The 57,671-nt window shown below is 48.9% G+C and carries 47 protein-coding genes and 1 pseudogene (2 of these 48 cut by a window edge); 20 read left to right on the forward strand and 28 right to left on the reverse strand.

Annotated elements, in window-relative coordinates:
• The 14 genes and pseudogenes from rffG to galU form a co-directional block, all read right to left on the reverse strand.
• Positions 1–611 carry the 5' portion of a dTDP-glucose 4,6-dehydratase gene (rffG, locus tag ACKWMY_RS08640; protein WP_409486176.1) on the reverse strand. 454 nt of this gene lie to the left of the window's left edge, so only the first 611 of its 1,065 coding nucleotides appear in the window; its start codon is at positions 609–611; the stop codon falls past the left edge of the window.
• A 545-nt stretch (positions 612–1,156) separates the two neighbouring features.
• Positions 1,157–3,142, reverse strand: coding sequence for a phage tailspike protein (locus ACKWMY_RS08645; RefSeq protein ID WP_409486177.1), 1,986 nt, complete (start codon positions 3,140–3,142; stop codon positions 1,157–1,159).
• A gap of 111 nt (positions 3,143–3,253) precedes the next feature.
• Positions 3,254–4,686 (reverse strand): annotated as a pseudogene (gene wbaP / locus ACKWMY_RS08650) (undecaprenyl-phosphate galactose phosphotransferase WbaP).
• 35 nt (positions 4,687–4,721) lie between these two features.
• A complete protein-coding gene (locus ACKWMY_RS08655; protein WP_409486178.1) occupies positions 4,722–5,645 on the reverse strand; it encodes a glycosyltransferase family 2 protein in 924 nt (307 codons plus the stop codon).
• Positions 5,646–5,653: 8 nt separating this feature from the next.
• On the reverse strand, positions 5,654–6,781 hold the full coding sequence (locus ACKWMY_RS08660) for a glycoside hydrolase family 99-like domain-containing protein (RefSeq protein WP_409486179.1): 1,128 nt from the start codon (positions 6,779–6,781) through the stop codon (positions 5,654–5,656).
• Positions 6,782–7,690, reverse strand: coding sequence for a glycosyltransferase (locus ACKWMY_RS08665; RefSeq protein WP_409486180.1), 909 nt, complete (start codon positions 7,688–7,690; stop codon positions 6,782–6,784).
• Between the two features lie 10 nt (positions 7,691–7,700).
• On the reverse strand, positions 7,701–8,381 hold the full coding sequence (locus ACKWMY_RS08670) for a hypothetical protein (RefSeq protein WP_409486181.1): 681 nt from the start codon (positions 8,379–8,381) through the stop codon (positions 7,701–7,703).
• Between the two features lie 514 nt (positions 8,382–8,895).
• A complete protein-coding gene (locus ACKWMY_RS08675; RefSeq protein ID WP_409486182.1) occupies positions 8,896–10,035 on the reverse strand; it encodes a polysaccharide pyruvyl transferase family protein in 1,140 nt (379 codons plus the stop codon).
• Positions 10,001–11,302 (reverse strand): lipopolysaccharide biosynthesis protein, encoded by a 1,302-nt coding sequence (locus tag ACKWMY_RS08680; protein ID WP_409486183.1) that lies wholly within the window; start codon positions 11,300–11,302, stop codon positions 10,001–10,003. Before ACKWMY_RS08680 ends, ACKWMY_RS08675 begins: the two co-directional genes overlap by 35 nt.
• Before the next feature lie 19 nt (positions 11,303–11,321).
• Complete coding sequence (wzc, locus tag ACKWMY_RS08685) at positions 11,322–13,502, reverse strand: tyrosine-protein kinase Wzc (RefSeq protein ID WP_409486184.1); 2,181 nt, start codon at positions 13,500–13,502, stop codon at positions 11,322–11,324.
• A gap of 10 nt (positions 13,503–13,512) precedes the next feature.
• Complete coding sequence (locus tag ACKWMY_RS08690) at positions 13,513–13,953, reverse strand: protein tyrosine phosphatase (RefSeq protein ID WP_409486185.1); 441 nt, start codon at positions 13,951–13,953, stop codon at positions 13,513–13,515.
• A gap of 3 nt (positions 13,954–13,956) precedes the next feature.
• Entirely contained in the window at positions 13,957–15,093 is a 1,137-nt protein-coding gene (locus ACKWMY_RS08695; protein WP_409486186.1) for a polysaccharide export protein, read from the reverse strand.
• Between the two features lie 314 nt (positions 15,094–15,407).
• Positions 15,408–16,304 (reverse strand): sugar phosphate nucleotidyltransferase, encoded by an 897-nt coding sequence (locus ACKWMY_RS08700; RefSeq protein ID WP_308871519.1) that lies wholly within the window; start codon positions 16,302–16,304, stop codon positions 15,408–15,410.
• 45 nt (positions 16,305–16,349) lie between these two features.
• A complete protein-coding gene (galU, locus tag ACKWMY_RS08705) occupies positions 16,350–17,249 on the reverse strand; it encodes a UTP--glucose-1-phosphate uridylyltransferase GalU (protein WP_021180603.1) in 900 nt (299 codons plus the stop codon).
• A gap of 666 nt (positions 17,250–17,915) precedes the next feature.
• On the opposite strand from galU, the gene ACKWMY_RS08710 reads away from it, so the two are divergent.
• Positions 17,916–19,502, forward strand: coding sequence for a TerC family protein (locus ACKWMY_RS08710; RefSeq protein ID WP_121606396.1), 1,587 nt, complete (start codon positions 17,916–17,918; stop codon positions 19,500–19,502).
• A 79-nt stretch (positions 19,503–19,581) separates the two neighbouring features.
• Here the strand turns inward: ACKWMY_RS08710 and dcuC are convergent, their stop codons facing one another.
• Positions 19,582–20,937: an anaerobic C4-dicarboxylate transporter DcuC gene (gene dcuC / locus ACKWMY_RS08715; protein ID WP_024528573.1), complete on the reverse strand. Its 1,356-nt coding sequence runs from the start codon at positions 20,935–20,937 to the stop codon at positions 19,582–19,584.
• 570 nt (positions 20,938–21,507) lie between these two features.
• On the opposite strand from dcuC, the gene ACKWMY_RS08720 reads away from it, so the two are divergent.
• From ACKWMY_RS08720 to araD, 7 genes are all read left to right on the forward strand, one after another.
• Positions 21,508–22,575, forward strand: coding sequence for a zinc-binding dehydrogenase (locus ACKWMY_RS08720; protein WP_024528572.1), 1,068 nt, complete (start codon positions 21,508–21,510; stop codon positions 22,573–22,575).
• Positions 22,576–22,708: 133 nt separating this feature from the next.
• Positions 22,709–23,626 (forward strand): substrate-binding domain-containing protein, encoded by a 918-nt coding sequence (locus tag ACKWMY_RS08725; protein ID WP_024528571.1) that lies wholly within the window; start codon positions 22,709–22,711, stop codon positions 23,624–23,626.
• Positions 23,627–23,821: 195 nt separating this feature from the next.
• Positions 23,822–25,312: a sugar ABC transporter ATP-binding protein gene (locus ACKWMY_RS08730; protein ID WP_308871513.1), complete on the forward strand. Its 1,491-nt coding sequence runs from the start codon at positions 23,822–23,824 to the stop codon at positions 25,310–25,312.
• Positions 25,309–26,298, forward strand: coding sequence for an ABC transporter permease (locus ACKWMY_RS08735; protein WP_261161389.1), 990 nt, complete (start codon positions 25,309–25,311; stop codon positions 26,296–26,298). Before ACKWMY_RS08730 ends, ACKWMY_RS08735 begins: the two co-directional genes overlap by 4 nt.
• 16 nt (positions 26,299–26,314) lie before the next feature.
• Complete coding sequence (locus ACKWMY_RS08740; protein ID WP_409486187.1) at positions 26,315–27,805, forward strand: FGGY-family carbohydrate kinase; 1,491 nt, start codon at positions 26,315–26,317, stop codon at positions 27,803–27,805.
• Complete coding sequence (locus tag ACKWMY_RS08745; RefSeq protein ID WP_409486188.1) at positions 27,792–28,661, forward strand: L-ribulose-5-phosphate 3-epimerase; 870 nt, start codon at positions 27,792–27,794, stop codon at positions 28,659–28,661. The genes ACKWMY_RS08740 and ACKWMY_RS08745 overlap by 14 nt, the downstream gene beginning before the upstream one ends.
• A complete protein-coding gene (gene araD / locus ACKWMY_RS08750) occupies positions 28,655–29,347 on the forward strand; it encodes an L-ribulose-5-phosphate 4-epimerase (RefSeq protein ID WP_409486189.1) in 693 nt (230 codons plus the stop codon). The genes ACKWMY_RS08745 and araD overlap by 7 nt, the downstream gene beginning before the upstream one ends.
• A 355-nt stretch (positions 29,348–29,702) precedes the next feature.
• Here the strand turns inward: araD and ACKWMY_RS08755 are convergent, their stop codons facing one another.
• The 4 genes from ACKWMY_RS08755 to udk form a co-directional block, all read right to left on the reverse strand.
• Positions 29,703–30,707, reverse strand: coding sequence for a LacI family DNA-binding transcriptional regulator (locus ACKWMY_RS08755; RefSeq protein ID WP_024528565.1), 1,005 nt, complete (start codon positions 30,705–30,707; stop codon positions 29,703–29,705).
• Between the two features lie 156 nt (positions 30,708–30,863).
• Positions 30,864–32,705 (reverse strand): outer membrane assembly protein AsmA, encoded by a 1,842-nt coding sequence (gene asmA, locus ACKWMY_RS08760; protein ID WP_409486190.1) that lies wholly within the window; start codon positions 32,703–32,705, stop codon positions 30,864–30,866.
• A gap of 34 nt (positions 32,706–32,739) precedes the next feature.
• Entirely contained in the window at positions 32,740–33,321 is a 582-nt protein-coding gene (dcd, locus tag ACKWMY_RS08765) for a dCTP deaminase (protein ID WP_024484888.1), read from the reverse strand.
• 126 nt (positions 33,322–33,447) lie between these two features.
• Positions 33,448–34,089, reverse strand: a complete 642-nt coding sequence (gene udk / locus ACKWMY_RS08770) for a uridine kinase (RefSeq protein WP_021180590.1) — start codon at positions 34,087–34,089, stop codon at positions 33,448–33,450.
• A gap of 243 nt (positions 34,090–34,332) precedes the next feature.
• Between udk and ACKWMY_RS08775 the strand changes: the two genes are divergently transcribed.
• Positions 34,333–34,974, forward strand: a complete 642-nt coding sequence (locus ACKWMY_RS08775; RefSeq protein ID WP_211135879.1) for a phosphatase PAP2 family protein — start codon at positions 34,333–34,335, stop codon at positions 34,972–34,974.
• Between the two features lie 193 nt (positions 34,975–35,167).
• Here ACKWMY_RS08775 and apbC read toward each other — a convergent pair whose 3' ends face one another.
• Positions 35,168–36,280 (reverse strand): iron-sulfur cluster carrier protein ApbC, encoded by a 1,113-nt coding sequence (apbC, locus tag ACKWMY_RS08780; RefSeq protein WP_021805051.1) that lies wholly within the window; start codon positions 36,278–36,280, stop codon positions 35,168–35,170.
• Positions 36,281–36,441: 161 nt separating this feature from the next.
• On the opposite strand from apbC, the gene metG reads away from it, so the two are divergent.
• On the forward strand, positions 36,442–38,472 hold the full coding sequence (metG, locus tag ACKWMY_RS08785; RefSeq protein WP_024528561.1) for a methionine--tRNA ligase: 2,031 nt from the start codon (positions 36,442–36,444) through the stop codon (positions 38,470–38,472).
• A 248-nt stretch (positions 38,473–38,720) separates the two neighbouring features.
• On the opposite strand, the gene ACKWMY_RS08790 is transcribed toward metG, so the two are convergent.
• Complete coding sequence (locus ACKWMY_RS08790) at positions 38,721–39,086, reverse strand: endonuclease domain-containing protein (RefSeq protein ID WP_409486191.1); 366 nt, start codon at positions 39,084–39,086, stop codon at positions 38,721–38,723.
• Positions 39,087–39,324: 238 nt separating this feature from the next.
• Between ACKWMY_RS08790 and ACKWMY_RS08795 the strand changes: the two genes are divergently transcribed.
• The 8 genes from ACKWMY_RS08795 to ACKWMY_RS08830 all read left to right on the forward strand — a co-directional run bounded on the left by ACKWMY_RS08795 (position 39,325) and on the right by ACKWMY_RS08830 (position 47,330).
• A complete protein-coding gene (locus ACKWMY_RS08795; RefSeq protein WP_024528559.1) occupies positions 39,325–40,398 on the forward strand; it encodes a sugar ABC transporter substrate-binding protein in 1,074 nt (357 codons plus the stop codon).
• Positions 40,399–40,533: 135 nt separating this feature from the next.
• Complete coding sequence (locus ACKWMY_RS08800) at positions 40,534–41,757, forward strand: MFS transporter (protein WP_024528558.1); 1,224 nt, start codon at positions 40,534–40,536, stop codon at positions 41,755–41,757.
• 139 nt (positions 41,758–41,896) lie between these two features.
• A complete protein-coding gene (locus ACKWMY_RS08805) occupies positions 41,897–42,304 on the forward strand; it encodes a CidA/LrgA family protein (RefSeq protein ID WP_409486192.1) in 408 nt (135 codons plus the stop codon).
• Entirely contained in the window at positions 42,301–42,996 is a 696-nt protein-coding gene (locus ACKWMY_RS08810) for a CidB/LrgB family autolysis modulator (RefSeq protein WP_021180583.1), read from the forward strand. Before ACKWMY_RS08805 ends, ACKWMY_RS08810 begins: the two co-directional genes overlap by 4 nt.
• Positions 42,997–43,132: 136 nt before the next feature.
• Positions 43,133–44,017: a cytidine deaminase gene (cdd, locus tag ACKWMY_RS08815; RefSeq protein ID WP_024528556.1), complete on the forward strand. Its 885-nt coding sequence runs from the start codon at positions 43,133–43,135 to the stop codon at positions 44,015–44,017.
• 155 nt (positions 44,018–44,172) lie between these two features.
• Positions 44,173–45,870: an NAD-dependent malic enzyme gene (locus ACKWMY_RS08820; protein ID WP_409486193.1), complete on the forward strand. Its 1,698-nt coding sequence runs from the start codon at positions 44,173–44,175 to the stop codon at positions 45,868–45,870.
• A 165-nt stretch (positions 45,871–46,035) separates the two neighbouring features.
• The gene (gene sanA, locus ACKWMY_RS08825; protein ID WP_409486194.1) at positions 46,036–46,791 is read left to right on the forward strand and encodes an outer membrane permeability protein SanA; all 756 of its coding nucleotides are present in this window, start codon (positions 46,036–46,038) and stop codon (positions 46,789–46,791) included.
• A gap of 107 nt (positions 46,792–46,898) precedes the next feature.
• A complete protein-coding gene (locus ACKWMY_RS08830; protein WP_284120978.1) occupies positions 46,899–47,330 on the forward strand; it encodes a GNAT family N-acetyltransferase in 432 nt (143 codons plus the stop codon).
• A 133-nt stretch (positions 47,331–47,463) separates the two neighbouring features.
• Here the strand turns inward: ACKWMY_RS08830 and mglC are convergent, their stop codons facing one another.
• From mglC to ACKWMY_RS08865, 7 genes are all read right to left on the reverse strand, one after another.
• The gene (gene mglC / locus ACKWMY_RS08835; protein WP_021805061.1) at positions 47,464–48,474 is read right to left on the reverse strand and encodes a galactose/methyl galactoside ABC transporter permease MglC; all 1,011 of its coding nucleotides are present in this window, start codon (positions 48,472–48,474) and stop codon (positions 47,464–47,466) included.
• Between the two features lie 11 nt (positions 48,475–48,485).
• Positions 48,486–49,994: a galactose/methyl galactoside ABC transporter ATP-binding protein MglA gene (gene mglA, locus ACKWMY_RS08840; protein WP_409486195.1), complete on the reverse strand. Its 1,509-nt coding sequence runs from the start codon at positions 49,992–49,994 to the stop codon at positions 48,486–48,488.
• Between the two features lie 127 nt (positions 49,995–50,121).
• A complete protein-coding gene (gene mglB / locus ACKWMY_RS08845) occupies positions 50,122–51,114 on the reverse strand; it encodes a galactose/glucose ABC transporter substrate-binding protein MglB (protein WP_021180577.1) in 993 nt (330 codons plus the stop codon).
• Between the two features lie 257 nt (positions 51,115–51,371).
• Positions 51,372–52,409 carry an HTH-type transcriptional regulator GalS gene (galS, locus tag ACKWMY_RS08850; RefSeq protein ID WP_024528553.1) on the reverse strand — a complete coding sequence of 346 codons (1,038 nt, stop codon included), beginning with the start codon at positions 52,407–52,409 and terminating at the stop codon, positions 51,372–51,374.
• A gap of 129 nt (positions 52,410–52,538) precedes the next feature.
• Positions 52,539–53,720 carry a DUF418 domain-containing protein YeiB gene (gene yeiB, locus ACKWMY_RS08855; RefSeq protein ID WP_024528552.1) on the reverse strand — a complete coding sequence of 394 codons (1,182 nt, stop codon included), beginning with the start codon at positions 53,718–53,720 and terminating at the stop codon, positions 52,539–52,541.
• Positions 53,721–53,990: 270 nt separating this feature from the next.
• Positions 53,991–54,656 carry a GTP cyclohydrolase I FolE gene (gene folE, locus ACKWMY_RS08860; protein WP_021180574.1) on the reverse strand — a complete coding sequence of 222 codons (666 nt, stop codon included), beginning with the start codon at positions 54,654–54,656 and terminating at the stop codon, positions 53,991–53,993.
• A gap of 273 nt (positions 54,657–54,929) precedes the next feature.
• Positions 54,930–56,087: a YbfB/YjiJ family MFS transporter gene (locus ACKWMY_RS08865; RefSeq protein WP_074028792.1), complete on the reverse strand. Its 1,158-nt coding sequence runs from the start codon at positions 56,085–56,087 to the stop codon at positions 54,930–54,932.
• Between the two features lie 105 nt (positions 56,088–56,192).
• Here ACKWMY_RS08865 and ptrR point away from each other — a divergent pair, with 105 nt between their 5' ends.
• Positions 56,193–57,095: a putrescine utilization regulator PtrR gene (gene ptrR / locus ACKWMY_RS08870; protein ID WP_024529303.1), complete on the forward strand. Its 903-nt coding sequence runs from the start codon at positions 56,193–56,195 to the stop codon at positions 57,093–57,095.
• Positions 57,096–57,134: 39 nt separating this feature from the next.
• Positions 57,135–57,671, forward strand: partial view of an S-(hydroxymethyl)glutathione dehydrogenase/class III alcohol dehydrogenase gene (locus ACKWMY_RS08875; protein WP_024485753.1) — the beginning only. It continues 588 nt past the right edge of the window; only the first 537 of its 1,125 coding nucleotides appear in the window; its start codon is at positions 57,135–57,137; its stop codon lies beyond the right edge, outside the window.

Raw genomic sequence — 57,671 nt, forward strand, 5'->3', positions numbered from 1 at the left:
ATCGTCAACGGTATCAACTTTTCGGGGAAATGATAAGGGCCATAATTGTTTGAACAGTTGGTCACAATAGTCGGTAAACCATAGGTACGCAGCCAAGCTCTGACAAGATGATCGCTTGAGGCTTTCGAGGCTGAGTAAGGACTACTTGGCGCATAAGGCGTGGTTTCCGTAAACAGGTCTTCCGTCCCGTGCAAATCGCCATAAACCTCATCGGTCGAGATATGATGGAAACGGAAAGCTTTCTTAGCCGCGTCATCCAAAGTTAGCCAATACTGACGCGCAGCTTCTAGAAGAGTATAGGTGCCCACGATATTGGTTTCGATAAATGCAGCAGGCCCATCAATGGAACGATCAACATGGCTCTCGGCGGCCAGGTGCATAACCACATCAGGCTGGAACTCGGTAAATACACGGTCCAATCCCTGACGATTACAAATATCTACATGTTCAAATTTGTAGCGATCGCTACTAGTGATTGTGTCTAGTGATTCCAGATTCCCGGCATATGTCAGGCTATCTAAAACCAATATTTCATCCTGGGTATTATTAATAATATGACGTGCGACGGCTGAACCAATAAATCCGGCACCGCCAGTAACTATAACTCTCATGCTAGCCCTCTATAAATAATATGATGCAACCAGTCGTCGCCCTAACTTAAACTTGACATTTAAGTCTTAGTGACCTTTATTTAAATCTAGCCAATAAAACGAATATCTCAATAAGTTTTACACAAAGAGATATGCGCTTATTAAATCAAAAATGACAGTAACAATTAAATATACAAATAGAACACGCAACACATACATTATAATACATTAATTATAAAAAAATCACACCTATTGGCTTACACCACGAGATGGTTCATAAACTTATGGCAAAAAATTAAATAGTATATTTCCACCTTTCAAAAGAGAGATATAAAATAAAACACACCTTTGAAAGGTCCGAGCCACTTTATATTATTAATTTTCTGACCCAGTCAAATTTTAAATAAAAGGGATCACAGCACTTTCAATAACATCATGGCAAGAAAATATTATAAGAATAGAGATTAGCCTTATAAAAGACAATATCTACTTATATTCCACAAATAACACTAATTATATAGACACCTCACCCGAAATGCCTACCATTGATAATATAAAGTAGGCATCTATTTCTTGCTTTTCCACTCCCCCCATATTCCATTATTACGTTCACGTATAGCACTCGCACAGTCCAATATGCTTCTTAACACTTGAATTGTATGCTCTTCTTTAACAAAGATCACATCCAATAAATATGGAGGGGCAATATTTTGAATGTTATTTTCGATGCTTAAATTATTAGTAACAATATATTTAGCAGATGTAATTAAAGAATTCACGTCAATTTCCTCACTTAATTCTATACCATCATTTGTTAAGTCAGTAAAATGAACTCCGTTGCTAAACTTAGCCCTTCCGGTAGCGTTAATGATTTTTCCAGAGTATGGTGCAGGATGAGGGTCTTCATTATAGATAATGTCTGTTCTGGCGCTACCTCCAAGACCTTCAAAACAGTCGGTGTTAATAAGCGCCCCTGAAAGATAAGAGTCCGAGAAACTTACCTGCCCTCCTACGCTAGATATTGGAAATCCCTTTCGCCCCCTGAGATCATAAGGTGGAGAAAGATTAACACGAGTGAGATTCTTTTTATTACTCTTCGGAGAGTTTGAGCGAAAATGTCTATTATAAACGTATGAGGAATATATATCTGATATTACTATATCACTTTCCCCGGAATCGTCAGAATCACAATCCCTAAAATTAGACGTAATAGTTGAAGAGTATAACTTATCGAGTTTCACTCCTCCTTTGTTTAAATGCCAAAAATCGCAACCAATAATCTCTGCACTGATCAATCCTATATTATCTGCAGATAAAATCCCCCAGCCGGTAAATAAATTCTTATCTGATGAACCATCAAAATATACACCAATTATTTTCAAGGTATCTATATCATATTTAGAGTCATTAAATAAATATATACCAGAATTTGACCCAGGAACTATTTGTGTTCCACCACAGATAGTTCCTCCACCGCCAAGTTCTACCGCATTCTCTCTATTATTACCCCACAATTCAGAACCTGATATATAATAATCTGTCGTATTCATCACTAAGGTTGCACTAGATAACCTCGAGTCTTTAACATGAGCCACAAAGGATTTAATGTTTTTATTGTTACTGCCCTTAGAACTACCTAGTATTACACCATATTTATCACTAGGGGAATCGCCACTTCTTGCATCCAACCAACAACGCTCAAGTCCACAACTGTTCCCATTAGTAATATCTATAGAATAAAAAAAATTTCTTTTTAATGCATTATCCATAATTCTCAGGTCGACTAGACGAACATTGGATATTCCATTAGCATTAGGATCTTTGAAATTAGGACGTGCTATAATAGGGTAGTCTCCGCCTATCCAGATAATAGATGCAACTGAACGACCAGCTCCAGATATCGTCACACTATCCTGAGGATAAACTGTGGAATTTACGTATCTACTAATATCATCAAGCTCAACTGACTTATTTCCACTAGATAGCATCATGTTAATTGCAGAAACATTGCTATTAGCAGCATCAGGATCACTTGCATTATCAATTGGTGCATTCCAGCGTGGATTCCTAATGTTAGTACGCCCTGTAATTAAAAATGGGTTATTTATAACACTAGCATATTGACTATCATTATAAGAACTACTGACCGAACGCAACGAATCTTTTATCTTAAACTCAGAAACATTAACATGCAAGTTTTTATAATTTAACTTCCCGTTTAAGTCATAAATAGCCACGGAAAAATCATGGTCTAATACTAAGAATTCTTTATCAGTTATCCCAATTAATTTCCCACTATTGTCAGTAGTTAAAGGTTGTACTACACTTATTTTATTCCCAGTAGAGTCAATTTTGAAAAGTTCTATTTGATCTGTCGCGAGAGAAGGTTCCTTACCAATCTCACCAATGAATATTTTTGCATTTTGCAAGTATTTTCCATAAACATCAGTCTGTTGAAAATTTTGAGTGCCCGCTATTTCTTTAGCATAAGTAAAACCACTGCCAGCAATCGTAGCGATTAATGAAGACTTAATAAAACCACGTCTATTCATGATACAACCTCAAAAAATCAATTTAGATATCTTTTACATTTTAATGATGACATTCAAAGAGTAAATAATAGCAGAGGGAATTACATGTATTTTTCAGTTTAAATTACAGTTTTAATATGCGCCGTCCCTTTTTAAAACTACATTTATAGTTTTAAAAAGAATCGCTATATCATTCCAAAGAGACCAGTTTTTCACATACCATGCGTCAAAGTAAACTCTGGTATCATAATCAACATCGTTTCTACCACTGACCTGCCACAAGCCAGTCATTCCAGGCTTAGCCATCAAATAATAGTCCACGTCACCTGCATAACGTTCTAACTCCGGCTCTATTACCGGTCTAGGACCAACTAAGCTCATTTCTCCTTTTAGGACATTAAAAAGTTGCGGCAATTCATCAAGGCTAGTTTTACGTATAAATTTTCCAACTCGTGTAATTCGTGGGTCATTCTTTAGTTTAAAATCACGATCCCATTCAGCCTTCGATGCTGCATCAGTTTCTAGTAGTTGATTTAACACTTCATGTGAGTTAACCACCATAGAACGGAACTTTAAGCATTTAAACCTTTTCCCACCGAGGCCAACCCTTTCATGTCCATAAATGGCATTTCCACCATCTTTAGATACTAAATATGCAAGTACAATTAATACTGGCGAGAGTAATAAGATCATACTTGCCGAGCCGATTAAATCAAAAGATCTTTTAACTAATCGAGATGTTCGCTTTGCAAGGTTGTTACTCACTCTCAATATCATTACTTCATGGCTAAAAATAAACGACATATCAGTACCATATAAAGGTACTCCTCGTAAAGTCGGAATAACAGAGATGGAACGGCAGTTATGTTTTGCAAGTTTTTTTAACCATTCATCTCGTATGGCGTTTTCTTCAAATTCCAATGCAACTACGAATTGAGTAGTTTCTGGATCACATCTATCCCATAGTTCTAGTTCATCGCAAAAAATAGGGATACCAAACAACTCTTTCTCATCTGTTTTCTTTGTAGAAAAAAACCCACAGACGGCAAAGCCCAAATCTTTTTCACTTTTTAATGCTGAATATGAGTCACATGCATTCTTATTAGCACCAATAATTATTGTATGCTTATCCCACATATTTAATTTATTAAGAATCCGTTTCATAATAGTCCTACCCAAAGGAACTAAAAAAAACGTTAGGGACCAAGTCAGCACCCATATGTAGCGAGAAAAATGCCATTTAGAAAACGCTACTAGAGCTAAATCCAACATCGCAAAAATAAGAAGCGTTCTCATTATTTCTTTCAATTCGAACCAAAATGGTTTCCTATAACTATAATGTCTTAGTCTAACCCAAAACCATGCAACTGACATTAAGGCTAGCACGACGTGTGAAATAAGTCTTGCAGGCATCTCTGTTTCGGGAATGAGATCATTTATATTAAAATTAAAAAACTTAAATATTTCGATTGCAAAAAACAAAGAAAATGCAAAAAGGTGAAATCAGAAAGAGCTAAGAATAATTTAATTAAATTAGTTCTTTTTGAGTAACTTAACGCACTCATGGTTTTTCCTTTATTCAGACCATATAAATAGCCACTCATCTTTCGGAGCCATTCCAATAATTCTTATGCATGCTGAATTTCTTTCTTAACGACATGGGTAATATAGAATAATGGCCTCCGAGTTTATATCCTAGAAACTTCATGAAATTATTTGCAAGTGCAATAGGAATGAACGAAGGGCTCTCTTTTAAGAGATAATTTAGCTCGGAAATTATATATTTACTGCCCTCACCAGAAGCGCCTCCAAATGCATTTTTAATCCATGGCTCATCCCTATGAAAAACGCCAATATCAAAATACCTTCTAAACTCTTCGAGTGATGAGTAATTGTGCGAGTGATAAACTTCAGCATCCGAAACATACGCAATTTTGTATCCTTTCAAGATGGATTTTGCTGCAAAGTACATATCCTCACACAAAATTGTATTCTCAGGAAAACCACCCAATTCATTAAATAATGACATACGATAAGCAGAAAATGAATTAGATATAAAAACAGTTTTTATGCCCATTGAATCCTTACTTGCCATCGAGCTAACATATGATTTATCGGAATAATTAAACGTACGAGCATGTTTAGCAATTGGACTAGCATTTTCATGTGGCAATTGTCTTCCAAATGCAGCTGCTATTTGTGTATCTTGAAAACAATTGACAATGTTACGTAACGAGTAAGGAGAGGCTAGTACAGCATCTTGAGTTAAAAATATGACAATATCCGTATTTTCATCGATATTTCTGCAACCTAAATTCCTTGTCCCCCCATGATTAAACTCATGCTCGTGGATACGAATAATATTACCTGTAACCTTATTTGCATCTTTAAGAGTTCTATCAGATGAATTACTATCAATTATAATTATATTGTCGTTATATCCATCTTGTATACTTATACTACTTACCGTTCTTGACCATAAATTACCACCATTTCTAGTCGGAATGATAATTGCCACTTTCATAATAGTACCTACCTATATTTTTTTATAGCAGCCTTCGTTGCTTCCAAAAATTCATATCCCATTTGTTGATCTGGCTCTAAATGGCATCCTTCGGCCCACTCATTCCAAGCATTTATAAAAATTATTCTCTCACCATTATTGTAATTTTTAACTGCATCAAGAGAGTATTCAAGCCATTTTTGATATTCTTCAGGTTTATCATTTTGTATTATTGTAGGCGTTTTTCTTCTGGGTGAATTATCCCAATTGGGAAAAACGCTTGGATAAACTGTGATATCACTATGCCAGGCCCTTGAGGTAATATTTTCAACAATGCCACTATAACTTATGCGATTAACTGCAGAACCGTTAACCTTAAGCCATTGATATACAGAATCAGGCAAAAGTTTTCTCGCTAAAGAGACAATATTCTGTTTGCCATTATTTCCCACAGGGAAATCTTTTCTGTTAGGTTGAAAATCGATCACGGCATCAAAGCCAAGATTAATTATCTCTTTTTCAGAAGCATCGATAAATCCATTTTTAACTGCACATAAATATAACCCATCAAAGCCATGTGTTTTAGCTAGGTTTCTCCATTTTTCAAAGTATACTTTCACATCTGGAATGTGATCATATCGATAAATTAGAAACAATGGCTTCCCATTAACTTTAATATAACGACTATCATTAAAGAATTTAACCAAATGAGAAAAATGATCTTCAGAATCGTTTTCAGTATAATCTTGTTTGATTAACACTTGCCGATCCTGCCCATCCCATGCTCTAGTCCAATTTTCATTTGCCCAGCACATACAAAATGGAAAATCTGGTTCCCCCAATTGCACGACCTCATCTAGTGGTCTCTCTAATAATCTATGGCCATTAAACCAATAATGGTAATAACAAAAACCTGTAATTCCATTTTGTTTTGCTAATTCTGCTTGTGCAAGCCTAGTTTCAGCTAACCTTAAATCATAAAAACCTAAATCACTCGGTAGATGGGGCTGTCGGTGACCAATAAATCGCTTATTACTTCTAGTAACATTTGTCCACTCAGTAAACCCATTTCCCCACCATTCGTTATTTTCTTTGATAGGGTGATATTGAGGGAGATAAAAAGCAAGGATATGATCAATTTTATTCAGAGACTTCATTTAAATTTTACCCGATATAATAGAATATATTAATGACAAATTTTCAGATGTTGTTTGACGAAATATTTTCTTGCTTAGAATCATTTTAACAACATTATATTTATTTCTTTCCACAATTGATGATATTAGCTCATTCAAAATAATGATATCTTTAGAAGACAGCATTTCTCCATACAACCTTTTAAACTCAATGAGCTGTTCAATCAAAGGGGTGTATTTGCTTCTTTCAGGACGACCAATGAATTTTTTAATTATTTTAAAAATTCCATTTGACATGCCCTCAACATTTTCCCCATGCTGCCTATACTTAATATAAGAAGTCTCATCAAAAATCACTTGACCAGTCGCTGAGATGGTTAAATAAACCCACCAGTCATGCATTACCACTTTATCTGGTCTTGGCATATGACTTATTATAATATCCATTCCGTGTTTATTAACAACCAAAGTGCATCCAGTTGCAACGTTTTCGACCAGAGCATTTGCTAGCGTTAAACCTCTTTTAGGTATGTTTGAATAAAATAAATGTTTTAAATGCTCATCCACAACATTTAGCCTTGAACAATACAGTGCGCTGCCATTTATTTTCTCTAGTTTATTTATTGCTTTTAAAATCTTCTCTTTTTCCCAAAAATCGTCTTGATCACAAAATGCGTAATAATCATATTTTTTTTCAACCAGCTTTATTAAGTTCAAAAACCCACCAACAACGCCAACGTTATCTCCGTAAACTATCTTTATATTATTATTATTTCGCTGATATTCAATTAGAATATCCCTAGTTCCATCTGTAGAACCATCGTCTCTTATGAAAATATCTGGGGAGGTGTCTAATGAAAGAAGACTATTTAATTGTTGCTGTAAGTATCGTACGCCATTGTAGGTTGACATTAAAACAACAGAACTCATTTTAACCTCATTACACTCTATATTTTCTAAAAACAAGAGGATAGAATAACTGAAGGGACAATGTCGAATAAACCAACATGTTTGAAAATGTACAAAGAACAAGTATTATTGTACATATTGATAGTTGGACGTAATACATCTTATTTTTAGGGCAAATTGATAAAAATACGATAGGTGTTAACAAAAGTAATAATGAAAGTATAAGAGGACCATACCAACCAATAAATATAAATGAATCAGCAAAAATAGTCCCAACTGTCAGAAAATCTACGACTCTTGATAATGGGGAATACTCTTCATCATAGCCTCCCAAAGTGGCTATCCTTTTCCCTGCTATATCTGGCAGTATTTCATAAACAATGAATTTTAGAGAACCATCAATTTCAGAATGAGTATAATTTAAGTCTACTGTATTTTGAAAATTGGCAACAGGGGAGCTTAAATATAAATATGCCCAATACAGTGGAGATAAATATGTATTATTCTGAAATTCAAGGGATGCCTGAGTAGAGTTCATAATATTCGATATACTAAAATCATTGTCACCTGTTTGAGCTTTGCTTCTTAAATCTCCTGCAACTCCGAATAAGTACAATAAACCAATAACAAATAATAATACTTTGATAATACGTTTAAGATTTATTTTACAATATAATGCATATAATAAGAAGTAGTTCAAAACACAAAACATAATATTACTTCTATACATCATTGCAGAAAATATAACAAGACAAGTAAGTGATGCGACTAGTGAACTTTTATCCTTAAAAGCCAGAAAGTCAAAAAATGATTTAATACAATAAAATGTTGTTAATGAAGTGAAGAATACATGAACCCCAGGAAATGTAAAGTCACGGTAGTCATATACCCTACCTTGTAACATTTCTAGAATTGGTAACTTCCTATTGTAGAGTATTTCAACCACAAAAAATATAAGAATAAAAAAAATGGGCCAATACTTATATTTAAATGTATCTTGATCGTCTTGAATAGCAATCTTGGCACGATTGAGCCAATTCTTTAGTTGGTGATCAAAAATAAACCCTAATATGAAAATTGAAAATATAAATAATATAAAAAAATCACTACAGAAGGGCTTGCATATGGATATATACCAGAGAGATGTAGTGCAAATGAAAAGAAGGCAAGTAAAAAAAACAAGCCTATAGTATAGTATATGTTACTTACTATTTTCATGGCGTTTTTTACCTATTATATAGCTCAATATGATTTAAAACTACTGAAGACATCTTCTCAAGGAATTCCCGTGTACCATATATATTATTGTTTATTTTAATTGTGTTATTCAGTAAAGTATCCAATTCGCCACTTTCAAAGTTTAATAAATCGATATTTTGCGATAATATTCCAGAGTATCGACAACATTCTTTCATTTTATTTTCATAAGCTAAGCTAATGACAGGGATTTCATTTTTGACAGATAGCACTACACCATGATACCTCATGCTAACTACTAAGTTAGAATCAGCAATACTTTGATCATACTTAAAGAAGCTATCAACAGAGTTATCTATAGTAATATCAATGCTACTGTTGCACTCTGTTAATGACCGTCTAATTTTCTCTAAAAAATCATGTTCAGACTCTGAAGAATACAAGTGGGGGAGAATCTTTATTCTGAATCCATTTTCCGCAGCAAAACGAGCTAGCGCAGGAATTATTCCATTTTTTAGGATATCGCCATCGTTTACATTCTTGAAATCCACATGCCAATTGCTCAATTCTGTCGGCACAAAGGTCAAAACCTTACCATTTACATCCGCACTTCTCACGTTTTTTTTCAGAAGAAATGCAGAGTCTACGCCAAGGGTAGAATGTATTCCCATACTTCGTAATAATTCGAATGATGCCTTTTCCCTTACAAATAGTATGCACTTAGCTAATACATATTTGGCTAGAACATTAAATATTTTGCTATTGCTTTTACTGATGGTATTTAGATGAAATATTAGATTTTTATTTTTCTTTCTTGCAAATATAACATTTACTAAATACGCCCAATCTTTGTAGATCCCTATATTTGCACCGCCGGGCGATACTAAGACAACATCAGACTTCTCTGCAAGTTCAGTGATTTTTTTAAAATACCCTTCTTTGCCTGTGTAGTAGTTAGCGATTTCTCTTAATAAATTTTTTCGCGATAAATTATAAGATTCATGATGTGTAATCAGCTCACTTTCGATGGGGATCTTTGTTCCATTTTCATTCCAAATATATGTTACATCTACATCATACCCTTTCTCAATTAAACTTGAAGTAAGGGCATAGCCTGCAGCATCATCTCCATAGTTATTTGTGTGTTGGTTTATTATTAATACCTTCATAACTTCCTCTTAATTTGATACTTTTATAATTTAAAAATACAGTATATATGTAAATTACCGGTATCCTTGTAAACCAGACTGATATTGCTAATTTGACATTACCGGACTTAGCCAATACATATGATATTAAAATAAAAATCGGCAATAATATAAATTGTGAATAAAATATCTTCTTGTGGTTATTTAAAGCCTGAGCAATTGTCATCGCAAGCATATTAAAGCAATTCAGTACAGTGAAAAATACCATAACAGAAAATAATAGCTCTAAATCTTTATTAAGACTATGCTTAAATACATAAGAAAAAACCCAACTCTTTATAGAGATGAAAAAAACAACACTAAATACAGCAAAAAGAAAGCTGCAAGCTAATAAAAATTTTGGTATTAAAATTAATAATACTTTCTTGTCAAAATCAAATTTCGCACTGACAAATTGAAAAATAACACCTGATAATATTCCTGGAATTGCATAAAGTTTTATTAGCATTTCAGAAAATGCAACATAACTTACAACATCACTGTGGGTGAGTGATGTCAATATTAATGACCGGTCCCAATAAAGAAATATCACTCCCATGAAACTTACGATACCGACTGAAGTACAGAATGAAAAAAAGAAGTTGATATTATAACTTTGATTTTCGTTCCCTTTAGTACTATTATTCAGCTTAGTTGCATTTGCGCTCAATGCTCTATATATTAATAAGCAGATAGAGATAAAAATAATTAGTCGTGACAGAATTACAGAAAAAGTCAATGTGATATATATATCTACTTTATAGATCGCGAAAATTATTGGAATACAATATGCTATTATATTTCCTATATTTTTTATTATCACGATATCTCTAAACTTACCAAGCCCCTCAACCACACCAGACAGTGGGAAAGTTAAAAAACTTATAATAAACAAAGCAATGCTTATTATTTTTACTACTTGGGGTAATTCATTCCAGAATTCAATATTAATAATAAACCCAAGGATAAATAACACTCCTCCCAAAACACTCGATACTATAAGCGCATATATATAACCATATAATAGTACCTTCGTTATGCTTATTCCTGAAGAAACGAATTTGCTTACCCCTCTACTCAGACCAAAGTCAGCTAGATTCATAACTCCTAGAAGAGTCCATAACCACAGAAAATAAGTTACTTCGCTAGGAACATAGCCACTTATTATCGCTGGTACAGAGAGTATTGATACTACAATACTTATCCCTGTACCAGCCCCTACCCATGAAACGCTCCTCAAGAAACTCATTATTTATGCAATCCAGCACTTATTTCTTAATTTCGGACTCATAACTATAATCATAATTATAATAACCATAGTTATAGTATGATGATGCTTTCTTAATTACCGCATTTAATATTACGCCTCTTACATCAACCCCGTTTTGTTCAAATCGCCTAATGCTAACCTCAACCTCTTTAACCGTGTTAACTTCAAACCTAGCAACTAACAAAACCGTTCCTGCTTGACGTCCAATGATGGCGCTGTCGGTGACTGCAAGAATAGGAGGGGTATCAATTAGAACGAGATCATAATTCTTGCTTGCCCATTCAACTAAATTCGCAAACCTTGTTGTCATTAACAGTTCTGCTGGATTCGGTGGGATAGTGCCACGAGCAATGAAATTCAGGTTTTCAACTTCGGTCTTTTCTAAAACATCTTCGACACCAAGACGACCCGATAAAACGTCTGAGAGGCCCATTTTTGAAGTCACCCCCATTAGCTCATGTGCATATCCTTTACGCATATCTCCATCAATAAGTAAAACTTTTAGGCCGGCCTGAGCCGTCACCGCTGCTAAGTTGGCACTTACAAAAGTTTTGCCAATCGATGGACTCGCACCTGAAATCATCAGGACATTATTTTTTGATTCCATCATTGCAAAATGCAAACTAGTCCTTAGACTACGAATGGCTTCAATCGCCAGATCTGTAGGATTCCTAGTAGCCAAAAGATCACACGACCGTGTATTTATTTTTTTATTATTACGTCGTGATATTAACTCCATATCTTTTTTCTTTTGCCACTCAGAAAGTGGTATTCCTGCATACACATTAATACCCAATTCTTCTAATTGCTCTGGACTTTCAACTCCACGATACAGTAATGTTTTTAGGACAATAAAGAAAACCGATAGAATCCCACCACCCAGTACACTTAAAATGACAATTAATAACTTCTTAGGAGAAACCGGTTTTAACTGCGTAATAGCTTGGTCAACAATTCTAACATTACCTACAGTACTAGCTTTATTTATACTCAACTCCTGTTGTTTATTTAGAAGTTGCATATAAACCTCTTGACCTGATTGAACATCTCTAGTCAGCCTCAATATATTTTGCTGAGTCTGTGGCATTCCACCGATTCTTTTATTGAGTTTTTCTTTTTCTTCAACTAGTGTGCTACGTTTTTCTAACAAGGCCTTATATGAAGGATGCTCTTTTGTATATAGTTTAGATATCTCAGCCTCTTTGAATGTTAGTTCATTCAGTTGAGTATCTACAGACACCATGGAGTCCAAAACTGATTTTGCTTCCAGGGATAGGTCTACAGAATCATTTTTTCTTCTGTATTCATTTAATTTACTTTCTGCATTATCTAAATCGGACCTTACCAAGGGCAACTGCTCTTTTAAAAACTCCAAACTTTTGGCCGCTTCCGCTGACTTTCTTTCCACATTTTGCTGAAGATAGTTATTAGCAATTTTTTCAAGAGTCTTTTGTATTTTATCTGGATCATTTCCCAGTAAAGATAAATTTAGCACTCCAGTATCTTTACCGCTGTCTACAACGCTAAAATTCTCCCTGAGCTCTTCTAAAACAGTGAGAATAGATCTTTTCTCAACATTAAATGCCGTTCCTTTATTCCCCTGAACGTCACTAACAAGAATTGTTACTCCTTGTGATTTTTCTAGTTGACCAACTTGACCTGTAAGTACCTTCTCACCATCAAAGCTAAGTTCATATGTTTTTGGTGATGTCAACTCCAACAACATACGCTTGTCTAACTTTTCGGATTGCACAATCAATCTTGGAATAAGGATTTCTTTTTCTTTATTATCTAACACCCTAGCAATTCCCTTGCCAATAACTGGGAAATATTTCTGTTCAGCAAAAGTATCTAAATTTAGATCCTGAATCGTTTTAACTAAAACCATTCTTGATTTTATGAGCTCAATTTCTGGTGCCGAAACAGATTGATTGTTTGGTAATATCTGCGATAAATCATTTAATAATGAACTGCCAACATTCTGTTCAACTTGCACCAGTGCATCCGCTTTGTAGATAGGTGTAGCTAACAACGAATACATGATAGCGGATGTTGCGAAGAAAGTTGTTATTGCAATGATCAACCACTTATGATCAATAATCGCTCCCAAGAAGCGCCTCAGATCAAGTTCACTATCTTCTTTTGCCATTGAGGCTGAAACTTTGTTTTTATCTGACATACATTACCTATTATTTACCGGAACTTAACACAGGGATCCACTTGTCAACTGATTTGTTAAGAGAGTCGAAAACATATTCAAAAGCCTCATAACTCTTTTTATATGGATCCGGAATTTCTTTTTGTTCCAGCCAATGAGCAAATAACAAAGTTTTTCCTCTAACCTCAGGTGCCAAACGGCAAACGCCTTCAAGATGTTTTCTTTCCATAACTAATATTAAATCATAATCACGACACATTTGAGCCGTTAATTGTTTTGCTTGATGACCCTCTAATGAAATGTTATGAACCTTCGATACTGATATAGAATTAGGATCAGCTGCATGACCAACTAATGCTCCAAGTCCTGCGGATGAAATTTTTTTGTTTGGAAATGCTTTTTTCAATAGTCGCTCACCTATCGGCGAACGACAAATATTTCCTATGCAAACCACTAAAATAGAATCAAACATGAATTAGTTCCACTGATTGATGAAACGCACAGTTTCTGTCATATCGTGTACACCGGTAATAGTTGGCACCAACTGGTTAATGACGCGGTTCCAACGCACTATAGGTGCAGTAGTGACATAAACAATGTCATAAGGTTGAAGTTGGAACTCAGTCCCCATAACCAATGCGGAAGCATCTGCTGCATTCAACTGGAAAATATTAGCAATCTTATTCCCTTCAGCCCCACGTAATGGACGAATAACAAACACCCCAGTTGCATCAGACATCGCCTGATCCATCCCCTCCGCATTACCCAGAGCTTCGGTTAATGTCATACCGCTTCGATCCATCCGCAGAGTTGACTGTTTTTTCACTTCTCCCATTACGAATACTTTTAAGTCATCGTTACGAGGGATGTAGAGAATATCGCCAGGATAGAGCAAGTGATTTTGAGTGAGGTCGCCTTTTTGCATTAGCGCTTGAAGAGAAATGCGTCGTTCCTTCCCATCATGAGTGAGTACAACATTTCTCCAATCAGCATTTTCTGCAAGACCACCAGCGTTGTTGATGGCATCCATGATTGTCAACGGCACATTCGTAATTGGTTGCTGGCCAGATTTTACAACCTCACCCGTTACGTAAGCTTTTTGTGAACGGAAGGCCGCAATACTTACATCCACCTGTGGGCTTTCAATATATTGCGCCAAACGACTGGCAATATCGTTACGAACCTGACTAGCCGTTTTCCCAACAACTTTCACCTTACCAATGTAAGGATAGAAGATGGTACCGTCAGCATTCACCCAGTTGCCTGTATCACTAGCACTACGGTATTGGCCTGCTGGGGTTGTCAACTCTGGGTGATCCCAAACGGTGACCATAAGCACATCGCCCACACCGATACGGTATTCATAACTCTGCAGTGCAAGCTCCAACGATGGGTTGGTTTGCGCGATGACCGGTTTTGGTCGCATTTTCTCAACTAGACTCGGCGTCATCGGGTAGATATTGACCAGCTTATTCAGGTTGAAATCGCTGTCTTCCTGCTTAACAACGTTTTTCCCGCTGGTAGAGAGGTGGGTGCCAGGGACCACGGTACAACCGCTGATCACACTGATCGATACCAGGAGCGGTATCAGCTTCCATTGTTTCTTTGCCATCGAATTTTCATCACTTTCAAAGTAAGTAAACTTGCAACGCTAAACACCTGGCCAACCGTGGCCACCTGGGGTGGTGCTTAGCAAAATTTTTTGTTTGCGCTATGTACAGCAGTCCTGCGATACACGCATGAAAGCACTCATTGAGCAAACGTTGAGTCTGGGTTTGCTAAGATATCTCTCAGGCTCATAATGTGTGGCGCATGCACCAGGAGTGTTTTCATGTGCGAACGATCTCGGATAAGTCAAAAGGCCCGCCGAGATTTCCGCAGGCCCATAACTATAAAGATTTTTTTGCTCTTTTTCAGTACAAATTACTACAATTTTAGCTGCTCGGCCCATTCACGGAAGGCTTTGCCCTGCGTCGGGTGGCGTAGCCCATAGGTCACAAAGGCCTGAAGATAGCCTAGTTTTTCACCGCAGTTGAACGATTCTCCCACCAGTTCCATCGCTTCTACCGTCTGTTGTTTCATCAGGTCAGCAATCGCATCGGTCAGTTGAATTCGGCCCCAAGCGCCTGGCTGAGTTTTTTCCAAAATCGGCCAGATGTCTGCAGAGAGCACATAACGGCCTACAGCGGAATAGTTGGACTTCAATTTCACTTCACGGCTTGGCTTCTCAATGATCGACGTCATACGCGAGCTTTCCCCTGGTTGCAGGGTAGTGGTCTCACATTCCGCCACCGAGTAGTCATACAGGACATTTTCATCCGCAGGTTGCACCAGTACTTGGCTGAGCCCGTTATCTTCGAAACGGGCAATCATATGCGCCAGGTTGTCTTTGTGTAAATCGGCCTTGGCGTCATCCAGCAGCACGTCCGGCAGCACTACCACGAAGGGTGAATCACCTACTAGTGGTTTGGCACAAAGTACTGCATGCCCCAATCCTTTCGGTTGCCCCTGGCGGATGTGCATCAAGGTTACGCCCTTCGGCGTGATGGATTTGACTTCATCCAGCAGTTGACGCTTCACGCGCGCTTCAAGCATCGCCTCAAGCTCATAAGACGTGTCGAAATGGTTTTCGATCGCGTTCTTTGAGGAGTGGGTAACCAGGATGATTTCCTTGATCCCGGCGGCCACGCATTCGTTGACGATATATTGAATCAACGGCTTATCAACGATCGGTAGCATCTCTTTGGGAATCGCCTTGGTCGCTGGCAACATGCGCATACCCAGACCAGCAACAGGAATGACGGCTTTCAACTTATTCGACATGGTGTTCCTCTTAAATATTGTGGTCGTCCTAACCGGCTAGGGCAATTACTTGCTGTTCAGGGTCTGTTTCATCCACTGGGTGAAGTTTTCACCTTCGGAAGGGTGGCGCAGGGCATACTGTACAAACGCCTTCATATAGCCCAGTTTGTCACCACAGTCATGGGATTTGCCGCTCATATGGAAGGCTTCAACCGTTTCCTGCTCCATCAGCATGGCAATGGCGTCGGTCAGTTGGATTTCATCACCAGCTCCCGGAGGAGTTTTCTCTAACAACGGCCAGATATCGGCAGAGAGGACATATCGCCCAACCACGGCCAAGTTAGAAGGTGCATCTTCCCGCGCAGGTTTCTCTACCACCGCGGTCATTGGCGTACTTGCACCAGCGGCTAACGCCACACCGCCGCAATCGACCACACCGTATTTGGAAACGTCCTCTTCTGGCACTGGCTCAACCATAATCTGGCTAAAGCCGGTTTGCTCGAAGCGCTGGATCATTTTGGCCAGGTTTTCTTTCTGCAGATCGGCGGTAGAGTCATCCAATAACACGTCCGGCAACAGCACCACAAATGGGTTATCCCCAATCATCGGTTGAGCGCATAACACCGCGTGGCCCAGCCCTTTGGCTTGCCCTTGGCGCACTTGCATCACCGTTACATCTGGCGGGCAGATACTTTGAACTTCGGCAAGCAATTGGCGTTTTACCCGAGCTTCCAACGTCGCTTCCAGCTCAAAGGAAGTATCAAAGTGGTTTTCGATCGCGTTTTTCGATGAGTGCGTAACCAGTACGATATCCTTGATGCCAGCCGCAACGCATTCGCTCACGATATACTGAATCAATGGCTTATCGACCACCGGCAGCATTTCTTTAGGGATCGCCTTGGTTGCGGGCAGCATACGGGTGCCCAAACCTGCTACTGGGATCACGGCCTTCAATCTTTTTTGCATAAATTTTTTCCACCGACAAATAACAAGTAAGTGTAACAGAGCCAGGAAAAGTGGTTGAGCCTAACGTCTCAATGAATTTTTAACTTTAAAAATCAATTAATTAAAATCACAAAATAACGTTTTAGCCACGCTACCGCCCTTGGCTTGCAGCTACCAATGCACTGTAGACAATGTTTGAACTGACAAGCGTGCAATCGACTCCACGCTTGTAGATGAACCTTGGTTTGCTCAGAATTTAATGAGAGGCAAGTCGCAAAGTAGGGAAAAGGCTGTGCCTTCCTGGCCAAGTGGTCAGTCTTGCTATCATTTATAGGATGCTAAGATTCTTATACTATTGACCCGGTGAAACAAGTCTTAGTGGCTTCATTAAGACCTTTTCAGAATAAGACTACTAAGGATACTCGGTTTTTAAGATTTTACTTGTTTAACTACTCCATAACAAATTGATTATAATCATAATTATCTAAGTGCAGGATTTATAAGCAGCTATTTGTTCTCTGTTTTCTGGTGTTAGCCTCCTAATGACAAGATCCTGGCACAGTTTAAATATTCTACTAACATGGATTACCCGCACTCAGTGCGGATTTAGTGTTGAAATCCCCTCCTTCAGCGTCCATCATTCTCAATGCGGCATAAGCCGTCGAACTAAAAGGTGAAATTAGGCGTATGGAATGGATCGCAGATCCAACAATTTGGGCCGGCTTGGCCACCCTGGTTGTACTGGAAATCGTACTGGGCATTGACAACCTGATCTTTATCGCCATTTTGGCGGAGAAATTACCTAAGAAACAACGTGATAAAGCCCGCATTGTCGGTCTTTTACTGGCGCTGGTGATGCGCCTGGCGCTGCTTGCCTCAATATCCTGGCTAGCCACCCTGACCAAACCGCTGTTTGTTGCCATGGGGCACGCTTTCAGTGGCCGCGACCTGATAATGTTGGTCGGTGGTATCTTCCTGCTGTTTAAAGCCACCATGGAGCTGAACGAGCGGCTGGAGGGTAAAGACGAAGAACACCATGGGTCACGCAAAGGAGCGCGTTTCTGGCCGGTGGTCGCGCAAATTGTAGTGCTGGATGCCGTCTTCTCGCTGGATTCGGTGATCACCGCAGTCGGGATGGTCGATCATCTGGCCGTGATGATGATCGCGGTGTGTATCGCCATTGGTTTGATGTTACTGGCCAGCAAACCGCTCACGCGCTTTGTGAATGCCCATCCTACCATTGTTATTCTGTGCCTCAGCTTCTTGCTGATGATTGGTTTCAGCCTCGTGGCCGAGGGCTTTGGCTATGCCATTCCGAAGGGCTATCTCTACGCGGCGATCGGTTTCTCGGTGATGATCGAAGCCTTGAACCAGTTTGCCCAGTTTAACCGCCGCCGTTTCCTTTCCAAGGTGCGGCCTTTACGTGAGCGTACCGCAGAAGCCGTATTGCGCATGTTGAGCGGCAAGCACGAAGAGGCCGAGATTGACAGCCATTCGGCACACTTGCTGGCAGACAGCTATAACGAAAACGGTGAAATCTTCAACCAGCAGGAACGCCATATGATCGAGCGGGTGCTGGGCATGGCACAGCGCACCGTCAGCAGTATCATGACTTCGCGTCACGATGTGGAATACCTTGGGCTTAACGGCCCGCTGGATAAGTTGACGCAGCTGTTGGAGAAAAACCAGCATACGCGCATCGTGGTAACAGAAAATAGCGCCAGCGATGAGCCATTAGGGGTGATCCACACTATCGACGTGCTGAAACAGCAGTTGCAGCAATCACCGCTGGATTTGCGAGCCTTGGTGCGCCAGCCGCTGATCTTCCCGGAGCAGTTAACGTTGCTGTCTGCGCTGGAGCAGTTCCGCCAGGCCAAAACCCACTTTGCGTTTGTGGTGGATGAGTTTGGTTCGGTCGAAGGTGTGGTGACGTTAACCGACGTGATGGAAACCATCGCCGGTAATCTGCCAGAGGCCGATGAAGAGGTTGATGCACGCCATGATATCCAGCAAACCAGCGAAGGCTACTGGATTGCCAATGGCCATATGCCGCTGGAAGATCTGGTGCTGTATGTGCCACTGCCGATAGAAGAAAAGCGGGAATATCATACCTTGGCAGGGTTGCTGATGGAGCATTGCCAACGCATTCCACGCGAAGGGGAACAGCTGAAGATTGGCGACTATCTGTTTGAACCGTTGGAAATCAGTAGCCACCGCATCGTGAAGGTGAAGATCACGCCGTTAGTGACGCCTAACGAAGAGGACGAAGAGTAAATCTTTGCTGGGCACCCGCTTGAGGTGCCCAGCATTGATGTCAAACGGGCACAGCATGCTGCGCCCCCACCTGCATAGCTTAAAGGTGCACAGGCACCAGCAACTCCGTAGCCACAATCACCACCACCAGCCCGACAATCACCGGTACCGAGGTGCGTTTCACCACTTCGAACGGTGAGATTTTTGCCATGCCGGAAACCGCAACGACCACGCCAGAAACCGGCGAGAGCGTACGGCCCAGGTTGGAAGCTTGCAGCATCGGGATCACCAGGTAAGCCGGGTTAACCCCCATCTGTGCCGCCAGTTTCGGGATCAGCTCCACAAACGCATAGAACGGCGCATTACCAGAGCCGGTCGTCATCGCTGCCAGCATGGTGATCACCACCAGCACCAACATCATGATGATGCCGCCGGTGCCAAACGACTGTGCCAGGCTGATCAAGCCGCTGATAAAGCCAACGGTGCTCAAGCCTTGGGCAAATACCCCAGCCGCGACCAACAGCATCACCACGCTGGCAAACGCATCGGCCATGCCACGGTAAGCCACTTCTAAACCGGCAAACACCGTTTTGGCATTGAAGCTGCGGATGAACTCGATCACCGCGGCCATGAACATACAAATCACCAACACGGTAATGATGTGCAGCTCCGGCCCCCATTTACCATCAAAGACCAACACCCCCAGGATCGGGGTAAACGGCAAGATGGCGTAAAAGCCAGGGGCGTTGGTGGTGATTTCACTCACGTCCATGATGTGGTGCTGTTCGTTGGCTTTACGGTCGAGATAGCGCTGCCAGAAGAAGTGGGCAATCGCCATACAGATAATGGCGGCGATGGAGATCGGCAGCGTGGTTTTGAAGGCGAAATCCACCAGCGGCATTTCGGCCGCCTTGGCTGCCAGCACTACATCACCTGAAGTGGGCGAAAGGATAATAGCTGCTGGAGAAGCACAGATAGCCGCAGCCGCGCCACGGCTGATCCCGACGTTAACCATCAGCGGGAACAGCGTCGCCATCAGTAGCACGCCCAGCCCTGTCGCCGAAGAGACGGCCAGTGACATCAGGCAGGCAACAAAGTAGGCCGCAATCATCAGCAAATACGGGGAGTTGATCATCTGCAATGGGCGGGAGGCCAGCTTGACCACCACGTCATTGGCACCAATGTGTGTCATATAGGCGGCGAAGCCACACAGCATCATGATCATCATGCCGAGATCGCCACCGCGGCTCATCAGCAGGATTTTGACATATTCGAAAATATCGGTGGCGCGCCACCCGGTCGAAGTCGCACTGGCGGGCAGCAGATTTTTGCCCATAAATGCACTCACCGCCAGCAGCACCAGGCCGCCAACCATTAATACCCCAGTGGCAGAATAGCCCTTGATGATGTAACGGCCAACGAACACCGCTACCAAGGCTCCAATCAGAAGTTCCATTGTTATTCCTCGATTTAATTATTTTACTTCAGCTCATCGCCCGATAGCAGCCGAATAACGCCACACTCTGCCGAAAAGCACTACAAGATATTATGACATTCATCAATGTTACGGGGGGAAACTATCAACAAATCGTGAAATTCCAAGCCAGCTCGCTTTGGCGATCCCCTTCCTCCTGGCCAGTAGATACCGCAAGCCGCAGCCAGACAGTCCAGATCTGGCAAACATGCCATCAAGACGGACAATAATTGATTTAATTTCAATAAATTAAATGACTCACCTCGCCCACAATTTTACATACAACCGACATAACATTGTGATCATGATCTGAATTTGTAGAATCTTTACGCCAGATGTTAACGATGTGTGAGTTTGATCAAACAAATGTTTTCTCTAGTTTGGTTATATGATCGCGAATGTTCACGTTGTCATTTTTAACCAAAAGTTAAAATAAATTCATAAGATCATGAATAATATAACTTAAATAAAAATACACCTTTTTATTTTATCAAAAATGACAACGTCAACATTTGTTTCGTATCGCTATCTAGCCTGATAATGGAGAGGAAAATGAGTCAGTTACCCGAAAAGATGAGCGCGGTAGTTTGCCATGGCCCGCAGGATTACCGGTTTGAACAAGTCCCTACCCCACTACCTAAAGCCAAGGAGTTGGTGATCAAGGTCGAAGGCTGCGGGATCTGTGCCGGCGATTGTAAATGTAAAAACGGTGCCCAGATGTTTTGGGGGGAAAACCCTTGGGTAAAACCGCCGGTCGTGCCCGGCCACGAGTTTTATGGCCGCATTGTTGCCATGGGGGAAGGCACAGAGCAGAAGTACAAGATTGGCGAACGCGTCATTGCCGAGCAGATCGTGCCCTGCTGGGAGTGCCGTTACTGTAAGTCCGGTAGCTATTGGATGTGCGAAACGCACAATATCTACGGCTTCCAAAAGGACGTTGCCGAGGGGGGAATGTCGGAATACATGCGTTTTTCCGCCAATGCCATCGTGCACAAAATCCCGGAAAGCCTCAGCCATGAAGATGCCGTGCTGATCGAGCCGATGGCCTGTGCCATTCACACCGTTGCCCGTGGGGATATCCAGCTAGACGACGTTGTGGTACTGGCCGGTGCTGGGCCGTTGGGTCTGTGTATGGTACAAGTTGCCAAGTTGAAGACGCCGAAAAAGCTGATCGTGATCGACGCCATCGACGAACGTTTGGAACTGGCAAAAGCGTTCGGTGCCGACGTGGTCATCAACCCGCTCAAGGAAGATGCCGATAAAATCGTCAAGGCGTTAACCGACGGCTACGGTTGTGATGTTTACATCGAAGCGACCGGCGCACCGATCGGCGTGACCCAAGGATTGCAGATGATCCGTAAGCTCGGCCGCTTTGTCGAGTTCAGCGTATTTGGCAAAGAAACCACCGTAGACTGGTCAATCATCGGCGATCGCAAAGAGTTGGATATTCGCGGTGCGCACCTGGCACCTTACAGCTATGAAATTGCCATCGACCTTTTTGAACGCGGTCTGGTGACCTCCAAAGGTGTAGTAACCCACAGTTATTCATTAAACGAATGGGATCAGGCATTCGCCCTGGCTGATTCAACGGATTCCATCAAGGTTATTTTGGTTCCTTAATATTGAGTGATTAGTTTTAAGCAAATAATGATAACGCGCTTTTATAGCGAGGCCGACTTCTGGCCGATAACCACCTAATTATTATAAATAACACTGAAAGAAAGACATCGCCCCTACAACAGGAGAATAAACTATGTTTTCATTATTCAAGAAAACCTTACCCGTAATGCTCGCCGGTGGCATGCTGCTGGCCAGCCAATCGGCATTAGCCAAACAGATCACCATTGGCGTTTCATTCCAGGAAATGAATAACGACTATTTTGTCTCCATGAAACAGGCATTAGAACAGGCCGCCGGTGATATTGGCGCCAAGCTGTATATTGCGGATGCCCATCATGACGTCTCAAAGCAGATTAATGATGTGGAGGATATGCTGCAAAAGAAAGTCGATATTTTACTGATTAACCCGACAGATTCGGTTGGCGTGCAGTCGGCGGTGATCTCGGCCCACAAGGCCGGGGCGGTGGTCGTGGCAATCGATGCCCAGGCCGAAGGCCCGTTGGATTCCTTTGTCGGTTCGGAAAACTATGATGCCGGTTTCCAGGCGGGGGAATACCTGGCCAAATCCCTGGGCAACAAGGGCAAAGTGGCGATCCTGGACGGTATCCCGGTGGTGCCGATCCTGGAACGCGTACGTGGTTTTGAGGATGCCATTAAAAAGCACCCAGAAATGCAGATTGTCACTAAGCAGAACGGCAAGCAAGAGCGTGATACCGCACTGACAGTAACCGAAAACATGCTGCAATCCACTCCCGATCTGGCCGGTATCTTCAGCGTCAACGACGTAGGTGCCCTGGGTGCATTGGCAGCCATTGAAAGTAACGGTGCCAAGGTCAAGTTGGTCAGCGTCGATGGCCAGCCTGAAGCGATTAAGGAGATCCTGAAACCTGGCTCACCGTTTATCGCCACCTCAGCACAGTTCCCTCGCGACCAGGCACGTATTGCCTTGGGGATTGCCCTGGCCCGCCATTGGGGTGCCAACGTACCGAGCACCATTCCGGTGAAAGTGAAACTGATCGACAGCAGCAACGCCAAAGGTTTCAGCTGGTAAACGCCCGGCCTCGAGTTTGATGACCACGCGGCAATGCTGCTGAATGTGTAGGGGCGAATATATGTTTGCCCCAAACCAACGCATTGATTATCAAAGCGGGCGCAGAATACGGCGCCCCTATAACACAACGAGCCGGTTGAGGTTTGTACCCGACCCATTTTGCAACGGTGGGTATAAAACCCGAAGGAGTTAACCGTGACGGCGTTATTAGAATTAAAACAGATCAAGAAGTCCTTTCCGGGCGTGAAGGCGTTGGACGGTATTGACCTCACCATTCAACACGGCCAAATACACGCCTTGCTAGGGGAAAACGGAGCCGGTAAATCGACGTTGGTGAAAATCCTGTGTGGTATTCACCAACCGGACTCTGGCGAAATAATCATGGAGGGTACCAGCCGCCAGTTTGATAATTATCGGCAGGCCATTAACGCCGGAGTGGGGATCATATTTCAGGAATTCTCGCTTATTCCTTATATGAACGCCCTGGACAATATTTTCCTCAACCGGGAAATCAGGAACCGCTGGGGATTATTGGATCGTAAAGCCATGCGCAAAAAAGCCGAGGCTATTTTCAAACGGCTGACGGTGAATATCGATCTGGATTGCCCGGTGGCGCAGTTGAGCGTGGCGCAGCAACAGTTTGTCGAGATTGCCAAGGCGCTGTCACTGGACGCCCGCGTGCTGGTGCTGGATGAGCCTACCGCCACCCTGACGCCGGGTGAAGCCGATCACCTATTCAGCGTCATGAACGATCTTAAACTGCTGGGCGTCGGCATGATTTTCATCTCGCACCACCTGGATGAAATCTTCACCATCTGCGATCAGATCACCGTCTTGCGCGACGGTACCTATGTGCAAACGCTGCCCACGGCCGATACCAACGTGGATGAACTCGTGAAGCTGATGGTCGGACGCAAAATCGAAAATGCCTTCCCGGTGAAGTCGCACCCTGTCGATACTTCAGTTCGCCTGCTGGAAGCCAGCATTCAGCGCACCAAGCATCAGCAGGAAGATCGCTTCCACCTGTTCAAAGGCGAGATCCTGGGATTTGCCGGATTAGTGGGCTCGGGCCGTACCGAGACGGTCTCCGCGCTGATCGGTGCCAGCGCCTGCTATCGCAAGCAGGTCAGCCTTAGTGGGCAACCAACCACGCTGCGTAACCCGGCTTTGGCATTGAAGCAAGGCATTGGCCTGCTGCCGGAAAGCCGTAAAACCGAGGGGCTGGTGCTGCCCTTTTCCGTGGCGCAGAACATCACTCTCAACCGCCATGAGCGGTTCGGCAAGATATTCGTTAACGCCCGCAAGGACGACGATATCGTTCAGCGGCTGATCCGTGCGGTAGGCGTGAAAACCCCGGATGCGGATACCGCCGTCAGCACCCTGAGCGGCGGCAACCAGCAAAAAGTGGTCATTGCCCGCTGGCTGAACAATGACTGCAACATCCTTATTTTTGATGAGCCTACCCGTGGCATTGACGTCGGCGCCAAATCCGAAATCTATCAACTGATGCAACAGCTCACGCAGAAAGGCATTTCTATCATCATGATTTCATCCGAATTACCGGAAATTATCGGCGTCTGCGATCGCGTGCTGGTGTTCCGTGGCGGCCACATTGTTGCCGAATTGGCAGGGGATGAAATCGAATCTCATAACATCATGCTTCATGCAACCGGGAGTGCATTATGATCGGAATTGAACAATCCCCACCTACCCACGCGTCCCAGAAGCAGAGCCTCGGCAAGCGCTGGGAGAAGTTGCTGCACCACCCCGCGATGCTGCCTTTTATCGGCTTCGCCATTCTGTTCCTGCTGATGAGCGGGCTTAATGACAGCTTCCTGACGGTCAACAACCTGACCAACGTGGCACGCCAGGTGTCGATCAACGCCATTATTGCCGTGGGCATGACTTGCGCAATCCTGACCGGGGGCATCGATCTCTCGGTCGGGCCAGTGATGGCACTGTCTGGCTCAATTGCCGCTGGCTTAATGTTGGGAGGGATCCCTATTCCTCTGGCAATGGTTGCCGCGTTGGTGATTGGCGCCCTGTTTGGTCTGGCCAACGGTGCCTGCATTGCCTATCTGCGCATGCCACCGATTATCGTCACCCTCGCCTCAATGGGTATCGCCCGTGGTTTGGCGTTGCTGTACACCGGCGGCTATCCGATTTCTGGCTTACCAGACATGTTCTCCTTCTTCGGCCGCGGTTCCGTATTGGGTATTCAAGTACCGGTGCTGATCATGGTCGGCGTTTATATTCTGGCCTACCTGATGCTTAACCACCTGCCGTTTGGCCGCTATGTCTACGCCATTGGCGGCAACGAAGAGGCCGCGCGCCTGAGCGGTATTCGCGTACCTCGCTACAAAGTCCTGGTGTATGTGGTGAGCGGAACAACCGCCGCACTCGCTGGCTTGGTACTCACTTCACGCCTGATGAGCGGGCAGCCCAACGCCGGTGAAGGTTTTGAACTGGATGCCATCGCCGCCGTAGTGCTTGGTGGGGCCGCCATCTCCGGTGGCAGAGGCGCCATTATCGGCACGCTGGTAGGCGCCATGATGCTTGGCGTATTGAATAACGGCCTCAACCTGATGAGCGTATCGCCTTACATCCAGAACGTGGTCAAGGGTGGCATTATCCTCGCCGCTATCTACCTCAGTTCCAGCCGCCGTAAATAAACTAGGGAGAACCGATATGGGATATTTTCTGGGCATTGATATTGGCGGCACGCTAATCAAGGCGGGGCTATACCGGGCTAACGGTGAGGAAATTGCCGTAGCGGAATGTGATGGGGAAACCGTATCCCCACAGCCTGGCTTCTCTGAACGCGAGATGGAGCCCTTGTGGCGTGACCTTTGCCAGACCATTCGCCAGGTACTCAGCTTCGCGGAGATAACCGGCGATCGGGTGCGTGGTGTAAGCTTCTCATCACACGGCAAAGGGTTATATGCCATTGATAAAAAGGGCCAGCCGGTCCGCAACGGCATCGTTTCTTCAGATACTCGTGCCGGGGCGATGGTGGTTGAGTTACAGCAGCAAGGTATCGAAGCCGTCACCTACCCGCGTAGCCTGCAACCCATCTGGAACAGCCATCCGGCAGTGCTGTTACGTTGGTTGAAACAGCATGAGCCCGCGCAATATGAGGCGATTGATCGGGTGTTGATGGCTCATGACTACCTGCGTTTCCGCCTGACGGGCGAAGCGACGGCGGAGATCACCAACATCTCCGGCTGCAACCTGTTCAACCAGCAAACGGCCGACTACGACCCAGTATTGATGGCGGCATTCGGTATTGAGGAAGTGGCCGATAAAACCGCGCCGCTGCTAGGTTCCGCCGAGCTTGCCGGGCAAGTGACCGCCACTGCCGCTGCCCAATGCGGATTACCGGCAGGAACGGCGGTGTATGGCGGCCTGTTCGATGTGGTTGGTGCGGCCTTGTGCTCGGGAGTGGTCGACGATCGCACCCTGAGCGCAGTGGCGGGTACCTGGTCGATCGCTACCTGCGTAACGGAGAACCTAATCCCCTCCTCCCATCCTTTTGCCTGGGGGCGTTATTGCATGGAGGGCCGCTACTTTGTTCACGAAGGCAGCCCAACCTCAGCGAGCAATCTGGCCTGGTTCTTACGGCAGTTTTGCGACAACGATCATCAGCGCTATGCACAGTTCAATCGTTGGGTACAAGAACGCAGCAAGCAGCCGAGCGACATCACATTCCTGCCCTACCTGTTCGGCTCCAACCTCGGTAGCAACCTGCCAGGCGGGCTGATTGGCCTGAGCGGGCACCATGACATGGCCGATATCGTCCATGCGATCTATCAGGGCATCGTGTTCTCTCATCTGGTTCATCAGGATCGCCTGGTGGCGCTGAATCCACGCGTAGAACGTATTCGCATGACCGGCGGCCCCACGCAGTCCGACGTTTGGATGCAGATGTTTGCCAACGCCGGTAATTTGCCGCTGGAAGTGGTGAATATCCAGCAAAGTGGCTGCCGTGCCGCAGCGATCTGTGCCGCCGTGGGTGCCGGGGAGTACAGCAGCTTTACCGAGGCCGTCCAGGTTATTCAGCCTGAAGTACATACCTATTATCCCGACGCGGCAACTAACCGACGCTTACGCGATCGCTTTGAAGGCTACCTGAATATCGCCCAAGCATTAAATGAGGCCAACCAGCATGCAAACCACTAATAATGTCTCACTTGGGCTGTATGAAAAAGCCTTGCCGGCAGATCTTGATTGGGCACAACGCCTGGGTATCGCCAGCGAGCTGGGTTTCCAGTTTATGGAGATCTCGATTGATGAGCAGCCGGAACGCCAGCTGCGCCTGGACTGGGATCGTCAGCAACGGCTGGCGCTGATCAACGCCCGTTTTGACAGCGGTATCACGGTGCCCAGCATGTGCTTATCCGCCCACCGCCGTTATCCGTTTGGCAGCCATGATGCCGCCATCCGCCAACAGGCTCGCACGTTGATGGAAAAGGCGTTGGATTTCGCCGTCGACGTCGGGATCAGGAATATCCAGCTAGCGGGGTATGACGTCTATTACGAAACTGCCGATCGCCATACACGCCAGCGTTTTATCGAAGGTATGCAGTGGGCGGTAGAGCTGGCGGCCAAGGCTCAGGTGATGCTGTCCGTGGAGATCATGGATACCACCTTTATCAACAGCATCAGCAAATGGCGTGAGTTTGCCAGGCAGATTGAAAGCCCGTGGTTTACCGTCTATCCCGATATCGGCAACCTCAGCGCCTGGGGCAATGACGTCGATTTTGAGCTGGAGCAAGGCATCGACAAGATCACCGCCATCCATTTAAAAGATACCCTGCCGGTGCTGCCGGGCACTACAGGGCAATTCCGCGATGTGCCTTTCGGCAGCGGCTGCGTCGACTTTCCCCATACGTTTGCCGTGTTAAACCGGCTCAACTATCGCGGCCCATTCCTGCTGGAAATGTGGACGCGCAACGATGGCCAGGATATCCAGCATATCACCCAAGCCAAAAGCTGGATCGAGCAGCAGATGAAACAGGGAGGCATCACATGTTAAGCGAGTTGAAGCAGCAGGTGTTGGCGGCCAATCTCAGCCTGCCGGGTTATGGTTTGGTGACCTTTACCTGGGGTAACGTGTCGGCGATCGATCGCCAGCAGGGGCTGGTGGTGATCAAACCTTCGGGGATCGCCTATGAGGTAATGACGGTGGATGACCTGGTGGTGGTGGATTTGGACGGTGTGATCCAAGAAGGGCAGCGTAAACCGTCCTCGGATACCGATACCCATTTGGCTCTGTATCGTGCATTTCCTGCTATCGGCGGCATCGTCCATACCCATAGCCGTAATGCCACCATCTGGGCACAGGCTGGCCAGCCGATCCCGGCTCTGGGCACCACCCATGCCGACTATTTTTATGGTGACATTCCCTGCACCCGCCCCATGCGTGAGGACGAGATTGCTGGCGACTATGAGCGGGAAACCGGCCAGGTGATTATCGAGACGTTCCAACAGGCGAAGCGCGATCCACAACAGGTGCCGGGGGTGTTGGTCTATTCTCACGGGCCTTTCGCCTGGGGAAAAACGGCGGCGGATGCGGTGCATAATGCGGTGGTGATGGAGGAAGTGGCGGCCATGGCGATGGCCACGCGGCAATTGACTCCGACGATCCCGCCAATGCAACCCGCGCTGCTGGATAAACACTTTTTACGCAAGCACGGTAAAAATGCTTACTACGGACAGTAATTGGGTGGGATTAGCCTGATATTTCAACCAATTGCCCCTCACCCTAACCCTCTCCCACAGGGAGAGGGGACCGAACGTGCCACAGATTAATCCAGGATGCCTACTTTGGCTAGGTCAGAACATAGTCCCTATGCCTGACCACCGCTTGGCACCAATTTAGTGCCACAAATTAATCCAGGGTGTCTACTCTGGCTAGACCAGAACATAGCCCTAGCTCGGCACCAATTAGGCCGTAGACAGCCCCTGAGCCTGACTGGCTACCCTTTTTTGGGGTCACAGATTAGCTTCCGTACCCAATAACATCACCGGAGCAACTCCCTCTCCCTGTGGGAGAGGGTTGGGGTGAGGGGCCACATCACTCGACAAGCAACATCCCGGTAAAGAATTCACGCCTTAACGGCTGATCGCTGTGATTATTTTTAATCGCATTAAATAATAACTCCGCCGCGATTTCCCCTAACACCTGCGTATCGTGATAAACCCCGGCAATATGTTGCCCATAATCCCGCGCCTTGGGCGGTTCATCGATCGAGAAGAATTTCACCCGATGGTAAATATCCAACTGATGGCATAAAGAAATAGCACCCAACGTGATAATACCGTTGAGGCCCACGATATAATCCGGTTGGTGCTGTTCATCGGCAAGATATTCTCTCACCCGTGCCGCCTGTGAAATAAAATCATAGTCACCATTGATAATGGTGACTTTACTCCCCTTCTCCTCCAGAGCATCAATAATCCCCTGGGTTCGCGCCAAGGTAATCTCCGAGTCTGCCGGGCCACCCAGGATCAGGATATTACTTTCCGGTTGCTCGGCCAAATATTTCCCGGCCAGTTTGCCAATCTCTTGGTTGTTGAGAAATACGCCGCTAAGCTGTTGATTATAAATATCTCTGTCGATCAGGATCAGCGGTGTGTGGTAGCGTTCGGCCTGATCAAGGTAGGCGGGTTGATAATGCCGATCGTCACGTACCGCAGAGAGCAAGATGCCCCGCGCCTTATAACCGAACAGCGCCTGCACCGCCTGCATTTCAGCCTCTTCGCTACCGTCGGTATCAAACAGCATAATCTGATAGCCCTGCATTCGGGCAATGCGCGAGACGGTTTGGATCAGGTTAGAGTAAAAGGGGTTATACATGCTGCTGGTAACAATGCCGATAATTTGGCTGCTGCTTTTCTTTAATCCCTGAGCGAAAGCATTGGGAACATAATTAAGCTCTTTGGCAATAGCATGAATTTTCTCGAGGGTTTCAGACTTTACCAGTTCGGGTTTATTAAAAGCACGGGAGACAGTGATATTGGTCACGTTGGCTCGGCGGGCAATATCCACAATGGTGGCATTAGAATTCGCTTTTGACACCGTCAATCCTTGCTTTATTCATTAACAGATCCCTTATTGTAGGGAAGCCATCAGCAGTATGCCAGATGAATATCAAAGGTATTGATTTTGTTGTTCGAGGGGGCAAACCCGCGCTCACCATAACCTAAAGAGAGCGCGGGCAGTGTTTGATAAGGTTTACAACTTATCGAGCAGCTTTTTCAGATCCTGGCCATCCTGGGAGCCTTTATTCTTCTCGGCCCACTTGTTCAAGGCGTCTTTGGCACGATCCTGCAGCTTTTTACGCAAGAGTTGATCGACCTGCAGTTGATAATTGAGCTGCTCCCAAGGGCCATAGACGCGCAGTGGGATCGGCGTTTCGCGCAGCTGTGCGATCAGCGCATTGTTGCCCTGCCAACCTCCCGTGACCAGTACGTTCATGGTTAAATCGCACTGTTTGCCAGGCATATTGACCGTACCGCTCCCGGTCAGGCTCATCACCGGAGACTCTGCCTGTAGCTCGCTGAGCGTGATCTGCCCCTTGCTCAAACTGGCCTTGGCGCTCATTTGTTGCACCGTGGTGTAGCGCTGGTTGTTATCCTCACCGCGCACGCTACTGTCATTACGCGCCACGGCTTGCTGGATAAGCTGTTGAATATTCAAACCATGAAGCTGCGCATTCTGCATGGACAGTTCCGCCGTCCCTTGCCAGCGACGCTCAAACGCCGTGGCGTTGAGGCGATCGCCACTCAAGTCGCCCTGCATGTTGAACGTGCCGGTCAGAGCCAATGGCATGTCGAAGGCCTTGAGTACCTCACCCAGCTCTATGTGCCGTAACTGCGGCTGCAGATTGATCAGCGGTTTATCAGCCCGCACATCCATCGAGCCAGGCAGGGAGAAATCACCGCCAGCCAACTTGCCAGACAGCGTAGTCACCGTCATTAATCCCTGTTGGTTGGTTGCCTGCACCGCCAACTGATTAATCGACATCCCACGATAAATGACCTGATCCGCCTTCAGCTTGAGCTGCGCATTAAAGTCACGTAACACCTGTAAATTCTGTTGCGGATCGTCCGCCTGATTGGCGATCACTGGGGATGCGGTCACCGGCTGCGGCAGCTTCTCCTCATCAGGGTTTTTTGTCTGCCAGCCGGAGAGTGTATCCAGATTGAGCTGTGTGGCACCGAGATCCAGGATATAGGCAGGCACTGGCCCCAACTGCGCGCTGACACTCCCCGTCAACTGGCTATCATTGGCACTGAGCATCAGTTGGCTCAAGGCAATCTGCTGCGAAGCCTGCTGATAAACCGCCTGTACGCTCCCTTCCCCCTTGATGGCACCGGCAAGAATATCTGCCCCCTCAAGCTGGTAGCTAAACTGCGTGACCTGCGCGCCTATCTGGCGGGGAAACTGTTGCAGATCGAGATTGGCCGCCAGGTTGAAGCTCAGATCGCGTTGGTCGCGATTCACCCGGCTGGAAAGCTCTATTTGCGCCTGATGCTTTTCATTCTGCTGCAAAGTTAAATTGATATCGCGAACGTTAATCTGCTCGTTGTTGGCCCGTTGCCAGATAAGCAGGCTATCCACCACCCGCAGGTTGTCGATATCAAATTTCCACAAGGATCCCGAGCTATCATCCGCCTGGTTACCACCGGGGGCGATAGGGGCATCGGGTTGGCTTTGCTCTGCGCTATCGGGGGTCAGACGGATGACGGCATTTTTCAGCATCACCTGCTTGACGTAAAGCTGGTGGGAAAGGAGCGGCAGCAGTTTGACATCCAGACGCATATTATCTGCGCTAACCGCAGGAGCCGCTGCCCCAGGCGCCGTCAGCGTCATTCGCCCGGCAAGAATGCTCAATTGCGGCCAGACATGCCAACGAAGGTCGCCTTCCAGCGTCAGATGATAGCCACTGCTCTGCTCAACCTTCTTGATCATATAGCTGCGGAAATCATTCGGATTAACCAACAGCACCAAGGCAGACATTCCCGCCACCAGCACCACCAGCAAAATCACCAAAGTCGTCAGTAGTCTTCTCATGCCATCCTCGTGTCAGCGTAATACCGGTTCGCTGTTAATCCTTGTCAATACGACTGGCCACGGCCCCTTGCTGATCCCTGTATTTCGCGTCCTGGCGGCTATTGTATGGCCGTGCAGCAGGCCCGGAAAGCGGTTCGAAACTCAGCGCACCGATCAACATGCCAGGGCGTAATGCCAACGGCAGCTTACCTGAATTATAGAACTCCAGCACAATACAGCCTTGCCAACCGGGATCGATACGGTGTGCGGTAACGTGCACCATCAATCCCAGGCGGGCTAACGAAGAGCGGCCATCGAGCCAGCCAACCAGATCGTTAGGGATGGTGACCGACTCCAGCGTCACCGCCAGCGCCAGTTCCCCCGGATGGAGGAAGAAGGCTTCGCCTTCCGGCAGCACGATTTCATCGCTCATTACGCGGTCGAGGGCAGCACTCACTTCATCCTTTGGGCCACTGAGATCGATAAAGGCAGCGGTATGGCCACGGAACACGCGGAACTGATTGCCCAGACGGACATCCACTGTGGCCCCGTTAATACGCTCAATGGGAGGACGCGGTGAAATCACCAGTTTTCCGTTATCCAGCCAGGCTTCGATATCGCGGTCGCACAGTCTCATTATTTTCTCCATTCCATCAAGGCGCATAAACTTATACGAAAATTGCCACACAACGGGCTCAAGGTCTATGTCGGGGCTCAAATAGTTCGTTAAAGGCCAGCAAAAACAGGCTGGCCTGTTAATGACTTATTCAAAGAATTGGCTGATTTTTGCCTTCAGGATATCTATCGCGATACGGTTTTTACCTCCGCGCGGTACGATAATATCGGCGTATTGCTTTGAAGGCTCAATAAACTGCAGGAACATTGGGCGGACGGTTTTCTGATACTGCGCCATCACGGAATCCATGGAGCGGCCACGTTCATTCACGTCGCGCTTCATACGACGCATCAGGCAAATATCCAGCGGGGTATCGACAAAGATCGAGAAGTTCATTTCCTGGCGCAGGCGGATATCCGTCAATAACAGGATCCCTTCCAGGATGATGACTTTCTTGGGTTCGAGATGGATCGTCTCTTTCTTACGCGTATGTTCGGTGTAGCTATACAGCGGCAGCTCAATCGCCTGGCCGGATTTCAGCATTTGCAGATGCTGGAACAGCAGATTGTGATCCATGGCGCTGGGGTGGTCATAGTTGGTTTTGACCCGCTCTTCCATGGTCAGGTGCGTCTGGTCTTTGTAGTAACTGTCTTCCGGGATCACACCGATATGTTGATCGCCAACCTGATCGCGGAGTTCGCGGTATAACGTACTGGCAATAAGGCTTTTTCCGGAGGCTGATGCGCCAGCTATACCAATAATGACGCACTGATGCGACTTGTCAGTCATAAAATTAAAGACCTGATTTCAATGTGGGGAAAGGGGTGTAAAACACGCCAATTATAGGGAGTTAGCGCCTCAGGCGCCAGCGTTTAGACGGTAAGACGGGAGATAATCCCCAGATTAACGCTCAGATTTTCTTTGGCCGGGGGATTTAAGATTTTTTACGCTACTGCAAATCGGCGACTCAGGGTACAATTCACGCCATCATCAAGACCGTCTTCGATCCTATTTCTTAGAGTACAACCGCACATGAACTGGCATTTTCTGACTTTTTTTGGTGACAGCATGCTGCTGCTGCCCTGCGCAGCCATCGTCTTTATTATTCTACTCCTGTCCCCTACCAGCAGAAAACCAACCTGGCAATGGATGCTGCTGTTTGGCGGCGTAGGTGCCGTAGTCTGCGTATCGAAGCTGGCGTTTATGGGCTGGGGCATCGGCAGCCGCCACTGGGATTTTACCGGGTTCAGCGGCCACTCGGCTCTGTCTGCGAGTATCTGGCCGGTTTTGCTGTGGTTACTCTGTGGGCGTTTCTCGTCGCCAGTCAGGCGTACTGCGGTGATCGTCGGCTATCTGTTGGCCGCCGTAGTCGGTTATTCACGTTTGGTGATCCACGCCCATTCCACTTCTGAGGTGATCACGGGTCTGGCGCTCGGCTTTATCGTCAGCAGCACCTTCTTGATGCTGCAACGTGGCACGCAACCACCGCGGCTGTCCTACCGCAAAATCGCCGTTACGCTGGCGCTGCCCATTGTCCTGATCAATTCCGGCACTGCGGCACCGACCCAGGGGTTACTGGAAAGGATTGCCGTGACCATTGCGCCGGTAGAAAAACCTTTTGTCCGGGCTGATTTGCACAAAAACCCACAGGTTTCAGCACCTCTGAGCCGTTAATGGCCCCTCACCCTAACCCTCTCCCACAGGGAGAGGGAACAGAACGTGCCACAACGTTAATTCAGCAACTAAACACAATAATGTCGAAAGAATAATCCCTCCTCCACACGACTCCATACAGCTCCCTCTCCTTTTTGGGGAGAGGGTTGGGGTGAGGGGGAGAGCACTAAACTAACAATTTAATGCAGGGCAATCACAGAGCGCGGAAGGAGATCTCGGTAGGAATAGCTTCCCCCTGCCAATACATCTGAGCCGCGACGCGCCCCGCCAGTTGACGGTACATCTCGGCAAACTCGCTGTCCGGGCGGCTGACCACGGTCGGTTGCCCGCGATCCAGATCTTCTCGCAACGAGATATGCAACGGCATCTGCCCCAACAGGCGGCTATGGTATTTCTGCACCAGCTTCTCTGCCCCACCGGTGCCGAAAATTGGCTCGTGATGCCCACAGTTGCTGCACACATGCATGCTCATGTTCTCAACGATGCCCAATACCGGCACATGCACCTTTTCAAACATCACAATGCCTTTGGCAGCATCAAGCAGGGCGATATCCTGGGGCGTTGTCACCACCAGCGCACCGGTCACCGGGATATTCTGCGACAGGGTCAGTTGGATATCCCCGGTGCCTGGCGGCATATCCAGCACCAGATAATCCAGGTCCGGCCACAGCGTATCCTGCAACAGTTGCAGCAGCGCCTTGCTGGCCATCGGCCCACGCCACACCATGGCGTTGTCGTCGGTCACCAGGTAGCCGATAGAGTTGGTCGCTAAACCGTGCGCCATGATCGGAGCCATATGCTGGCCGTCCGGCGAGGTTGGGCGCTCATGTTCAGTGCCCAGCATGTTAGGGATCGACGGGCCATAAATGTCCGCATCCAGGATCCCCACTTTGGCACCCTCAGCGATCAGCGCCAGTGCCAGGTTGACCGCGGTGCTGGATTTCCCCACCCCGCCTTTGCCTGAACTGACGGCAATAATGTTACGCACGCCTTTTACACCGGCCTGGTCGTTGGCACGCTTCAAGGTAGTGATATCGTGTTTCAGCTTCCATTCGATAGCCTGAACGCCGGTCACGCGCAGCAGTTCGGCGCTTACCGATTCTTTCAGCGCCTCAAACCCGCTTTGCCAGGCAAACGGCATAACCAATTCGATATGCAGGACATTGTCCAGCAGCGTGCAGTGGTGAATGGCTTTCAGTGCGGTAAGGTTGTTTTTTAACGTCGGGTGTTCGAAGGCGGCCAATACTCCGGTCACCAGGGCGCGCAGAACTTCAGGGTTGGTCTGCTCAGGGGATTTGGCGTTCATCCCGGCTCCTTGATTTTGTAATGGGTAGCAACCCGATAAGCATATCAGAACTGCAGGGTAACTCGCTCGTATAACCCGAAAGAAACCGCCCTAGCAGCAGAGAGCGCGATCGGGTAACATCAAAGACCCTTTTCACTCATTAAAGAAAGCAACTTTTCATTATGGCTCAAGTCGCGAAAAAATTATTGGTGACGTGCGCGCTACCGTACGCAAATGGTTCCATCCATCTCGGCCACATGCTCGAGCACATCCAGGCAGATATCTGGGTTCGTTACCAACGAATGCGCGGCAACGAAGTTCATTTCATCTGTGCGGATGACGCGCACGGTACGCCAATCATGCTCAAAGCGCAGCAGATGGGTATCCCGCCAGAAGAGATGATCGCGGAAATGAGCCGCGAGCACCAACAGGATTTCGCCGGTTTTGGCATCAGCTATGAGAATTATCATTCGACCCATAGCGAAGAAAACCGCGAACTGTCAGGTGTGATCTATGGCCGCTTGAAAGAGAACGGCCATATCAAGCGACGCACCATTTCTCAGCTTTACGATCCCGAGAAAGGCATGTTCCTGCCGGATCGTTTTGTGAAGGGCACCTGCCCGAAATGTAAATCTCCGGATCAATATGGCGATAACTGCGAAGTTTGTGGCGCAACCTACAGCCCAACCGAGCTGATCGACCCTAAATCCGTGGTTTCCGGTGCTACCCCGGAAATGCGTGATTCTGAGCACTATTTCTTCGACCTGCCCGCTTTCAGCGACATGTTGCAGGCCTGGACTCGCTCCGGCGCACTGCAAGAGCAGGTGGCAAACAAGATGCAGGAATGGTTCGAGTCCGGCCTGCAACAGTGGGATATCTCCCGCGATGCGCCGTATTTCGGCTTCGAAATTCCGGATGCCCCAGGCAAGTATTTCTACGTCTGGCTGGATGCGCCAATCGGTTACATGGGCTCGTTCAAGAACCTGTGCGACAAACGCGGCGATCTGGATTTCGACGAGTTCTGGCGTAAAGACTCCACTACCGAGCTGTATCACTTCATCGGTAAAGATATTGTCTACTTCCACAGCCTGTTCTGGCCGGCGATGTTGGAAGGCAGCGATTTCCGCAAGCCTACCAGCCTGTTTGTGCACGGCTATGTGACGGTGAACGGCGCCAAGATGTCCAAGTCGCGCGGCACCTTCATTAAAGCAGGCACCTACCTCAAGCACCTGGATGCCGATTGCCTGCGTTATTACTACGCCGCCAAGCTCTCTTCACGCATCGACGATATCGACCTGAATCTGGAAGACTTCGTGCAGCGCGTGAATGCGGATATCGTGAACAAAGTGGTCAACCTGGCTTCCCGTAACGCTGGCTTTATCAACAAGCGTTTTGCCGGGCAGTTAGCCGACCACCTGGCCGACCCTGCGCTGTACCAGACCTTTGTTGATGCTGCCACCAGCATTGCGCAGGCCTATGCCAGCCGTGAAACCAGCCGGGCGATCCGCGAAATCATGGCGCTGGCCGATCTGGCCAACCGCTATGTCGATGAGCAGGCTCCTTGGGTAGTAGCGAAAGAAGAAGGCCGCGACGCCGATCTGCAAGCTATCTGTTCGATGGGCATCAACCTGTTCCGCGTGCTGATGACCTACCTGAAGCCGGTACTGCCTGCGTTGACCGAACGTGCCGAAGCGTTCCTCAACTGCGAACTGAGCTGGGATGGCATTGAGCAGCCGCTGCTGGGCCATCAGGTGAGCACCTTCAAAGCGTTGTTCAACCGTATCGATCTCGACAAAGTGAATGAAATGGTAAATGCATCAAAAGAAGATCTGGCCGCCAGCCAGAAAGTTGTCAGCGGCCCGCTGGCAGACGATCCGATTCAGGACACCATCAGCTTTGACGATTTCGCCAAGGTCGATATGCGTATCGCGCTGATCAAGAGCGCCGAGTTTGTTGAAGGTTCCGACAAGCTGCTGAAGCTGCAATTGGATCTGGGCGGTGAATCACGCCAGATCTTCTCCGGTATCCGCTCTGCCTACCCTGATCCTTCACTGCTGGAAGGGCGTTTGACGATTATGGTGGCCAACCTGGCGCCGCGTAAAATGCGCTTTGGCGTTTCCGAAGGGATGGTGATGGCGGCTGGCCCTGGCGGCAAGGAGATCTTCCTGCTCAGCCCGGACAGCGGCGCACAGCCTGGTATGCAGGTTAAATAAACTTTTGTAATATCAAGCAAAGTCCCCTCACCCTAACCCTCTCCCACAGGGAGAGGGGACTGATCGAGTTCGCTGGTTTCTCTGGGTCATACCCAACCTTTCTTCTTATTCATTTCTTTCTTCATTTCTTTCCGATCTAGTAATGCCTAGCTTCTATTTACTCCTTACTTTCCGAAGCAGCACGGGCTAACTATATGCTCCGGACAGCTCCCTCTCCCTGTGGGAGAGGGTTGGGGTGAGGGGCAATCTCAACGGCTAGAATAAGGGGATATCTTGCGCTGTAAATTCCATAAAATCACCTGCCTCACCCCCTCCCAATTGCGCAATACTTCATCGTTCCAAAAACGAATCACGGTAAATCCCTGGCGTTTTAGAAAGCTTGTGCGCTGCTGGTCATAAGCCGCCTGCACCGAATGCTGACCACCATCCAGCTCAACAATCAGCTTCGCCTGCCAGCACGCAAAATCGGCAAAGAAAGGCCCAATCGGAAATTGCCGTCGAAACTTAAACCCCGCCAAGCGGCGATCGCGCAGCTGTAACCACAAAAATTTTTCGGCATCCGTCATGCAAGCCCGCAATCGACGGGCTTTGGTTAAGGTTGTTGTTTTTGTCATAGCGACCTCCGCAACAACGCTACCCTTGCAAAAGAGGGTCAGCCATAGCCTCCTGCCAAAACTGCGTACCTCATCCAAACCAATCGTTATAACACCTGAGAAAAATTCATAAGCCGGTGGATTCCCAATTGCCGGGCATCTGGTTATGATGCTGCATCGCACAGAATAGACATCCAGACATAAAGACAGCCATACATCCAATTTTACCAGGAACTCTTCACCTGCTTCGGAGCCAATAATGAAAATGATAAAGACCTCACTGCTCGCCCTCAGCCTGCTGACCTGCCTGCCCCTGCTGGCCGCAGAAGCCACGCTTGCCCCCGTTCCTGACGCTATTGCCCAGCATCAAGGGCAGATCCGCGTCGCGGTGATCCGTAACCTGGGTTCCGATGACAACACCACCCAGTTTTTGGCCGGAGCAATCCAGGAGGGGCGCAAGCTCGGTTTCAAGGTCGATACCTTCCTGAGCAACGGTGATGACGCGCGTTTTCAGGACTTCGTTAACCAGGCCATCAGCCAGAAGTATGACGGCATCATTCTTTCTCAAGGTCGCGCGCCCTATTCCACCGATCTGGTCAAGCGCATCGCTGCGGCAGGTATCGCGGTATCGGCCTTTGATACCGACGTTAGCGGCGAGATCCCCGGCGTCACCGTTTCCCAACAGGATGATGTCTCGCTGGCCAATGAATCCTTCGGCCAGCTGATTAAAGACTTCGATGGCAAGGCCAACATTATCAAGCTGTGGGTTGCAGGCTTCCCGCCGATGGAGCGCCGCCAGGCCGCTTACCAGCAGTTACTCAAGCAAAATCCGGGTATTCATGAGTTGGAATCGATCGGGGCGGTATCTTCCGACGTCCAGGGCGATACCGCCAATAAAGTCGGTGCGGTGCTGGCCAAATACCCGAAAGGTAAAATTGATGCCATCTGGGGCACCTGGGATGCCTTCAGCCAGGGAGCCTATAAGGCGCTGCAAGAAAATGGCCGCACCGAGATCAAACTCTACAGCATCGATATCTCCAACCAGGATCTGCAACTGATGCGCGAAGCCGGTAGCCCGTGGAAGGTCAGCGTTGCGGTAGATACCAAGCTGATCGGGGCCGTCAACCTACGCCTGATTGCCAACAAGCTGGCGGGTGAGCCAACGCCTGCCACCTATCAGTTTAAAGCCGCCGCCATCCCGCAGGCCTTGCTGGTCAGCCAGACTGGCCCAATCAACGTAGCTTCACTGAGTAAAATTATTCCAGGCTGGGGCAGCAGCGAAGATTTCATCCAACCCTGGTTTGCTACCCTGCAGGCTAAATCCGGTAAATAATGCTGTTTTACCGAGGGGCTACAGACGTAGCCTCTTTTTTTTAAACAATTTTTCCGTTCCCCCCTTCTCTGCATCACAAAATAAGCTACTGTAGTTGCACTGGCGTAATAACTGTATGCATCAACAGGTTTGGTTATGAAGGGATTCCCCCCACTGATTAAGATATTGCTGGCAAGTTCGCTGGTGCTGACCATAGGCCGTGGCGTCACGCTGCCCTTTATCACCATTTACCTGACCGAGCACTTCCACCTGCTGCCGAAAAGCGTGGGCATTATCTTGGGCGTCAGCCTGACTATCGGTATCATCAGCAGCTTTTATGGCGGCTATCTGGTCGATCGCTTTAATAAAAATCCGTTGATACTGCTCGCCATCCTGCTATTTTCGCTGAGCTTTTTTGCTATCCCATGGGTCACGCACCCCGCTGGCGTTATCTTGGTGCTAGCCATCTTACATACCGCCTATGCGGTGCTCAGCATCGCCATCAAGGCCTGCTTTGCCAGTTGGCTGCCGGTAAACCAACGTATCAAGGCCTTCTCGATCAACTATACGCTGGTGAACGTTGGTTGGGCCGTCGGCTCATCATTGGGAGTGATGGTAGCCGGGTACAGCCCACTGCTGCCATTCTACCTGTCCGGCGGGTTGGCATTACTGACGGTGATCACCCTGAGCTTCCGCCTGCGCAACTATCCATCGCCACCGATAGAAGACACCGGCAACACTCCACCGTCGGTTCTCAACTTCCGCCAGACGTTGAATGTGCTACGCGGCGATCGGCGGCTGATTTATTTCACCCTTGGCAGCACGTTAGGCGCGGTGGTGTTTGGCCAATTTACCGGCTATCTGTCGCAGTATCTGATCATCGTTAGCGATGCCGAATTTGCATACAAAGTGATTGGCGTGGTGATGATCGTCAACGCCTGCATCGTAATCGCCCTGCAGTATCTGCTGAGCCGCGGTATGCGCCAGGACAACATGCTGCGCTGGCTGATGCTGGGCACGCTGTTCTTCGTCCTGGGGCTGATCGGCTTTATGCTGGCGGGCCTTTCGATATGGCTATGGGTGCTGGCCATGGCGATTTTTACCCTGGGGGAAATCATCGTCATTCCGGTCGAATATATGTTTATCGATTTTATCGCCCCGCCGCACCTGAAAGGCAGCTATTACGGCGTGCAGAGCCTGAGTAATCTGGGGGGAGCCATCAACCCGGTGATGTGCGGCTTCCTGCTGAGCTATGCGCCACCGCCGGTAATGTTCCTGGTGTTGATCGCCGCTGCGTTGTTCAGCCTGCTGTTCTTCTTCCTCGGCCATCGGTTGGCGGAACAGCAAAAGCCGCTTGCCAGCCTGAGCAGCGCGGAATAGCCTGGCCCGCTACACTTAAGACGGGCCACAATCTTGCCAAAATGGCATGATAGGCATAGCGAGAATTCATGATGCGTTTTGTGGCGTAGCTCACAGTTTAATTGTATGATGAATGCGTCAACATCAACGAGAATGCACTATGGACAACCTATTTAACCTGTGTTGGAAATATGTCAGGGCGATCGTGCTGATCTACCTCAGCCTGTTCGCCGGTAACGCCATTTCGGCGCTGCTGCCGATCGCCATACCCGGCAGCATTATCGGAATGTTGATCCTGTTTGCCCTGCTCTCCTCACAAATTCTCCCGGCCAAATGGGTCAAGCCCGGCTGCCATCTGTTTATCCGCTATATGGTGCTGCTGTTCGTGCCAATCGGCGTCGGTATCATGAAGTATTACGACCAGATAGTTGACGATCTGGCTCCGCTGATCGTGTCTTGCCTGATCAGTACGCTGCTGGTGTTTGTGGTGGTTGGCTATACTTCACATTACTTCCACCGCGAGCGTCCCATCCTCGGTAAAGCAAAAGATGCGGGGGATGAGCAATGATGCAAAATATCTGGTGGTCCTTGCCGCTGACCCTGGTGGTGTTTTACGCGGCACGCAAGCTGGCGCAAAAGCTCCATATGCCGTTGCTGAACCCATTATTGGTCTCGATGGCGGTGATTATCCCGCTGCTGTTGCTGACCGGCATTCCTTATGAACGCTATTTTCAAGGCAGCAAAATCCTCAACGATCTGCTGCAACCGGCGGTGGTCGCCCTTGCCTTTCCGCTATACGAGCAGATCCATCAGATCCGCGCGCGTTGGAAATCCATCATCACCGTCTGCTTTATTGGCAGCATGACCGCGATGATCAGCGGCGGTGCCATTGCCCTGCTGATGGGGGCCAAGCCCGAAATTGCCGCCTCGATCTTGCCAAAATCGGTGACGACCCCGATAGCCATGGCGGTAGCCGAGTCGATTGGCGGCATCCCGGCCATCAGCGCGGTGTGCGTGATTTTTGTCGGTATTCTGGGGGCGGTTTTTGGCCATTCGCTGCTTAGCCTGTTGCGGATCAACACCAATTCATCGCGCGGTTTGGCGATGGGGACCGCCTCGCATGCGTTGGGTACCGCACGCTGCGTAGAAATGGATTACCAACAGGGCGCCTTCAGTTCGCTGGCTCTGGTTATCTGCGGGATTATTACCTCGCTGACTGCGCCGTTCGTGTTCCCGATACTGCTGCGGCTGTTTGGTTAACGACTAAAAACCCGCGATACATCTCGCATTTATAAGTTTCATTGCATCTGTTTCATTAAAAAATAGATATTAGTCACACTTTATTGTGGGCCGGTTGCCTAGAATGTTAACCCGTTAACTTGTAGAGAGACTTCTTATGCACTCGCGCTTTCAAACTGCCTACGGCGAATTGCCAACGGCCCTGCAATCCGCCCTGCTGCCTTATTTAGATGCGCCTGATTTCGCAGCCATGTTCAAGGCCGAGCAGATTGCGGCGATCAAGCAACAGTGCGGGTTGGATGACGATGCTCTGGCCTTTGCTCTGCTGCCATTGGCGGCGGCCTGCTCGTTAACGCCGATTTCGCATTTTCACGTTGGGGCTGTCGCTCGTGGCGTCAGTGGCAACTGGTATTTTGGTGGCAACATGGAATTCCGTGGTGCACCTATGCAACAAACCGTGCACGCGGAACAGTGTGCTGTCACTCATGCCTGGTTGCGTGGCGAAGCCAAACTGGTTGCGGTCACTGTCAACTACTCACCCTGTGGCCACTGCCGCCAGTTTATGAATGAGCTTAACAGCGGCACCGAGTTGGAGATCCACTTGCCTGCACGGGCGACCGCCACGCTGGGTGATTACCTGCCTTACTCCTTCGGCCCGAAAGATCTGCAAATCAGCGAGTTGCTGATGGATCCGGTCGATCACGGTTTCCAACTGACGCTGGATGATGAACTGGCGAAAGCTGCCCTGGATGCCGCCAACCGCAGCCATGCCCCTTACAGCACCGCCCATAGCGGCGTAGCGCTGGAAGCAGAAGACGGCAAGGTTTACGCTGGCCGCTATGCAGAAAACGCCGCATTCAACCCTAGCCTGCCGCCATTGCAGGCCGCACTGATCCTGATGAATGTCTCCGGTGGCGATTGCCAGAAAATCCACCGTGCCGTATTGGCAGAAGCAGAAGGCGCAATTCTGACCCAGTGGGATGCTACAACGGCCACCCTGGCGGCCTTGGGTTGCCAAGACGTCCAACGCATCACCTTCTGATCCCTCAGGCGGAGCCATCGTGCTCCGCCGCAATCCGGCTAAAAAACCAGCAATAAACGACAATTCCTCATTAATTACTAACAAATGCTGTACATATTTTGCCGATATCTTAGGATCGGCAGTAATAAGCTTACCCTAGGCAAAGAGTAAAACTGATGGAACTGGAATACGAAAGCAAACGCCCTCTCTACATCCCCTACGCTGGCCCCATTCTGTTGGAGTTCCCGTTGCTGAATAAAGGCAGCGCCTTTTCCGAAGAAGAACGCAGTAACTTCAACCTGCACGGCTTGCTGCCGGAAGCGATAGAAACCATCGAAGAACAGGTGGAACGCGCTTACCGTCAGTATCAGGATTTCAAGAACGATAACGACAAGCACATCTACCTGCGTAATATCCAGGACACCAACGAAACGCTGTTCTATCGCCTGCTGGATTCGCACCTGAGCGAGATGATGCCCATCATCTATACGCCAACCGTGGGTGAAGCCTGTGAGCATTTCTCCGATATCTATCGCCGCGCACGTGGGCTGTTTATCTCCTACCCGAACCGCGATCGCATCGACGATATGTTGCAAAACGCCACCAAGCAGAACGTTAAGGTGATTGTGGTCACCGACGGTGAACGCATCCTTGGCCTGGGCGACCAGGGCATCGGGGGCATGGGTATTCCGATCGGTAAACTCTCCCTGTACACCGCCTGTGGCGGCATAAGCCCGGCCTATACCTTGCCGGTGGTGCTGGACGTGGGCACCAACAACCCGCAACGCCTGAACGATCCGCTCTATATGGGGTGGCGTCATCCGCGTATATCTGGTGATGAATATCACGCCTTTGTGGAAGAGTTCATCCAGGCGGTAAAACGCCGTTGGCCGAACGTGCTGTTGCAGTTTGAAGATTTCGCCCAGAACAACGCCACACCGCTGCTTAATCGCTATCGTGACGAACTGTGCTGCTTTAACGACGATATCCAAGGCACCGCCGCCGTGACGCTGGGCAGCCTGATTGCCGCCAGCCGTGCCGCTGGCAGCCAACTGCGCGATCAAACCGTCGCCTTCCTGGGGGCGGGATCCGCAGGCTGTGGGATTGCCGAGCAGATCATCGCCCAGATGAAGTCCGAAGGGCTGAGCGAAGAAGAAGCCCGCTCTCGCGTGTTTATGGTTGACCGTTTTGGCCTGCTGACGGATAAGTTGCCGAATCTGCTCGATTTCCAGAGCAAGCTGGTGCAGAAAAGTGCCAATCTGGAGCAATGGCAGGTGGAGAGTGATGCGATCTCCCTGCTGGAAGTGGTGCGCAACGCCAAGCCGACCGTGCTGATCGGCGTCTCTGGCCAGCCGGGGCTGTTTACCGAAGAGCTGATCCGTGAGATGCATAAGCATTGCGAGCGCCCGATCGTGATGCCGCTGTCCAACCCAACCTCTCGCGTGGAAGCCCGTCCAGAAGATATCATCAACTGGACCGACGGTGCCGCACTGGTCGCCACCGGCAGCCCGTTCTCACCGGTAACCTATAAAGACCAGTTGTTCCCTATTGCCCAGTGCAACAACTCCTATATCTTCCCGGGGATTGGCCTTGGCGTACTGGCTGCTGGGGCAAAACGGGTCACCGATGCCATGCTGATGGCCGCCAGCCGTGCCCTGGCCGACTGCTCTCCGCTGGCTACCGATGGCCACGGCGCACTGCTGCCGAATATCGATGATATTCAGGGCGTATCCAAATGCATCGCGATGGAAGTGGGCAAAGCCGCTCAGTTGCAGGGTGTAGCAGTGGTGACGTCGGAAGAAGCGTTGTCTAAAGCCATTGAACATAACTTCTGGCGCCCGCAGTATCGTATCTACAAGCGTACATCGTTCTAAGTTCCTCACCGGGCCTGTTAGTCAGGCCCGGTTATCACGCCAAGACCAGATTTTGCTGAAAAATGCAGCGTAATAACTGCGCTAACCGGCACGCCGCTTGCGTCTGCCGAGCAGGTAAAGTAGCCTTGAGTCTTACTTTAGCCCTCGTTCGCGCAAGGCATCAACATGTGGAAACGCCTGATAATTAGCCTGTTCATCATCATTTCGGTGCTGATGCTGTCGGCTATCGCGCTCGATCGCTGGATAAGTTGGAAAACCGCGCCTTACATTTACGAAGAAATGCAAACGCTACCACACCGTCAGGTGGGGGTGGTGCTTGGCACCTCCAAATATTACCGTACCGGCGTGCTTAACCAATATTACCGCTACCGTATTCAAGGGGCGATCAACGCCTATAACAGCGGTAAGGTGAAGTACCTGCTGCTGAGCGGCGATAATGCCCAGCAAAGCTACAACGAACCGATGACCATGCGCCGCGATTTGCTGGCCGCTGGCGTTGCGCCTAGCGATATCGTGCTCGACTATGCCGGTTTCCGTACCCTCGACTCCATCGTCCGTACGCGCAAGGTGTTCGATACCAACGACTTTATCATCATCACCCAGCGTTTCCACTGCGAGCGCGCCCTGTTTATCGCCCTGCATATGGGCATCCAGGCGCAATGCTATGCGGTACCTTCGCCAAAAAACATGATGACGGTACGCGTGCGCGAGATCTTTGCCCGCCTGGGAGCCTTGACCGATCTGTATATCCTCAAGCGTGAGCCCCGCTTCCTTGGCCCATTAATCCCGATATCTGCGATGCACAAGGTGCCGGAAGATGCACCGGGTTACCCGGCGGTGTCTCCGGAGCAGTTGGTGGAGCTGGAGCACAAGCTGGCGGCAGAAAAGCTTAAGGCACAGGTGAAGGCAAAGACCCCTTAGGTTTGCTCTAATACTTCCCCACACCGTTGCCGACTGTTTGTACAAAATTTGTGACGTCAGAATTGTTTCATGTATCCTACAGTAAAAATATTGTGAGAGGCTTAGTAATGAACTTAATATTCCGCGAAGCAACATTAGAAGATGCACAGTTACTACTAGACTGGAGAAATGATGAAACAACAAGAGTATCGAGCCACAATATGGGTCTACTCACTTTATCTAGCCATGTTAAATGGTTAAAAGATAGCCTTAACAATAAACACAGGAAAATATTAATTGTTGAGCTTTGTGGTGTTGCAGTCGGTACTGTCCGGAAAGATGAGCTTGACAACGGTTTGGTCGAATTATCATGGACAGTATCTCCTGAACACCGCGGTTTGGGCTTAGCAAAAGCAATCGTTTGTAAAGTCTGTCATGAGACTAAGGACAAACTTTATGCAGAGATTAAAGTATCTAATGTTGCCTCTTTGAAATCCGCGAAGGCCGCCGGATTCAGGATTTCTGATGAAATTGACGGCGTTTATCATCTCATTCGTTAAAAATTTTAATATCAATAAAATATCACCAGTTGACTAAAAACATCGATATTATCGTTTTTATTTTTTGATTTTACCCGTACAGTTCAAAAACGGCCAGCAGATGCTGGCCGTTATCGTAAAGCATAAAACAGACTTATTTTTTCTTGGCGTACTTCAGGGAGTCCAGCGCTACCGCGAAGATGATAATGCTACCCTTGATGATGTACTGCCAGTAAGGGTTCACGCCGATATAGGTCAGGCCGTAGTTGATGACGGTAAAGATGATCACCCCGGTCACCACGCCCAGCACCGTACCAACCCCACCGGCGAACGACACCCCGCCGACCACACAGGCCGCGATAGCATCCAGTTCATACATAAAGCCGAGGTTGTTGGTGGCGCTACCGATACGCCCCGCTTCCAGCAAGCCACCAAAGGCATAGAACACCCCAGACAGCGCATAAATCATGATCAGGTTCAGCGGGACGTTGACGCCAGAGACTTTCGCCGCTTCAGGGTTACCACCGATGGCGAAGATATTCTTGCCAAAGCGAGTTTTATTCCAAAGCACCCAGACAAAGGCGATCGCAATAATGGCGTAGAAGGTGATATATGACAGCTTGAAGTCACCGAATCGCAAGAACCCTTGGGCAAAGGTGGAGAATTTCGGATCGAAACCGGCCACCGGTGAAGCGCCCACGTAATCGTAATACAGGGAGTTAATCCCATAAACGATGATCATGGTGCCCAACGTGGTGATAAACGGCGTCACGTTGAGGTAGGCGATAATCAAGCCGTTGACCAGGCCAATCACCGCACCCACGGCGCAAACCAGCAAGATCACCAGCGGGATCGACCAGGTTTCCATATGCGGGAACACTTTGTTGACGTTATCCATCGATTGCAGCAGGGTCGCGGCAATTACCGCTGCCAACCCTACCTGACGCCCGGCGGAAAGGTCTGTCCCCTGCGTGACGATCAGCCCGGCCACGCCCAGCGCAATGATAATACGCACCGAGGACTGGGTCAGGATATTACTCAGGTTCATCAGGCTTAAAAAGGTCGGGTCCTGGATAATAATAATCGCCAGTAACACCAACAGGACCAGATAAATGCCACCTTCTTTAAAATAGGTGAACAAGGTTTTTTTATTCAGTGCGCTCATAATTACGATCCTTAAAGATGCAAGGAGGCTAGCCGCAATATTTCATTTTGCGAGGTCTGTTTGGTATTCACAATGCCCGCAACCTGACCATTACTCATCACCAATATTCTGTCGGTAATTCCCAAAAGCTCCGGCATTTCGGAAGAGATTATAATGATCCCCTTGCCCTTCTTCGCCAACTCGGTCATTAACTGGTAAATTTCAAACTTGGCCCCCACGTCGATACCGCGCGTTGGCTCATCCATCATCAGGATTTCCGGCTGTGTCAGCAGCCAGCGGCCAATGATCACCTTTTGCTGATTACCACCGGAAAGCGAACCGATATTGGTATGGTGGCCCGGCGTTTTCACCCGCATGGCATCGATCACCCATTGGGTGTCGCTTTTCATCCGGCTGTTATCCAGCAGGCCCATTTTGTTTTTGTATTGACGGATATTGGAGATCAACGAGTTAAAACCAATATCCAGATAGGCATAAATACCGGTGGAGCGACGTTCTTCCGTCACCAGGGCAAAACCGTGGTTGATGGCTTCGTTCGCACTGTTATTGTTGATATTTTTACCGTGCAGCTTGATGGTGCCAGCCACCTTCTCGCGGATGCCAAACAGGGTTTCCACAATGTCGGTACGCTTGGCGCCCACCAGCCCGGCAATGCCCAGGATCTCCCCCTGATGCAGATCGAAAGAGATATCGCGGATCGAAGGCTGGCGCAACGAGGTCAGGCCTTTCACCTCTAAAATCACCTCACCCGGCGTATTCTGACGATCGGGGAAACGCTGGCTCAGCGAACGCCCAACCATCATCGAGATAATCTTGTCCATATCCAGCCCTTCCAGCGGCTGGGTAGCGATCCATTGGCCGTCGCGCAGAACGGTGATTTCATCGCATAGCTGGAAGATCTCTTCCATCTTGTGCGAGATATACACGATGCCGCAGCCACGCTCTTTCAGCTTACGGATAATGGTGAACAGATGATTCACCTCCTTCTCGGTCAGAGAAGAGGTTGGCTCATCCATAATCACAATTTTAGCGTTGTAGGAGAACGCCTTGGCAATTTCGATCATCTGCATCTGGGATACCGACAGCGTGCCGACTTTGGCGCGGGGATCGATATCGATATCCAGCTCGTCGAAAATTTCCTTGGTGTCTTTGTACATCTTGTCCTGATCGACAAACAGCCCTTTGGTCGGGTAGCGCCCCAGCCACATGTTGTCCATCACGGTACGTTGCAACACCAGGTTCAGTTCCTGGTGCACCATCGAAACCCCCTGCTCCAACGCCTCTTTGGAACTTTTGAAATCGACTTCCTGACCCTGAAACAGAATACTGCCGGAGTCTTTTTTATAAATGCCAAACAGACATTTTAATAAGGTGGATTTTCCGGCGCCGTTCTCCCCCATTAGTGCATGAATGGAGTTTGGACGTACGCGTAAATTCACTTTGTCTAATGCCTTTACGCCAGGAAACGACTTACTGATATCCGTCATTTCCAGTAGCCACTCACGAGAGTTTTCGGCCATAAATAGTCCTGGCTAATTCTGGAACCAGCACTCTCCCAAGCTGGCTTGCAGCAGTGGAGAATTAACGGGTTCTTCTAATAAGTTCCCCCACTGAGAAAACAGTGGGGGCATTTCTCTCTATCTCGGTTTATTTCACGAACTGAGACAGGTTATCTTTATCTACACCCACGTAAGGAATACGCACGATTTTATCGACGATCTTCCATTGGGTGCCGTCGGCAGCAGGTTTGCCCGCGGCCAGGTTCTTCGCCAGATCGAAGGTCGCCTTCGCCTGATTGTCGGCATCGTTCAGCACGGTACCGGCCATCGCTCCGGATTTCACCATTGCCAGTGCTTCTGGCAGGGCATCGACACCAAAGACCGGAATGCTGCTCTTGTTATGAGCTTTCAGGGCTTCAACCGCCCCCATTGCCATCGCATCGTTGTTGGCGATTACCACTTCGATCTTGTTGGCATTAGGGCCAGATAACCAGGCGTCCATCTTGTCTTTAGCCTGAGCGGTATCCCACATCGCGGTGTCCATCTGCAGTTGCTGAGTCTTATCGCCTTTTTCATTCAGCGTTTTGATCACGTAGGTGGTACGCGCTTCTGCATCCGGGTGGCCCGGCTCACCTTTCAACAGCACATATTGGATCTGGCCGTCTTTGTTCAGATCCCAGGCTGGGTTGGCTTTCCAGTGTTTGGCAATCAGTTCGCCCTGGATCACGCCAGACTCTTTAGAGTCGGTACCAACGTAATAAGCTTTGTCGTAGCTATCCAACGCCTTGCGGGAAGGTTCTTTGTTGTAGAATACCACCGGGATATCGTTGGCACGTGCCTTGTCAATCACCACCGGTGCGGCGGCTGGGTCCACCAGGTTGATTGCCAGCGCTTTTACGCCTTTGGCAATCAGTACGTCGATCTGGTCATTCTGCTTGGACTGGTCATTCTGTGAGTCATTCATCAGCAGCGTGACATCCGGAGAAGCTTTGGCATCTTTCTCGATCGCCTTGCGCACCACCGACATAAAGTTGTCGTCATATTTGTAAATCGTGACGCCAATGCGGGTATCAGCATGCGCAGCTGCGCCAAACATCATGCTTGCGGCCAGCGCGGCCAGGGTGAAAACCTTCTTATTCATTGTCTGTCTCCGGTTTGTAGAGGGTCGTACTCGGTATTAAGCCTTTAGCCACAATGCACACAGTTGGGCGTGGCAGTTTCAAAAGAATTCCTGTCATCCGTGTTGCTTGTTATTCCTGTGATGCTGTGTCAGCGCCAGATTAAAAGCTTGGCTGGCAAGAGCCTTTGCGCTGGAAAACGACTAGAGCATAGACGGCACTATGTTAATAATCTGTGAATTTTCTCACAGATTGAAAACGGTTACACAATATTAAATGTTCAGAGAGTGACCGAAGCCTCACTTTGCCACGGCGCGACAGAATGGCGGCGTACCAGCGTCGGCATAAACAGGTGTGAAGCCTGAGGCTCAAGCTGCCCGGCAGCGCCCTTAAGCGCCAGCTCGGTAGCCAGGGTGGCCATTGAAACGATCGGATAACGGATGGTGGTTAGCTTGGGGCTGGTATAGCGGGCAATCGGGATATCATCAAACCCCACCAGCGAGAAATGCTGCGGTACCGTGATACCGTTTTCTTTCAGCACCGCCATGGCGCCAGCGGCCATGGCATCGTTATAGGCGAACACAGCGCTCAGGTGCAGGTTGCGGCCCAGCAGTTCAACCATTGCCGCTTCACCGCCTTGCAGGTCCGGTGAGCCGTAAGCCCGCCAGCTATCCGGTGGGGAAAAACCGGCTGCGGCCATAGCTTGGCTATAGCCTTGCTGGCGCAGCGGGCCGTCTTCGATAGGGTGATCGGAGCCCAGATAACCGATCCGCTGATGCCCCTGTGAGAGCAGCAAGCGCATGGCAACTTCAGCGCCAAACACATTGTTCAGGCCAACGCAGCGGTGCTCATAGCCCGTTACAATTCTGTTAATTAACACCATGCCCGGGATCTGATCCATAAAGGCGATCAGTTCTGCGTCATCTAACGCTTTTGCATGAACAATCAAGGCATTGCAGCGTTGACGGATCAGCACCTCGATGGCATGACGCTCTTTGTCCGCCTGATGGTAACTGTTGCCGATCAGCAGATATTTATGGTTTTGCTGCGCCACCGTGTCTACCGCTTTCACTAACGCGCCGAAGAACGGATCGGAGACATCCATCACCACCACGCCCAGCGTTTCACTGCTCTGGGTAGCCAATGCCTGCGCGTTGGCGTTTGGCCGATAACCCAGTTCCGCCACCGCCTTCAGCACCTGTTCGCGGGTCTCTTTGCTGGTCAGGGCACTGTTGTTCAGCACTCGCGAGACGGTAGCGACGGACACACCCGCACGCTTCGCCACATCGCGAATGGTGGTTGAATGCACAGAATTCATGAAACGTCCCGAGGTCGACAGAGTAGACAGTGGCGTTATCCTACCCCGTTTGTCATCCTCCTCAGCGTGAATTCCGTCACAGGAAAGAAAACGTTTACATACAATTTTTTAACCTACCTGCGCCAGATCTCATTTTGTCGGCTGACGGAGACTTTCGCCCGCGGCAAGGGAAGTCAGCTTGCGCCATAGCCATTCCATCGGGCCCTGTGCGAAGTAACGCAGCCACAGCGTGGAAAACAACAGGTTAGCCAGCCACACCAGGGGGACGACCGCCAATAGCTGCAAACGGTCGAGTTGTTGATAGAGGCCAAAACGAAAGAACAGCGTGCTGCAAATCAGGGTTTGTAGCAGGTAATTGCTTAGCGCCATCCGCCCGACCTGGGTTAGCCAGTGGCTGATACGCAGGCGGGAAAGCGTTGGCCAGAAACCGTAGACCAGAGCCAGATAGCCAATGGCCTGCAGCGGCGAGCCCAACTCACGCGGCACCTGCAGCAGAAAGCCACTCCAGCGATACTCCCAATTCAGCTGCCACTGCAGCAGCACACCGGGTAACTGGATCAGCAATGAAAGCGGTATCAGCCAGGCGGCCTGGCGGCGGTAGTAAGCAGGTGAATAGCTGTTACGCAGCCAACCGCTACGCATCATGCCTGCACCAAACAGCATCAGCCCGGCCAGTTGCCAGCCATACTGCGCACCGATGGCTATCAGGCTGGAAGAGAGCAGATCCAGGCGGCTGCGCCAGGCTTCCGGCCCACCTTGCAGCTTCCAGAACGTCTCATACTGCAATTCGGCCACGCTCGGCTGCCAGAAACTGCCCGGTTCACCGTGAGAGATAAACCCTAGCAGCAGCAACACCGCCACGCCGATCAGATACAGCACCGCACCGGTTTTCAACAGAGTGAAGGTATTCTGCGCGTCACGGATCATCCTCCAGCACACCAGGCCGATCAGCCCGTAGGCCAGCAGGATGTCTCCATCCCATAAGAAAATGGCGTGCCCAAGGCCAATCAGAACCAACCAGGATAACCGGGCGCGGATCCAGACTTTGCCCCGCCGTAGCAACAGTTGCAGACCGGCACCAAACAGCAGAGCAAACATGGCCAGGAACTTGACCTGAGCGAACAGATCCAACAGTGCCCAGGTCCAGACATCGCGTGTGGAGGGCATCCCCAGATAGGCGGGGTTGAGGTAGGCGGCTTTCGGCAGGCCAAATGCGCTGATATTCAGCAGTAGAATGCCAAGGATGGCGATACCGCGTACGCAGTCCAGCGTAGCAATGCGTGGTAGCCGGGGAGTTTCGTTAGCGTTCATGTTATTCCGCTGTATTTCAATCAGTAACAAGCCCCCTCACCCTAACCCTCTCCCACAAGAAGAGGGGACCGATCGAGTGTGCTTGAAATTAGAGTGATTCACTTTCGATGAGGAGGTTGATTGAGTTTGTATTCAAGTCTAGTAAAAGTAGAAACCCCATTAAGCAGCAGCCTCGTATTCATTTGCTGATATGACCCTTTTGCTTCCAAAAGAGCAGGGACTTATCAGCTCCCTCTCCCTATGGGAGAGGGTTGGGGTGAGGGGCAGCTATCAACCGTGATGGTGACGCACCGCACGCAGGAACTCCTGGCGCGTATTCTGGCTGGACTTGAACAGCCCGCCCAGCGACGTAGTGGTGGTAGCACTGGTAGCGTCACGAATACCGCGAGCTTTGACGCAGTAATGCACCGCATCGATCGAGACCGCCACATTGTTGGTGCCTAGCAGCGTTTGCAACGCCACCAGGATCTGCTGAGTCAGCCGCTCCTGTACCTGTGGGCGGCGGGCAAAGAACTGCACGATGCGGTTGATTTTCGACAGGCCAATCACCGAGTCTTTAGGAATATACGCCACGGTGGCTTTACCATCGATGGTGACGAAGTGATGTTCGCAGGTGCTGGTCAAGGTAATATCACGCACCGTCACCATTTCGTCCACTTTCATCTTGTTTTCGATGACGGTGATCTTCGGGAAGTTGGCGTAATCCAGGCCGGAGAAGATCTCATCGACATACATTTTCGCAATACGGTGCGGCGTTTCTGCCAGGCTGTCGTCGGACAGATCAAGGTTCAACAGCTGCATGATTTCAGTCATGTGCTCTTTGATACGGCGCTTGCGCGTCTCGCGATCCAACACTTCCCCACATAGCGGAGTTTCCAGGCCGCGCGCTTCAAGCGCCGCGTGCACCAGTGCAGCTTCATTACTTAACGATGTCATGGCGATTTCTCTCCAGCAGGCGGCCCCGGCAATATCCCCGTAGTCTTTCAAATTGCAGCTGCTGGTTACTCGCCCCTATCAATCCAGGGGAGGAGCTGGCTGCGGCTTGAAAGACGACGGATAGATAACGTGAACCCGATCAATATTTTCCCCCACTCTAGATGAGAGTGAGACGTTTATCCAGTGATTGTGTTTCATCCTGGTATGAAAAATCCGCATCCAGCCCGTAGCAGGCTGGCTGCGGCTATCCCACATTTTTTGTATGTATTTTACTCAAGATAACGTTGGTTTGCTGACCGCGGCCCGCGCCGGGGTATTGATCACCAGCACACCGGCGATCAGCAGCCCCAGCACCGCCACATACAGCGCGGGTTCCAGGCGATGCGTCAGCGCCGTTGACACCGCCGAGAGCATCGGGCCAACCAACTGGCCGATGGCATACCCCGTGGTCAACAGCCCGGCCATATAACGTGCGTGATTCGGAGCCAATTCCCTACCGTGCTGGATAGATAGTTGGACCACGCTGAGGAACCCACCACCGGTTAGCATGGCCCCTAATGCCAGACCGGTAACACCTGGCACCACCTCGGCACAAAGCACGCCCAGTGCCTGTACCCACAGCGTGATTGCCAAACGGGTCTGCGTGGTGAGCCGATGACGGGTTGCTATACCGATGATAATTCCCAACACCGCCGCACCACCAAAAATCGGCCAGACAAACTGGGCAAACAGGCTGGCAGGGAAACGGGCCGCCGCCATCTGTGACAGGAAGGTCGCAGGCAGGATATAGCCAAAGCCCGCCAGGCTGTAGCTCCACACCAGGCGCTTTAATGCCGGGGTGAGTACCAGAGGCTCAGGCTTCACATCGGGACGATGCAGCTCCCCTGCCCTTGGCAAATTAATGCTGATCGCGGCAATTAACACCAACGCCAATGCGCCATACACCAGCCAGGCCTGTGAAGCGCTCAACCCCCAGCTGTTGATCGCCACCGCCAGCATGCCGCTGATGAATATCCCGGCCCCAGGTCCGGCAAAGACCGCAGCACTCAGCGCGGGACGGCCATAATGCGCCAACCGCTCGTTAGTCCAGGCCGCCACCAGCACCATCGACCAACCGCTGGCCCAGCCAATCGCAAAGCGCACTGCACCGTGCAGCCACTCCCCCGATACCAAGGCAGACAGCAGCGTCAGCGCTACCGCTCCCCATACGCCAAGCCACAGGCGGCGCTCCACATGGCGGCTGGCACGCATCGCATCATAGGCACCGCACAGGTAGCCCAGGTAGTTGACCGCCGCTACCAGCCCGGCCCCGGTCAGGGTGAACTGGTGCTCAGCAATCATCAGCGGCACCTGCGGGGTAAAGGCAAACCGGCCAATCCCCATCGCCACGATCAAAGCAATAAAACCACTCAAGGCTATTTTTAGCGCCATCGCTGTATCCAACCTGTTAAAAGAAAGTTGCGGCTAGCATGCCGCAGTATTACACTCACAAAAACTGAATAATACTCATCAAGTTCATCACGAAAAGAGAAGGTTATGGATCTCACCCAACTGCGCATGTTCTGCTGCGTGGCCGAAACCGGCTCCGTCGCCCGTGCCGCCGAGCAACTGCACCGCGTGCCGTCAAACTTGACCACGCGTCTGCGTCAGCTCGAGCAGGAACTGGGCACCGATCTATTTATCCGTGAGAAACAGCGCCTGCGCCTCTCGCCGATGGGCCATAATTTTCTCTGCTACGCCCACCGCATTCTGGCGCTGAGTGAAGAAGCCATGAGCATCACCCATGCCGGGGAACCGGCCGGTAACTTTGCGCTTGGCTCGATGGAAAGCACCGCCGCCACCCGGCTACCTACCTTGCTGGCAGCTTATCATCAGCGATTCCCGCAGGTTTCCCTTTCACTGGCTACCGGCACCTCAGGAGAAATCATCGAGCGTGTACGCGCGGGAACCTTGGCTGCCGCCTTGGTAGATGGCCCGTTGCAGCATGATGAACTGAACGGTTGCGTCGCTTTCCCCGAGCGGATGGTGGTGATCACCTGCCTGGATCATCCGCCCATTCACAGCGCCCAGGATGTCAAAGGGGAAACCCTGTTTGCCTTCCGCGCCAGCTGCTCTTATCGCCTGCGCCTGGAGTCTTGGTTCAAGCGTGACGGTTCATTGCCAGGCACCATCATGGAGATCCAGTCTTATCACTCCATGCTGGCCTGCGTGGCCAGCGGTGCCGGGTTGGCGATGATCCCGTATTCGGTGCTCAACCTGCTGCCCGGCTACAAGCGGGTCAAAGTTCATTCACTCCCTGCCGACATTGCCGAAACGGCCACCTGGCTGTTATGGCGGCGTGATGCGTTTGGGCCAAACGTCCGCGCGTTAAAACAACTGATTATAGAACAGGCTGAAAGTACGGAGATGGATGCAGAATCCATCCTCCTGACAGAGTAGCCAAAATCTGCACCACTAGAATTTAATGAGGCGAAAATCATGGAATTTATCAAAACCCGTGCTGCCGTAGCTTGGGGCCCGAACCAGCCGCTGAAGATTGAAGAAGTCGATCTGATGCCGCCACAGAAAGGTGAAGTGCTGGTGCGCATCGTCGCTACCGGCGTTTGCCATACCGATGCCTATACCCTGTCAGGCAAAGATCCAGAAGGCGTATTCCCGGCAATCCTGGGCCACGAGGGTGGTGGCATAGTCGAAGCGATCGGTGAAGGCGTGACCAGCGTGGCCGTCGGCGACCACGTGATCCCGCTGTACACCCCAGAATGCGGCGAGTGCAAATTCTGTAAATCCGGCAAAACCAACCTGTGTCAGGCCATCCGCGCCACCCAGGGCAAGGGCCTGATGCCAGACGGTACCACCCGCTTCTTTAAAGACGGCAAGCCGATTTTCCACTACATGGGCACCTCCACCTTTGCTGAACGCACCGTAGTACCAGAAATCTCACTGGCAAAAATCAGCAAAGAAGCGCCGTTGGAAGAAGTTTGTCTGCTTGGCTGTGGCGTCACCACCGGCATGGGT

The organism is Serratia sp. J2 (assembly GCF_046269175.1).
In the GTDB taxonomy this organism is placed as follows: domain Bacteria; phylum Pseudomonadota; class Gammaproteobacteria; order Enterobacterales; family Enterobacteriaceae; genus Chania; species Chania fonticola_C.

Bases quoted from the DNA above. Each gene is read 5' to 3' on its own strand.
- ACKWMY_RS08680 (WP_409486183.1), bottom strand. From the start codon at position 11,302: ATGAGTTTCTTGAGGAGCGTTTCATGGGTAGGGGCTGGTACAGGGATA.
- ACKWMY_RS08695 (WP_409486186.1), bottom strand. From the start codon at position 15,093: ATGGCAAAGAAACAATGGAAGCTGATACCGCTCCTGGTATCGATCAGT.
- ACKWMY_RS08800 (WP_024528558.1), top strand. From the start codon at position 40,534: ATGAAGGGATTCCCCCCACTGATTAAGATATTGCTGGCAAGTTCGCTG.
- ACKWMY_RS08790 (WP_409486191.1), bottom strand. From the start codon at position 39,086: ATGACAAAAACAACAACCTTAACCAAAGCCCGTCGATTGCGGGCTTGC.
- ACKWMY_RS08830 (WP_284120978.1), top strand. From the start codon at position 46,899: ATGAACTTAATATTCCGCGAAGCAACATTAGAAGATGCACAGTTACTA.
- ACKWMY_RS08710 (WP_121606396.1), top strand. From the start codon at position 17,916: ATGGAATGGATCGCAGATCCAACAATTTGGGCCGGCTTGGCCACCCTG.
- ACKWMY_RS08670 (WP_409486181.1), bottom strand. From the start codon at position 8,381: ATGTTTTGTGTTTTGAACTACTTCTTATTATATGCATTATATTGTAAA.
- galU (WP_021180603.1), bottom strand. From the start codon at position 17,249: ATGCAAAAAAGATTGAAGGCCGTGATCCCAGTAGCAGGTTTGGGCACC.
- udk (WP_021180590.1), bottom strand. From the start codon at position 34,089: ATGACTGACAAGTCGCATCAGTGCGTCATTATTGGTATAGCTGGCGCA.
- sanA (WP_409486194.1), top strand. From the start codon at position 46,036: ATGTGGAAACGCCTGATAATTAGCCTGTTCATCATCATTTCGGTGCTG.
- ACKWMY_RS08740 (WP_409486187.1), top strand. From the start codon at position 26,315: ATGGGATATTTTCTGGGCATTGATATTGGCGGCACGCTAATCAAGGCG.
- ACKWMY_RS08820 (WP_409486193.1), top strand. From the start codon at position 44,173: ATGGAACTGGAATACGAAAGCAAACGCCCTCTCTACATCCCCTACGCT.
- ACKWMY_RS08805 (WP_409486192.1), top strand. From the start codon at position 41,897: ATGGACAACCTATTTAACCTGTGTTGGAAATATGTCAGGGCGATCGTG.
- dcuC (WP_024528573.1), bottom strand. From the start codon at position 20,937: ATGGAACTTCTGATTGGAGCCTTGGTAGCGGTGTTCGTTGGCCGTTAC.
- metG (WP_024528561.1), top strand. From the start codon at position 36,442: ATGGCTCAAGTCGCGAAAAAATTATTGGTGACGTGCGCGCTACCGTAC.
- galS (WP_024528553.1), bottom strand. From the start codon at position 52,409: ATGAATTCTGTGCATTCAACCACCATTCGCGATGTGGCGAAGCGTGCG.
- mglB (WP_021180577.1), bottom strand. From the start codon at position 51,114: ATGAATAAGAAGGTTTTCACCCTGGCCGCGCTGGCCGCAAGCATGATG.
- ACKWMY_RS08645 (WP_409486177.1), bottom strand. From the start codon at position 3,142: ATGAATAGACGTGGTTTTATTAAGTCTTCATTAATCGCTACGATTGCT.
- mglC (WP_021805061.1), bottom strand. From the start codon at position 48,474: ATGAGCGCACTGAATAAAAAAACCTTGTTCACCTATTTTAAAGAAGGT.
- folE (WP_021180574.1), bottom strand. From the start codon at position 54,656: ATGACATCGTTAAGTAATGAAGCTGCACTGGTGCACGCGGCGCTTGAA.
- ACKWMY_RS08720 (WP_024528572.1), top strand. From the start codon at position 21,508: ATGAGTCAGTTACCCGAAAAGATGAGCGCGGTAGTTTGCCATGGCCCG.
- ACKWMY_RS08745 (WP_409486188.1), top strand. From the start codon at position 27,792: ATGCAAACCACTAATAATGTCTCACTTGGGCTGTATGAAAAAGCCTTG.
- ACKWMY_RS08795 (WP_024528559.1), top strand. From the start codon at position 39,325: ATGAAAATGATAAAGACCTCACTGCTCGCCCTCAGCCTGCTGACCTGC.
- ACKWMY_RS08700 (WP_308871519.1), bottom strand. From the start codon at position 16,304: ATGTCGAATAAGTTGAAAGCCGTCATTCCTGTTGCTGGTCTGGGTATG.
- ACKWMY_RS08675 (WP_409486182.1), bottom strand. From the start codon at position 10,035: ATGAAGGTATTAATAATAAACCAACACACAAATAACTATGGAGATGAT.
- ptrR (WP_024529303.1), top strand. From the start codon at position 56,193: ATGGATCTCACCCAACTGCGCATGTTCTGCTGCGTGGCCGAAACCGGC.
- ACKWMY_RS08810 (WP_021180583.1), top strand. From the start codon at position 42,301: ATGATGCAAAATATCTGGTGGTCCTTGCCGCTGACCCTGGTGGTGTTT.
- mglA (WP_409486195.1), bottom strand. From the start codon at position 49,994: ATGGCCGAAAACTCTCGTGAGTGGCTACTGGAAATGACGGATATCAGT.
- ACKWMY_RS08665 (WP_409486180.1), bottom strand. From the start codon at position 7,690: ATGAGTTCTGTTGTTTTAATGTCAACCTACAATGGCGTACGATACTTA.
- araD (WP_409486189.1), top strand. From the start codon at position 28,655: ATGTTAAGCGAGTTGAAGCAGCAGGTGTTGGCGGCCAATCTCAGCCTG.
- ACKWMY_RS08775 (WP_211135879.1), top strand. From the start codon at position 34,333: ATGAACTGGCATTTTCTGACTTTTTTTGGTGACAGCATGCTGCTGCTG.
- apbC (WP_021805051.1), bottom strand. From the start codon at position 36,280: ATGAACGCCAAATCCCCTGAGCAGACCAACCCTGAAGTTCTGCGCGCC.
- ACKWMY_RS08725 (WP_024528571.1), top strand. From the start codon at position 22,709: ATGTTTTCATTATTCAAGAAAACCTTACCCGTAATGCTCGCCGGTGGC.
- cdd (WP_024528556.1), top strand. From the start codon at position 43,133: ATGCACTCGCGCTTTCAAACTGCCTACGGCGAATTGCCAACGGCCCTG.
- yeiB (WP_024528552.1), bottom strand. From the start codon at position 53,720: ATGAACGCTAACGAAACTCCCCGGCTACCACGCATTGCTACGCTGGAC.
- ACKWMY_RS08690 (WP_409486185.1), bottom strand. From the start codon at position 13,953: ATGTTTGATTCTATTTTAGTGGTTTGCATAGGAAATATTTGTCGTTCG.
- ACKWMY_RS08655 (WP_409486178.1), bottom strand. From the start codon at position 5,645: ATGAAAGTGGCAATTATCATTCCGACTAGAAATGGTGGTAATTTATGG.
- asmA (WP_409486190.1), bottom strand. From the start codon at position 32,705: ATGAGAAGACTACTGACGACTTTGGTGATTTTGCTGGTGGTGCTGGTG.
- wzc (WP_409486184.1), bottom strand. From the start codon at position 13,502: ATGTCAGATAAAAACAAAGTTTCAGCCTCAATGGCAAAAGAAGATAGT.
- ACKWMY_RS08865 (WP_074028792.1), bottom strand. From the start codon at position 56,087: ATGGCGCTAAAAATAGCCTTGAGTGGTTTTATTGCTTTGATCGTGGCG.
- ACKWMY_RS08735 (WP_261161389.1), top strand. From the start codon at position 25,309: ATGATCGGAATTGAACAATCCCCACCTACCCACGCGTCCCAGAAGCAG.
- ACKWMY_RS08660 (WP_409486179.1), bottom strand. From the start codon at position 6,781: ATGAAGTCTCTGAATAAAATTGATCATATCCTTGCTTTTTATCTCCCT.
- dcd (WP_024484888.1), bottom strand. From the start codon at position 33,321: ATGAGACTGTGCGACCGCGATATCGAAGCCTGGCTGGATAACGGAAAA.